Annotated in this window: 35 protein-coding genes and 1 other RNA gene (1 of these 36 running past the window's edge); 7 read left to right on the top strand and 29 right to left on the bottom strand. The window is 39.4% G+C overall.

Going from position 1 to position 57,671, the window contains the following annotated elements; genetic code table 11:
• The 12 genes from H4O18_RS11900 to H4O18_RS11955 form a co-directional block, all read right to left on the bottom strand.
• Positions 1-608, bottom strand: a 608-nt coding sequence (locus H4O18_RS11900; RefSeq protein ID WP_187584843.1) for a thrombospondin type 3 repeat-containing protein, incomplete at its 3' end; no start/stop codon positions are given.
• Between the two features lie 495 nt (positions 609-1,103).
• Positions 1,104-2,198 carry a hypothetical protein gene (locus H4O18_RS11905; RefSeq protein WP_187584845.1) on the bottom strand — a complete coding sequence of 365 codons (1,095 nt, stop codon included), beginning with the start codon at positions 2,196-2,198 and terminating at the stop codon, positions 1,104-1,106.
• A 427-nt stretch (positions 2,199-2,625) separates the two neighbouring features.
• Positions 2,626-3,573: a PorP/SprF family type IX secretion system membrane protein gene (locus H4O18_RS11910; protein ID WP_187584847.1), complete on the bottom strand. Its 948-nt coding sequence runs from the start codon at positions 3,571-3,573 to the stop codon at positions 2,626-2,628.
• Complete coding sequence (locus tag H4O18_RS22380) at positions 3,549-6,707, bottom strand: thrombospondin type 3 repeat-containing protein (RefSeq protein WP_187584849.1); 3,159 nt, start codon at positions 6,705-6,707, stop codon at positions 3,549-3,551. The genes H4O18_RS11910 and H4O18_RS22380 overlap by 25 nt, the downstream gene beginning before the upstream one ends.
• A 640-nt stretch (positions 6,708-7,347) precedes the next feature.
• Positions 7,348-15,963: a malectin domain-containing carbohydrate-binding protein gene (locus tag H4O18_RS11920; protein WP_246474228.1), complete on the bottom strand. Its 8,616-nt coding sequence runs from the start codon at positions 15,961-15,963 to the stop codon at positions 7,348-7,350.
• A 26-nt stretch (positions 15,964-15,989) separates the two neighbouring features.
• Positions 15,990-24,155, bottom strand: a complete 8,166-nt coding sequence (locus H4O18_RS11925; protein ID WP_187584851.1) for a PKD domain-containing protein — start codon at positions 24,153-24,155, stop codon at positions 15,990-15,992.
• 701 nt (positions 24,156-24,856) lie between these two features.
• Positions 24,857-25,396, bottom strand: coding sequence for a 1-acyl-sn-glycerol-3-phosphate acyltransferase (locus H4O18_RS11930; RefSeq protein ID WP_187584853.1), 540 nt, complete (start codon positions 25,394-25,396; stop codon positions 24,857-24,859).
• A 139-nt stretch (positions 25,397-25,535) separates the two neighbouring features.
• Entirely contained in the window at positions 25,536-26,663 is a 1,128-nt protein-coding gene (locus H4O18_RS11935; RefSeq protein WP_246474230.1) for an iron-containing alcohol dehydrogenase family protein, read from the bottom strand.
• A 4-nt stretch (positions 26,664-26,667) separates the two neighbouring features.
• Positions 26,668-27,369 (bottom strand): HAD family hydrolase, encoded by a 702-nt coding sequence (locus H4O18_RS11940; protein ID WP_187584855.1) that lies wholly within the window; start codon positions 27,367-27,369, stop codon positions 26,668-26,670.
• The gene (gene kdsB, locus H4O18_RS11945) at positions 27,360-28,088 is read right to left on the bottom strand and encodes a 3-deoxy-manno-octulosonate cytidylyltransferase (RefSeq protein WP_246474232.1); all 729 of its coding nucleotides are present in this window, start codon (positions 28,086-28,088) and stop codon (positions 27,360-27,362) included. The genes H4O18_RS11940 and kdsB overlap by 10 nt, the downstream gene beginning before the upstream one ends.
• 116 nt (positions 28,089-28,204) lie before the next feature.
• Positions 28,205-28,768, bottom strand: a complete 564-nt coding sequence (locus H4O18_RS11950) for a DUF4126 domain-containing protein (RefSeq protein WP_187584857.1) — start codon at positions 28,766-28,768, stop codon at positions 28,205-28,207.
• A 33-nt stretch (positions 28,769-28,801) separates the two neighbouring features.
• Positions 28,802-30,235, bottom strand: a complete 1,434-nt coding sequence (locus H4O18_RS11955) for an ATP-dependent DNA helicase (RefSeq protein WP_187584859.1) — start codon at positions 30,233-30,235, stop codon at positions 28,802-28,804.
• 101 nt (positions 30,236-30,336) lie between these two features.
• Here H4O18_RS11955 and H4O18_RS11960 point away from each other — a divergent pair, with 101 nt between their 5' ends.
• From H4O18_RS11960 to H4O18_RS11970, 3 genes are read left to right on the top strand one after another with little or no spacing between them, the layout of a single operon-like run.
• Entirely contained in the window at positions 30,337-30,987 is a 651-nt protein-coding gene (locus H4O18_RS11960; protein WP_187584861.1) for a hypothetical protein, read from the top strand.
• The gene (locus H4O18_RS11965; protein ID WP_187584863.1) at positions 30,965-31,801 is read left to right on the top strand and encodes a DUF3822 family protein; all 837 of its coding nucleotides are present in this window, start codon (positions 30,965-30,967) and stop codon (positions 31,799-31,801) included. The genes H4O18_RS11960 and H4O18_RS11965 overlap by 23 nt, the downstream gene beginning before the upstream one ends.
• A complete protein-coding gene (locus H4O18_RS11970; RefSeq protein WP_187584865.1) occupies positions 31,801-32,349 on the top strand; it encodes an RsmD family RNA methyltransferase in 549 nt (182 codons plus the stop codon). Before H4O18_RS11965 ends, H4O18_RS11970 begins: the two co-directional genes overlap by 1 nt.
• A gap of 286 nt (positions 32,350-32,635) precedes the next feature.
• Here H4O18_RS11970 and rnpB read toward each other — a convergent pair.
• Positions 32,636-32,952, bottom strand: an RNA gene (gene rnpB, locus H4O18_RS11975) — RNase P RNA component class A.
• A 133-nt stretch (positions 32,953-33,085) separates the two neighbouring features.
• Between rnpB and H4O18_RS11980 the strand changes: the two genes are divergently transcribed.
• Positions 33,086-34,924, top strand: a complete 1,839-nt coding sequence (locus tag H4O18_RS11980) for a DNA polymerase III subunit gamma/tau (RefSeq protein ID WP_187584867.1) — start codon at positions 33,086-33,088, stop codon at positions 34,922-34,924.
• Here H4O18_RS11980 and H4O18_RS11985 read toward each other — a convergent pair.
• From H4O18_RS11985 to H4O18_RS12015, 7 genes are all read right to left on the bottom strand, one after another.
• A complete protein-coding gene (locus H4O18_RS11985; RefSeq protein WP_187584869.1) occupies positions 34,921-35,274 on the bottom strand; it encodes a transmembrane 220 family protein in 354 nt (117 codons plus the stop codon). The two genes, H4O18_RS11980 and H4O18_RS11985, sit on opposite strands and share 4 nt — an antisense overlap.
• Before the next feature lies 1 nt (position 35,275).
• A complete protein-coding gene (locus H4O18_RS11990) occupies positions 35,276-36,652 on the bottom strand; it encodes an alkaline phosphatase family protein (protein ID WP_187584871.1) in 1,377 nt (458 codons plus the stop codon).
• A 3-nt stretch (positions 36,653-36,655) separates the two neighbouring features.
• A complete protein-coding gene (gene eboE, locus H4O18_RS11995) occupies positions 36,656-37,849 on the bottom strand; it encodes a metabolite traffic protein EboE (protein WP_187584873.1) in 1,194 nt (397 codons plus the stop codon).
• The gene (locus H4O18_RS12000; protein WP_187584875.1) at positions 37,843-39,024 is read right to left on the bottom strand and encodes a 3-dehydroquinate synthase; all 1,182 of its coding nucleotides are present in this window, start codon (positions 39,022-39,024) and stop codon (positions 37,843-37,845) included. The genes eboE and H4O18_RS12000 overlap by 7 nt, the downstream gene beginning before the upstream one ends.
• A gap of 11 nt (positions 39,025-39,035) precedes the next feature.
• Complete coding sequence (eboC, locus tag H4O18_RS12005) at positions 39,036-39,938, bottom strand: UbiA-like protein EboC (protein WP_187584877.1); 903 nt, start codon at positions 39,936-39,938, stop codon at positions 39,036-39,038.
• On the bottom strand, positions 39,938-40,846 hold the full coding sequence (locus H4O18_RS12010; protein ID WP_187584879.1) for a TatD family hydrolase: 909 nt from the start codon (positions 40,844-40,846) through the stop codon (positions 39,938-39,940). Before H4O18_RS12010 ends, eboC begins: the two co-directional genes overlap by 1 nt.
• A gap of 249 nt (positions 40,847-41,095) precedes the next feature.
• The gene (locus H4O18_RS12015) at positions 41,096-44,446 is read right to left on the bottom strand and encodes a ThuA domain-containing protein (RefSeq protein ID WP_187584881.1); all 3,351 of its coding nucleotides are present in this window, start codon (positions 44,444-44,446) and stop codon (positions 41,096-41,098) included.
• Between the two features lie 435 nt (positions 44,447-44,881).
• On the opposite strand from H4O18_RS12015, the gene H4O18_RS12020 reads away from it, so the two are divergent.
• Together H4O18_RS12020 and H4O18_RS12025 are read left to right on the top strand one after the other, a co-directional pair.
• Complete coding sequence (locus H4O18_RS12020; RefSeq protein WP_187584883.1) at positions 44,882-46,771, top strand: 3-keto-disaccharide hydrolase; 1,890 nt, start codon at positions 44,882-44,884, stop codon at positions 46,769-46,771.
• Between the two features lie 5 nt (positions 46,772-46,776).
• Positions 46,777-48,723, top strand: coding sequence for an auracyanin family protein (locus H4O18_RS12025; protein ID WP_222942403.1), 1,947 nt, complete (start codon positions 46,777-46,779; stop codon positions 48,721-48,723).
• An 84-nt stretch (positions 48,724-48,807) separates the two neighbouring features.
• Here the strand turns inward: H4O18_RS12025 and H4O18_RS12030 are convergent, their stop codons facing one another.
• Positions 48,808-49,665 carry an EboA domain-containing protein gene (locus H4O18_RS12030; RefSeq protein ID WP_187584885.1) on the bottom strand — a complete coding sequence of 286 codons (858 nt, stop codon included), beginning with the start codon at positions 49,663-49,665 and terminating at the stop codon, positions 48,808-48,810.
• 176 nt (positions 49,666-49,841) lie between these two features.
• Between H4O18_RS12030 and H4O18_RS12035 the strand changes: the two genes are divergently transcribed.
• Complete coding sequence (locus H4O18_RS12035) at positions 49,842-50,423, top strand: MiaE family protein (RefSeq protein WP_187584887.1); 582 nt, start codon at positions 49,842-49,844, stop codon at positions 50,421-50,423.
• Positions 50,424-50,464: 41 nt separating this feature from the next.
• Here the strand turns inward: H4O18_RS12035 and H4O18_RS12040 are convergent, their stop codons facing one another.
• The 8 genes from H4O18_RS12040 to pyrR form a co-directional block, all read right to left on the bottom strand.
• On the bottom strand, positions 50,465-51,352 hold the full coding sequence (locus H4O18_RS12040) for a Ppx/GppA phosphatase family protein (RefSeq protein WP_187584889.1): 888 nt from the start codon (positions 51,350-51,352) through the stop codon (positions 50,465-50,467).
• 12 nt (positions 51,353-51,364) lie between these two features.
• Entirely contained in the window at positions 51,365-53,443 is a 2,079-nt protein-coding gene (gene ppk1 / locus H4O18_RS12045; protein ID WP_187584891.1) for a polyphosphate kinase 1, read from the bottom strand.
• Positions 53,440-53,928 (bottom strand): SixA phosphatase family protein, encoded by a 489-nt coding sequence (locus H4O18_RS12050; protein ID WP_187584893.1) that lies wholly within the window; start codon positions 53,926-53,928, stop codon positions 53,440-53,442. Before H4O18_RS12050 ends, ppk1 begins: the two co-directional genes overlap by 4 nt.
• Positions 53,929-54,073: 145 nt before the next feature.
• The gene (gene pdxH / locus H4O18_RS12055; RefSeq protein WP_187584895.1) at positions 54,074-54,721 is read right to left on the bottom strand and encodes a pyridoxamine 5'-phosphate oxidase; all 648 of its coding nucleotides are present in this window, start codon (positions 54,719-54,721) and stop codon (positions 54,074-54,076) included.
• A 263-nt stretch (positions 54,722-54,984) separates the two neighbouring features.
• A complete protein-coding gene (locus tag H4O18_RS12060) occupies positions 54,985-55,890 on the bottom strand; it encodes a ribonuclease Z (protein ID WP_187584897.1) in 906 nt (301 codons plus the stop codon).
• Between the two features lie 155 nt (positions 55,891-56,045).
• A complete protein-coding gene (locus H4O18_RS12065; RefSeq protein WP_187584899.1) occupies positions 56,046-56,378 on the bottom strand; it encodes a ribonuclease Z in 333 nt (110 codons plus the stop codon).
• A 7-nt stretch (positions 56,379-56,385) separates the two neighbouring features.
• Complete coding sequence (locus H4O18_RS12070) at positions 56,386-57,312, bottom strand: aspartate carbamoyltransferase catalytic subunit (RefSeq protein ID WP_103440197.1); 927 nt, start codon at positions 57,310-57,312, stop codon at positions 56,386-56,388.
• 3 nt (positions 57,313-57,315) lie between these two features.
• Positions 57,316-57,671, bottom strand: partial view of a bifunctional pyr operon transcriptional regulator/uracil phosphoribosyltransferase PyrR gene (gene pyrR, locus H4O18_RS12075; protein ID WP_187584900.1) — the 3' portion only. The gene runs 184 nt beyond the window's last position; 356 of the gene's 540 nt are visible here — the last part of the coding sequence; the start codon falls outside the window, past its right edge; it ends in the stop codon at positions 57,316-57,318.

Below are 57,671 nucleotides of genomic sequence, written 5' to 3' on the forward strand. Positions count from 1 at the left end.
GTATCCATGTCCTCATCTGAATCCAAGGGGAAGGCATCCGATGTATCAGGGGTGCCGTCGTTATCATCATCGGTATCGGTGTTGTTGCCCACACCATCGCTGTCCGTATCCATGTCCTCATCTGAATCCAAGGGGAAGGCATCCGATGTATCAGGGGTGCCGTCGTTATCATCATCGGTATCGGTGTTGTTGCCCACACCATCGCTGTCCGTATCCATGTCCTCATCTGAATCCAAGGGGAAGGCATCCGATGTATCCGGGATGCCGTCGTTATCGTCATCGGTATCGGCGTTGTTGCCCACTCCATCGCTGTCCGTATCCATGTCCTCATTTGCATCCAAGGGGAAGGCATCCGATGTATCCGGGGTGCCGTCGTTATCGTCATCTTGATCCTGGTAGTTTGGCAGGCCATCATTATCACTATCTTGGTAACTTTGTGGGTCGGAACAAGTGTTGTTTGTTCTAGAAGTAAAACCTTTACGCGTTTTTTGCTTCTGAAACTGCTGGCATATTTCCTCTGCAGTCATTTCACTGCTATCTTGAGAATGAGCATTGGAAATAAAAAGTAAAAACAATAAGGCTATTAAATATTTTGATTTACATTTCATAGATTATCACAATGTTAAGAAAAGCCATTTTTATTTTTCTAAAGATTATAACTAAATGAAGCAGTTTCACAATAGCATTCCATTGTAAATCCACCAACCATCAAGATAGTTTAATCGATAAACAGCAAAATAAATTAGTCGTTTAAATAGGGAATAAGATTGACAGTCCGCTTGGTTTAAAAAAGGGTTATTTTTGAAAAAATTTTAACAAGAGCTAAAATATGGTAATTACGCTGTGATTTCTATCATAATTAGACTAAAGGACGATATCAGTGCTGAACTACTACCTAGAATTATGTTGTTTTAAATTTTATGTTAATACCTGAAAAAAATTGAAGAGGATGATGATGTACAAAATGTCTATCACACCATGCAGGAATAATAATTTCCTATAATACCATAAATAAAAAGAGGCCCGATCATGGGCCTCTTTTTATTTATATGTTTCAGTTCTTTCTGCTTTAATACAATTCCAACATTTGGAAATATACGTCTTTAGTGCAATTCTTCGTCCTCTTTTATTAGTAGGGATTTGTTCAAATTAAGAAAAACCGTGCTGTCATCTTCCGATGGGGATACCGAATCAACAAAATTGTTCTGTTGGTTTCCAGACTCTACAATTGGATTACCATACCACATCTTTCCATTGTTCACAAAAATATTATTCGTAATAGTAGTTTTGGAATCATGTTTAAAACCTCCACCAGTATTAAGAATGGTCCCAGTATTTCCCTGAAATAGGTTCCCGTCAAAAAGGGTATTATTAACCCCCAGCGTATCCTCGCCCCACGATGGAGTATCGCCAATCTTACTTGAAAATGTAAAAAGTAGGCGGCCTGTATTGTTTACAAAGGTAGAGTTTAAAACCTGGTAGCGGTTTACTCCTCTAAAACTGGCAATTTGACCATAATTCCTAATAAAGTTACATTTGTTAATTTTTACATAGCGCTCCGTTGAAAAGATTAAGTCCCGATTGTAACTAAATGTAGATTCCGTTACTGTAATTCTGTTGGTATAGTCACTTTCATTATCTGATGTAAAATTTGGAGTAGATCCCCAATAGCTCCTAAAAAGAGTAGCTGTATTGTTTTTGAAAATTGAATTGGAGATAGTAATGGTTGAATTGTCTCCTTTGGACCAAAACGCAGTTTGATTGGAAATCCCAGTAACCACTATTTCAGTAGCTATTACAGATGATCCGGAAACATCAAAAATAGTCCCGTTGTTGTAATTGTTGGCAGAATCAGTAAAGGTAATTCCAGAAATATCCAAGGTAAATCCAGATTCAATTACAAACATTCGGTATTCACCAGCACCGGAAATAGTAATATTATCCGCCCCGGACCCCCTAATAACCATATTACTAGTAACATTCGGCAAGTTTGAGGTAAGGCTAATGGTACCTTTTAACGCAGTATCAAAAATAATTTCATTGATTTTGGTATCGGCATTGGCGGTAATTATTGCACGGCGTAAAGTTCCTTCATTATTATCATCGGCAAGGGAAGATACTCTTATTTCCCCCTGTGCATAGGATACTGAAAAACAGATGACTGCAATGAGAAAATATATTATTTGAATTCTTTTCATTCTCGATGGAATTTATACTCTAGTTGCTGATTTATAAATCGTTTTTCCTTGTTATAAATAGACTTATACTTTGTTCATTCATAACGTATTGAGATCAAAATTAGTATTTCAACCATTGTAAAGTATTTATTATGACACCAAAGATGTGAAAGTGTTAAATTTTGTTGTGAACTAGACTATAAGTAAAGTCTTGACTATTTTGATTCTTGCCAAATCCATACCAAAAATAGGTTTTGGCCTATTAACTGATTAATAGTATTGGTCTATTCTGGAATATCATATTAGGAAATATTTTTATTAAGACCCTTCTAACGCATATACGGAAATGGAAAAAAAGAGGAATCCCGTTCATAAAAATTTTGAATTAAAAAATAGGGCTAATGCCTATGCAATAGCCCTATTTTTTTTTTAATCGCTCACAACTTCTTTAAAAAAGGAACCTCAACAAAAATTCGTTGGTGTTTTTGGCACTTGCCAGTTCACTTCGGGTACTTATCTCATAGGCATAGCCCAAAAGCAATCTTTTTTTGATGCTGAAATTCACCAGTCCGGCAAATGCCCCATCTGTCCTGTAACTGCCTCCTAATTCAAAAATGTTGTCAAAGGATAGCATAGCGTTGAAATCTACGGAAATTGGTGCACCGCTTACATAACGTCCCATGGCGGATGGCCTGAGCATTAGGTTGGTGATGGGATTCAACATTAGCTCATACCCCGCCGTGGCGTAGACATGTGGCTTGGCCAAAGCTGCCGTTGCCACTCCGTTGTCGTTATCTGCACGGTCCGTAGACAGGAGACGTGGAACCGCCAAAGAAGCATACCACTTACCGTTTTTCAACAAGGCCCCTACCCCAACATTGGGATTAAAGCGGGATATAGAGGAGATACTGGGGTCCGAATTTACGTTATAGGTCTCCAGGCCCGAGGTGTTAACGCTGTAGGTGTTACCACCTGCCTTTAATCCAAGGTATAGCTCCGTTCCTTGGGACAACTGTAGTCTATACGAAAAATCGATTCCCGTAAAGGTCTGACTCTCCACAAAGGTATTACTGTTGTAAATGGATATGCCGATCCCCAACTTTTTGCCCAAGGTGGTCCCGAAGGATACCGCCTCTGCACTGGGGGCATCCTGGATGCCAGTCCATTGTTGTCTGAAAGTAGCCGTGACCATTGTTTCCCCATCCACCCCAACATAGGCCGGGTTATAGCTATTCATATGGTACATATAATTGGTGACCACCCCTTCCTGTTGGGCAAACGAACTTCCGCCCACTATCAAAAGTGCGCCTAAAATAATCTTATTTAATATCTGCATTTTATTGATTTCTTTTTCTGTAAATAATAGTTTGGTTACCGTGAAGTGATATAAAGCCATCCGTCCTGGTCTACTTTTCCATCTCCCTCATAATCGATCTGAAAATAGTAGGATCCGGCATCAGGAAGTTTGGCTCCTAGGTCTTTGTAACGGCCGTCCCAAATATTCTGGTACTTACGTGCCGAGAAGACCTCTTTCCCCCAAGAGTTGAATACCCTTACCAAAGAATTGGGATAGTTCTCTATATTGGAAATCACCCAGGTATCATTGATCCCGTCTCCGTTGGGCGTAAAGGATTGTGAAATATTAAGTTCAACGGTATCACATACATTGCCAAGACTATCGTTGTCCCGGTCCTCCTGACCTGGGTTGTGCACAGCCGGGCAGTTGTCCAAAGAATCCTGAATACCATCACCGTCGGCATCCTTCTGGGAATCTGCACAGCCTATGGCATCCACACTTTCACCGGATGCAGTATTAGGACATTCGTCAAGCTCATCACTCACACCGTCGTTGTCAGTATCCTTTTGGGAAGTAGTACACCCATTTGCGTCCACTGCCTCATCCTCGGGCGAAGCTGGACATTGATCTTCTGCATCGTTCACTCCATCAAAATCACTGTCCTTTTGGGAGTCCGAACAACCATTGGCATCGACAGACTCTCCAGCGGGAGTAGCAGGACAATCATCCACCTCATTCTTGACTTCATCGCCATCTGCATCTTTTTGGGAAGCGGAACAGCCCATGCTATCCGCATTTTCACCTCCTGGGGTATTATCACAGATATCAATCGCATCTAAAACACCATCGTCATCCGAATCCTTTTGACTATCTGAACAACCATTGGCATCTACAGTTTCTCCACTCGGAGTATTGTAACAAGTATCAACATTGTCCATTATCCCGTCGTTATCACTATCTTTTTGACTATCTGAACATCCGTTGGCATCTACGGGTTCTCCCGTGGGTGTATTGCTACAATTATCGACATTATCCATAACACCATCGTTATCGGCATCCTTTTGACTATCCGAACATCCGTTGGCATCTGCTGTTTCTCCGCTTGGCGTATTGGCACAGGTATCGATCGCATCAGAAACACCATCGTTATCTGCATCCTTTTGTGAATCTGAACATCCGTTGGCGCCTACATTTTCTCCGCTTGCGGTATCGGCACAGGTATCCGTATCATCCATAACACCATCATTATCACTGTCCTTTTGACTATCCGAACAACCATTGTTATCTACAATTTCTCCTGTAGGCGTATTGGCACAGGTATCCGTATCATCCATAACACCATCGTTATCACTGTCCTTTTGACTATCCGAACAACCATTCGCATCTACAGATTCTCCTGAAGGGGTATCTGCACAAGTATCGGCATCATCCATAACACCATCGTCATCGCTGTCTTTTTGACTATCGGAACATCCGTTAGCACCTACTGTTTCCCCTGTTGGAGTATCAGCACAGATATCAATAGCATCTGAAACACCATCATTATCTGCATCTTTTTGACTGTCCGAACATCCGTTGGCATCTACTGTTTCTCCGTTTGGCGTGTTTGCACAGGTATCTACATCGTCCATGACACCGTCGTCATCGCTGTCCTTTTGGCTATCGGAACATCCATTTGAATCAGGTGTTTCCCCGGATGGTGTATCTGCACAGGTATCAACATCGTCCATGACACCATCGTCATCGCTGTCCTTTTGGCTATCAGAGCATCCATTTGAATCAGGTGTTTCCCCAGTCGGTGTATTCGCACAGATATCTACATCGTCCATGACACCATCGTCATCGCTGTCCTTTTGGCTATCAGAACATCCATTTGAATCAGGTGTTTCCCCAGTCGGTGTATTCGCACAGATATCTACATCGTCCATGACACCATCATTGTCACTATCCTTTTGACTATCCGAACATCCATTTGAATCAGGTGTTTCCCCGGATGGTGTATCAGCACAGGTATCAACATCGTCCATGACACCATCATTGTCACTATCCTTTTGACTATCCGAACATCCGTTGGCATCTACAGACTGCCCACTGGGAGTACTTGGACATAAATCAAGGGAATCATGTATACCGTCCTGATCCGTATCTAAAAAAGGCTTTTCAAATACTATATTTCCCAAAAAATCACTGGAAGAAGTAGATATAGTACTTATATTCCCTGAAATAAGATCAACATGTTTTAAAACATTGGAGGACACAACATACAAGAATGATCCCGTTGGATCAATTTCCATATGGCTTACAGAACCAGTATTGTAGGTATCTGAGGAAAGTGAATGAGCATTCGTACTAAGATTTCTTTCTATAACCTTTACTCCACCCCCTGTTCCTACATAAATTTTAGAACCATCATTATTTGAAACTACATCAACAGCACCACCTACATTAATATAATCGATTACTGAATTGGTATTTGTATCTATAATTGCTATATCTGATGAATGATTGGAGTTTTCTACCCCATATATATCTGTCATCAATGAAGGATCATTTGCACAACTACTATAACCCCAACTTGTATTACATACATAGACAAAATTATTATCGGAACTAATATTTAACCTTGTTGCTCCAGAAATACCCGAATGAATTTTAATTTCGCTTCCTGTTGAAGTATCATAAACGGACACTCCTTTTTTTCGAGGATCCAAATTTGCCACATATAGTTTCGTTCCAGAAGAATTAATTGCTAATCTAACGCTTTGATATGCTTCATTAGGATTTGCTGCATTACAAGTTCCCGTATTCCTACTCACAAAATTTGTACTCAATTGTGAATTAACATCATAAATGTTAACACTATATGCAGCTGCCGTATAAATCTTGCTTCCAGAGGGAGAGGATACAATTCCACTTTTACCAGAAAAATTGCTGATATTTCCTATTATAGAATTATCTGATAAATCTATAATTTTAGTACCACCGCCGCAATTATAACAATCTTGAAAAAGATATTTATTATCATTACTTACACCAATCGTTCTTTCGTTGTTACGCCAATTTGTATCCCCAGAAATTGGGCCTATAGTTCCGGACAAAGTATGGGTATCTGTATTGATGATTTGAATATTACCCCCTTTCAATGCAGAAACGTAGGCTTTGTTTTGTGAAAACAATGCTAAAGGAGTCAATAGTAAGAAAAATAGAATTTTAATAAAACTTTGGTTATTCATATTTGCGAGGGCTGGTTTTTATTTAAAATATGTAGTCTATTTCCTGAACTTTAACAATTCAATACTCATTGCACAGATAGACTACAATGGAGCCAAAAGTAGCAATACACCGCTATAATGGGTAGTTTATCCAGGCCAATGATGTATAAACATTAAATTATGTTGTGAAATATCCTATAACTGTAGTCACAATTGTATGTAGGAAAATTAATCGCTTACAATTACCTGCCATTCAGGCCATTTTAGTACTTAACTATTGCCTTGATCTGGGAATTACATTTAGAATTTAAGTAAAAATAGAATCTGTGAAGAAATTTGATATAATATTAGAGTAAGGTGAATGGCACAAAATTTCGGTAGTTTAAAAACTATTCTCTGGAATCTTGCCCTCCACTCCCATAAAGAATGCCTTATAAGTTATAAAATACAGTTCCTTATCGTCTGTAGGATATTGCGGTTTGGAAATTTTAATCTGCTTTTTTCCAAAGTCTTGCAATACAATAATGAAATAAATTTTATAAAAGTATTATTACCTGTAATCATCCCTGGAAAGACTAATAACTCGACTATTAACAAAAAAAATAGCACCGGATTTTGCCCGGTGCTATTACTGCTATTACATTGAATACTATATTATGTGTTACAATCCGCTAGGTACTTCACCCGCGACATTAAAATTAGTTACCAACAATGAGAAATCCTCCAATCCAACAGAACCATCTCCGTTGAAATCTGCCTTAGAATCATAGCCTGCGTTCCCTAAACTAAGATTGAAAGTAGTAACTAAAACAGAGAAATCCTCAAGTCCAACCGCATTGTCATTGTCGGCATCCCCTACCCTAAGTTCCCCCACACTCAGATTGTTGTCTCCAGCCTCTAAGGTAATGGTCGTCACTTTTTGCAAATGCATTCCAGATTTAACAGCTATTTCATAGGTTCCCTGGGGAATTCCTATCATTACTGCTTCGCCATTGGAAGTTCCAATAGGAGTAAATTCCAATAAAGGTGTAACAGCCCCAACTTCAAATATCCCTACCGATAAATCAATACTATAATCTGTGCGCCCCTGTAGGCTATAGGAAACGGTCAAATCCGATTCTGCTGCGGAAGGATCAAACTCCAATACTATAGTATTGGATGCAATGCTATTTATTCCATTGGCACCAGTAACTACAGCAACGAAATGATTTAGACCTCCATTTGGCGTTCCGGAAGCTCCCGATGTTTGTGTTAGGGTAACCGGAATATTGGCAACTCCCGATGCATTTAGCTGGGTTGTATACAACTCTTTGGCCATCGCCTCATTAGCCTCAAAAGGATCAATATCATAACCTATAGAAGGATTACCTGCATCAATGTATAATCGGCCATCTACACGCAATAAGCTAACCAAAGCATTTGGCTCACCCGTAATTTGGACAACTTGATTCGCCTCTGTTACCAGTCTCGAGGCTACTGACCCCGCTATTAAAATAGAAGGTGCCACCAAATTATTGCTTTCGCCATTTACAATTGCATCAGACCCACCGAGCGAGCCTTCATCATATAAACTTGTAGTATACACAACCCCACTGGCAAACTCAATGGTAATTGTAGCCCCAATCAGTTCAAATCCCGAAATGGAACCTGCATCACCGGAGGACAAATCACCCTTAATGGTTGTTGGATCCATATCCACTCCAAACACAAATGATTCGCCCGGATTGAAATCTGTAAAATTCAGCTCCAAAACATCATATCCCTCTGCGTTATTAACACCATTATGTGGCTGACCAAATACACTTACACAATCTTCGTTATCCGATCCACCATTTCCTGGTACAGTCAAGCCAACGGCAGTAGACGTGCTACCCGCATTACCCGCCGTTAAACACTTTGCAACACTATCACCTGCTGTTCCCACTGGATCAAAAACCACATCCATCATAAAGCCAGTTGCCGTATTGATGGTAACATTTACAATGTTATCGTCCCCTGTATTGTCAATAAAGAAAGAATTGTTTCCATAAGTTGATGCTTCTAAATCACTACCTGGTGTAACCTTTACAGTAGCTTCCGGATTACCAATAGGTAAGGCCGTAACATTCCAATTAAAACTAACCACCGTACTTGAAGGGGGGACACAAGCATCATTTACCGTTACGGTAACATTGTAAGGACTATTTTCTGAGGCTCCGGGTGCGCCACCAACATTCTGTGAAGATTGAGCTCCATTTAATAAGGTATTGTTTACACCTGTCCCTGTATTGTCTATATGGGTTAAAGCAATACGATCTATTTTATGGCCTTCTGAACGCTCGTTCATAGTAATTGCATATGTACCAGGGTTCGCGAAATAAGCGTATATAGGCCAAGCATTATTATCTATAGTACGCGCATACCACGAATTAGCAATCGTATTGGTATACACCTTGAAGAAACCATTGATTCCAGGGTTTTCATTTCCATGATCAGGCCTTCCTTGGGCATTTCCCTTAGGCCAATACAAGGTTTTCGTAGTACTTGCCGGATTGCTTAGTTCACTAAGGAATTGTTGGGTTCCGGTAAGATCTCCTCCCTGCACCGTAAAGAAATGAACATCAGGGGTGTTGTCTATTTTAAACCACGTATCATTTTTGTCCGTAGAAGTTGAACCTGTAATAGCCGATTTCACATGAAAGCGATATACTCCAGGTGTTGTAATTTCGACATTATAATTAACGCTTTGCCCGTTTAGGTTCGAAAAATGGTCTGTACTTGCCACCAAAAATGTTGTTCCTGAAGTGGTTTGAAGATTAAATCCACCGGCGGTATCTGTAAAATCGGTCTCAGCTTCCATAATAACTACTCCATTGTTCTCAATAAAAGCACCGGCTGTTCCACTTCCTGAACCTCCAAGAATAGTACCAGAAATTAGACCAGTAGTCGGGTCAATTGTAAGATTAGGTGGTAAATTGGTCGCTGAAAAATTTAAGGGTCCACAAGGATCAGTATTTTCATCATTTGCAACAATTTGAAGGTTTACGGAATCCCCGTCCACTGCGGTCTGTGCGCCAGGATTGGCAACCACGGGCGGCAAACCAGAGGTAGGATTACCTGTAACTGCAACTATTTCAATTGCTTTGAGGGCAGGATTCTCTACTCCGTGAATAAATTGGAGATCCAAAGTTCCATCTGTAACAGTTATCCTATGGGATACCATAAAAGCGCCCAAAGCTCCAGCTGTACTAAATGGATCGATATCATTGAATGTACTAGGGACGGATCCCTCAACAGAAACATCAAAAACCCTTTGTCCTGCCGCAGTTATTTGATTGTACAACTCAGCAAAATAAAGTCGCACTTCTACTTCCGTCCCAGAATCCACTGGAAACTGCCACAACATCTCCGGTGCTGCAATGGCGTCATATCTTTCTGTCTCAAAAATAATACTCGGTGTTCCTGAAGGAAGGGATGAATGGGTCATATTAATAGGTCCCGTATATGCGGAACCAGCAGATTTGTTGTATAGGCCACCAGGGGTAGTTGCAGCTGCTAAATATTGCGAGTTTCCAGCAACCCCAAAAGTACCTTGATCCACACTCCAGTCCGGATTGGGTGAGTCCGTTGCCGCAATCAATTCACCTCCTGCATTTATTCGGTATAAAACAGTCGATACCTCTTCGCCACTAGAAACTCCTATACTAGCAGAACCATTGCTCCCATATGCCACAACCAAAGAAGCAACTTCCCCAGTTTGGGAACCTGTATGTTCTATTTGAACTGTTTTGGTTGCACCTGCCTCAATTAAAAAGCTTGTTGGTCCAAGAATATTAAAATTGGACGCATTTGAACCCGTAAGTGCCAAGGATTTAACATATATCCCTTGATTTCCTCCTGAAATATTGACCAACAAATTCTCTACTCCCCCTTGTGGAACTGTTATGGTTGCAGGTACCGATAGTACACTTGCCACAACTGAAGTCCCTGTAGGGTTGTCCACACCATAAACCTCCATTTTGGTCTGGTTACCGCCTCCTTGGTTGGGAGACCCTGAAGTAATCCATATACCATCTCCAGATACAATACCCTGTGTACCGTGACGTGGATTGTTAAGACTGCTTAAAGATGTCCATGTATTGGTATTTACATCCAAGGCATCTGTATTGCCATAGGCCTGTCCATTTCCTTCCCCACCAATTACGAGCACTTTTCCATTAAAAGTGACTGTTCCAGAAGCAGCGCGCGGAGTAGGCAAATTACCGGATGTCGGTAGGGTTATCCATGTTTTACTAACAAAATCATATACATCCACCTCAGGGATGACGGGAGCGAAAGTTCCTCCATCACCACCTGTAAGCCTACCACCTACGACATATAATTTATTGCCAACAACGGTAGCGTGAAAATGATCTCGGGGCCGTGGCACATCTCCCAAGACTGTCCATTTGCCCGTAGCAGGGTCAAATTCGTCGAACCATGAGATATAACCGCCATTATGCCCAATGGTATTTCCTGCTATAACATAAAACTTATTATTGTACATCACCAATCCGGCAGAACCTCTTTTACGTGCACTAGGTATGGCGGGACCTTGAATCCAAGTATCGGAAACAGGATTGTACATATAAATATGATCGGCCGGGGCTTCAGTGGGGTATCCATTATCCTTAAAGGATCCAATAACCCAAATTAACCCTTCATAAGCAACAGCTTGGAAGTGATTAAATTCGAATGGGGCAGTTGAGGCCGCCTGGGACCATGTATTGGTATTGTAGTCATAAATTTCTACCTTTTTGGCATTTTCCCTACCACCGAACAAATAAAATTTATCTCCTGCTTGTACGAATGAGTTCTCGTGTCTAGGAGTATGTTCCGTTACATTGGTTATATTAGTCCAGTCTCCACTAACGGCACCTCCGGAGGTAATAATCTCAATACCTTTAATATTGGGGTTTTCAATTCCTTTGATAAAATCAATATCAAGGTTTCCATCATTTACCTCTACTACAAAACTCTCCACTCCTACAGTAGCAAACCCATATTTAGCTGTTTGATCCAAATTGTTCAGTACTATTTGGCCTTCAATGGCTACATCGAATACGCGTACACCCGGAGTGTTGGCTCCAGTCCATACCTCTGCAAATAGCAAATTTATGGTATAGGTCCCCTGCGCCAGTGGAATATCCCACTGCATATTTCCAGGTACGACCAATGTATTATATCTTTCTGTAGCGAAAATATTATTGGGATAGGACGTATTGTTGACAAAAGCGCCTGGAAGTGCTGCCCCATAAGTTTTATCCTCTGTTGAAGAATTTACATATGCGGAAGGTATTCCGTTTTGTGCAGTACCGTTGGCACCACTTGCTGCCTGATCCTCTCCCCAATTTATTGGAGACGCATCGCTGGAGGCAACAATGTTTCCCCCTGCGTTAATGCGGTACAACACATTGTTAGGCGCGTTGGGATCATTTACTGTCCAAGCAAAATTAACATTTGCCGGTGTGGATGATGGTTTACTGACGGTTACTGTCACATTGTACTGCCCGGCATCTTCTGCATAGGAAGAAATGGTTCCTAATATAGCTCCTTGGGTTGGTTCTATACTCAAGCCAGGAGGTAATCCAGTAACAGAAAATGTGAAATTCTCATTAGGATCACCACCACTTGCGGTAATGTTCAAGGTTGGTGTATCGCCCGGATTGTTTATTTGATTGGCAACAGGGTCAATAACGATCGGTGAATTTACAACACTTCCTGCACCAAGTATTTCAATGGCGTTTATCAAGGGGTTTTCAGTTTGATGTATAAATTCAATATTCAAAACGCCATCGCTAACAGTAACTTGATAACTTTCCATAGCACCTACCTTATTTCCATATTGTGCAGTTAGATCCTTATCGTTTATAACCAGTACATCTTCCATTTTAACATCGAACACACGCTGCCCCGGAGCTCCTGTACCATCGTACCCATTACCCATATATAGATTTACAGTAAAAGTGCCATTGCCAGTATTAAAAGTCCACTCCATTTCCGGCAGACCAGCTGGATCCCATCGCTCCTTCGCAAATAATTCCTGGGGTGCATAAGTTGGAACCGATGAATGCCTTCCAGCAATATTATGTGTAGAAATATTGCCAGTGTTAACATCAAAATTAGTTCCGCCAGTTGCTCCAACAACATCATTGCCCGCCCAATTGGGATTTGGGGCATCTATTGTCGTAACGGTAGCGCCACCAGCATTTACCCTGAATAACACTGCTGGCTGCTCTGTTACATTGACTGTAAACATTTGTTCTACAAACAACGAATTGGAATCCGTGGCCCTAATGGTAATATTTGAACTTGCCTCGGTATTGGGATAAGTCAAGGTCAGTATATTGGCAGAAATGCTAGCACCGATAGCCGGATTTGAATTGTTTTCTACAGTGTATGTTAAATTCCCTACCCCTTGGTCATCTCCAAAATAATCGTTAAGATCAATATTTTGATCTGGAGAACTAATCAATTTATCCAAATTGGCCAAAGGCTGGGATATAGTAGGTTGACTTCCTGTAACATTCAAATAATCCCATGTTCCTTCTACCTCTTCTCCGGCTGCATTGGAGGTTCCTATTAAACCTACCGCTAAAATGGTAGACGATTGTTGTATTGCTGTTTTTATTGTCCCAGATGCCGCAATAGTCCCTAAGGAAATTGGGGGATTACCATCAAGACTGTATAAAACTTCTACTGCCGCGGTAACCGCATTAATATTAAATGAAAAAACAACATCATTGGAAGGCCTATTTCCTGCTGCGATTGTAGCCGTTAGCGGTGTTTGGGGCACATCATTGATTTCCTGTAAGGCTACAACCCCGTTCTGGGTAAGGACAACCTTAATATAATTGCTTTGAGTTCCATCCCCTATAAATATTCCCAATTCACCTCCAGATGGAGCACTGGAACCATAAAGCTGGGTAGGATCGGAAAAATTAAATAATCGGCCAACAACGGTAAATGAGTTAACGGATTGATCTACGTTTACACCATATTGAAATCCTTTTTCCTGACTATTGTCTGTACCCAATGCCGTTCCCGAAGTCATCTGCATGGTCATTGCACCTGTTGCTCCTCCTAAAATATCATTGGGGTTTGGACCGGCACCAACTACATCCAACCAATTTAGCCAGTTAGGATTGGGGGCACCATTATTCATAAGACCTGTTAATCCAAGACCCAAATAACCACCTAGAACTAAATTATCGGATAATAATTCGTTCAGCACTGGTAAATCAAATCCATCAGAACCATTATCCAACGGGTTACCCAATTGAAATGGGTCATTGGCATCTATAATACCATCGTTATCATCGTCATTATCGTTCAAATCAGAAACCAAAACCCCACCTGCCACTTTATCAAAATCATTTGGCTGTGATCCCCCGTTACAATGGTCTATATTGTTCTGAACTTCATCTTGATTGGTGTAACCGTCTTGATCGGTATCTGCCAACCCATCATATAAGTCATCGGAGGGGTCTAAACACACAACCTCTGGTTGTGGCTCCAAAATTTTGATGGTACCATTAAATGTCGCCACCCATATGGTCCCAGGAAAAGGATCATTGTCCCCATTACATGTAATACCCAGGGCATTACCCCCAAGACCAGATGCAAAAGTATTGGTCAATTGATCCAAGCTACCATCGGGCTGTAATTGTACCCTTCTCAAAATACCGTTATTATGACCAGCGATCAAGTCGCCAACCATACTTTCCGAACCGGTAAATATTGTTGAGGTATATTCATCTATTCCATTAGTGTTATTGCCCCAGACAGTTACCAAAGCATCTTGTGGTCCATCTGGATTGTTGGTTGAAGGTCCTCTCCAATCACCTTGTGCTCCATCTGCAAGACTTACGGGAACAGGTGGCCAATCTACAGGTAACGCAATACTTGCATTATTAGTATAGCCAGCTCCTTTTAAACCCGTTGGGTCATAAATCAACGTTCTAAATACCGCTCCGTTGGTGTTGTTTACGGAGGGGTTAGTATAAAGTCCCGCTCCGGCCGGATTGGCCCTGATCGGTGCCGGGTGACCTCCATAAAAAGTCCCAAATGAATACCCTTGAATATTTGTGGTAACCAAGGACAAATGGTCATCGTTATCTACCTTTTCCCCTCCAATAGCCGTATTACTTCCAGGTTCACTGGAATTATAATCGTTGGTCACGTTAGCTGTTCCTTCGTTATTGGGAAAACCGCCCCATCCTCCATTGGCTCCATTATCGGTCACATACACCGCCCCAGAGGCCGTAAGCACTAAATCATATGCATTTCTATACCCCGGTGAAAATATTTGCACAGGTCCTCCAATTACAATTTTTGCCTGGTTCAATCCATCATTACCACCCCAGGGATCATTTACATCTATACCATCATAGCCCGGTGCATCCGGATCAATTATACCATTAACGTTGGCCCTGGTAGGATCGTCCAAAGTAGGAATGTCATATATATAATTTCTTCCATCGTTTTTAATGGGCAAACCTTCTATAAGGTTTAGGTTTATGGAAAGAACTGCAGCAGATAGAGCGTATTCGGTTGTCCAAGCAAAATTGTCAGATGGCGATCCAGCATTGGTATGGCCGCCCTGTGCTACTATTAGAAAATCCACACCATTTATAGTTGCAAATTCCAATCCATTGGTCGCATGGTTTTCCTCGGACCTGGGTAGGCCACGGACAATATCCACCACGGCCCATGAACTTCCTGTCCAAGTAAATCGTGTAATTACGCCCGAATTGGTGTCGAGATTTAAATCACCACTAGGACCTCCTACACGAGAATCACTGGAAGTAACATAAATTATAGGGTTTGAAGTCGTTCCTGCCACAGTAATACCTGTAGCCTCTCGGTTAGTTCCACTGTTTGCCGAACCGTCATCATTGTGATTTGGAATGTTCTTAACTCCCAACAGTTTTTCGGATGCCGTTACAACATAATCATTACTTCCATTCTTCTGCACCGTAAAAATATCAATAGTGCCATTTAAGTTAAGAACATACAATCTGCCATCAGGTCCATACATCAAGGAGGTACCTTGACTAACCCCACCATTCCCGTTGTAATTAAGGTTACTTTGACTAAAGGATTGTGCCTTTAAACCATTAGTACAGAGTAGTAACATCACAGTAAACATAATTATGGAGCTACTCCCATTTCCTCGAGAAATTGTATTTATACTTAATGGTCTGAAATACTTCATAATCTTTGGAATAATGGTTTGTTTAAAATTAAATTTTTCCATTTTCTAAATCTTTTTTTGGGACTGGGTTATCGTTTAATTGCCATTTGTTGTTGTAATTCCTTTCCTTCAGCATCTATAGTTCTTATGAAATAAGATCCTGTTGGGAGATCCTGAACTCCAAGGAGATAGGTCTCAACGTCCTCACTTGCATCCATCTTTAATGATTTTACCAACCTACCCGTTATATCATATACATAAATCTGGGTTAATGGTGTTGGCTCATCAAAGGAAACCGTAACACTTTCATTAGCCGGATTTGGAGAGATATTCATTGAGGTAACGGATGCTTTGGCAGTAGAAGCGGACTGTACTACATTAAAAACAATTGTCAATGATTGTCCCGCAACTCCTGTGCCCCCTGCCAAGGTATAAGGTGTTGCCTTAAGGGTATAAGTTCCGATCGGGAGAGATGTTGGTATATAATCACCGTTAAAGTCACCATAAAGCGCATATGGAGCACTTGTCTCTGTCCATGTTCTGGTCAGAGTACCTGACAATTCAAACTTCACACTTCCTACAATCCCAGGATCCGTATTAGCTCTTATGTTGACTCCTTCACCATCATTAACATTCATATTATTCTGAATATCAAATAGGTCAAATTGGTTTTCCGCATCTATCAAGGTAAAACTTACCACTTTGTCGATATCGGTAGGATCAACAGCAACAACCTGAATGCTTGTAGTTCCTATTCCATCATCATCATCGGTTACTGTAAGCGTTACTGTTTTAGTACCCCCAGAGCTATAGGTATGGGAAGGATTTTGGGAAGTTGAGGTAGTTCCGTCTCCAAAATTCCAAGAGTACCCAACTATGTTCCCATCACTATCCGTTGAACCTAAGCTTGAGAAATTAATTTTAAACGCAGTGTTGGCATCCGAGTTGCCTATTGCAACAGCTATTGGATTAACATTGCCCGGTGGTCCACTTACAACACTAAAATTAATTGTTTGGGTAGTTCCCACGGATGGTCTCGCCACTAAAGTGTAATTCCCTACCGGAAAGGGTTTGCCTTGAATATCCACACCTATATCCCCGAACAATGAGTAAGGTGCTGATGGTCCTTCGGACTTAGTCTGACTTATTGGTCCCGTAAGTGTAAAATAAACATTACCCGGATTTAGATTAGGGTTAAAGATGATACCCAAAGGAGTCTCTCCTATATCGGTTTTGGAAATCTGCAATCCATTGGTTAAAGCATATAATTGACTATCATTATTGGCATTCAATATAAATAGTGCCGCATTGCTGTTAGGTGCATTTACATTGACACTTACACTTGTTGTACCTATTGCTCCATCGTCATCCCTTACGGTAAGAGTACAAACAAAACTACCCTGGGTGGCATAGGTATGTGACGGGTTGATCTGGGTAGAGGTTGCTCCATCCCCAAAGTCCCATTCGTAGGAGTCTATATTACCATCGGCATCACTGGAACCAACACTTGAAAAATTTACCAATAAAGGTGCCGTTCCACTATTGGCCGTAGCCGTGACCACAGCAATTGGAGGTTGATTAATACTAGGATCAATTGCAGTTACATTAATACTTTTAGTACTAGTTGCGTTGTCATCATCCATCAATGTTAGGCTAACACTAAATATACCACCTGAGCCGTAAGTATGTGCTGGATTTTGCAGATTTGAGGTATTACCATCACCGAAATTCCATGAATACCCTGTTATAATTCCATCATTATCAGTAGATCCTGCGCTCGAGAAATTAATTTTAAACGGAACACTATTGTCTGGGTTACCTGCTAGAGCCACAACTGGAGGCACATTGGCCGGAGGACCACTTATAATCGAGAAATTAATGGTCTGACTTACTCCCGAAGTAGTAGAGGTTACCAAGGTATAATTCCCAATTGGGAAGGGCTTCCCCTGTATATCTACACCTATATCTCCGAATAAAGAATATGGAGCAGATGGCCCTTCAGATTTATTCTGATTTATGGGACCGGTCAACTTAAATGAGACGTTTCCAGGATTTAAAGCTGCGTTATAAATAATACCCAAAGGCGTATTGCCTATGGTAGTTTTATCTATCTGAAGTCCGTCAGTTAAAGCAAATAAGGTAATATCAGTATTCGCATCAACTACAATCACCGAGGCATTATTTATTGGACTACCTACTTTTATTGTTCGTGTAGCACTATTAGAACAACCATTACCATCTTGATACGTATACATTATAGTGTAAGTTCCACTTCCTATAGAAGGGTCAAAGGTATTACTGCTTACCCCTGTACCACTATATACACCTCCGGAAGGACTACCTCCAGTTAAAGCAAACTGGTTATCTGTTATAAGTACATCGGCAAAAGGCGCCAAGGTTACTACAGGAAGTGTTGGGCCATTTAATGTAATTGCCAAATTTTCGGAACAACCATTAGCATCGGTAACTGTAACATTATAAGTACCAGCTCCCAATCCACTAACTGTAGCAGTGTTCAAATTGGCATTATGGCTCCAATTATATGTAAGAGGCCCCACAAACCCAACGGTGTTGATGACTATAGAACCATCGTTGCTATTACAAGCGCTAGGGTTAGAAGAAGTACTCACGCTTGCGTCAAAATTACTACATAATGGATTCTGATTTGTGAATTGAAAGGTTATGGTCTTTGGAGAACCTTGATTTCCACTCAATCCTGAATTGGCATATGGAGTAGCCATAAGGGTATAATTTCCTATAGGAAACAACTCACCAATATAATCGCCTGTTGTTGCATTATCACCATACAATGTGAAGGGTGCAACACTTTCAGTTTGATTCCTACTCTTAGTGCCAGTGAGCAATAACTTTACGCTACCCACATCCGGGGTAGCATTGGCCCTGATGGCAAGGTTGGTGGTGACGTAAGTTCCAGCGTTGATCAATTTACCATTAGTCAATGGCATTATATCCTGATCTGTATCCGCATTTACAAGCGTAAATCCATTTACGGTAAGCGAAGCTGGGGCTGTAGTTTCTATGGTTACATTGAAACTACAGGTCTGATTGTTTCCTGCCGCATCAGTAACCTCAAAAATATTTAATGTTGTTCCCAGTGGAAAGTTGGAACCACTTGCAAGACCTTGAGTTTGCTGAATATTGGCATTAGGACAATTGTCACTAAAAAGCGGAGTCGTAAAATCCACGATGGCAGTTGAAACTCCTTCTGCAACCTGGATAACAATATCTTGCGGACAACTTATTGTTGGATTTTCAGAGTCTAGTACGGTAACCGTAAAACTACATGAAGATGTATTTCCTGATGCATCAGTAACGGTATAAACCTCTGTAGTTATACCGATAGGGAAAAACTCCCCACTTCCCAAACCTTGGGTTAGGTTGGTTATAGCCTCTGGAACATTGTCCGTTCCAACCGGTGCGGTATAATTTACCACCGCTCCGCATTGTCCGCTGTCATTGGACATACTAATGTCTCCCAAGCAAGTAATTTCCGGATCTTCGTTATCTTCTTGAACAGTAACAGTAACCGTCCAATTCTTTAAAGTTCCATTTTGAGCTGTAACCGTATAATTTACTGAGTTGGTAAAATCCAAAACTGTTCCCGAGGAAGGATTTATTGTGGCATCTGCCGAAATCCCAATACTAGGTGAAAGGCCAGTAACATCTGTTCCAGCAACAACGGTAACTCCTACTGTACCAGACGAAGCATCAATAATTTCCGGTCCAAACTGTCCTTCGACACTAAAAGACTCAATGTTTTTCTGGGTGGAAGCCGTAAAATCAACTGTAACTGATTGTATACAAGAACTTATATTGCCAGCATTATCAGTAGCTTTCCATTCTATCTGGGTAGTCCCTACGGGATAAGCATCGTCTATTTCCTGACCATCATTACGTGTACTCGTTAATGTAACATCCAATTGCGAACATGAATCGAAAACAGATGGGGGAATAATTGTGACAGCAATTGGATTACCATTGAAACTAGTCTCATTAATATTGGACGGACATTCAAAATTTGGCCCCACCTCATCATTTACAGTAATGGTCTGTATACATGAGTCCGAAACATTCCCCGATCCATCTTCCGCAGTCCAGGTCACTATGGTCTGTCCTAAAGCATAGGCCGAGTCCAAGGGAAGACCATCACTTCTGTTGGCCTCAAAAGTTATATTTCCATCAATATCCGTTGCAGATACTCCAGTAAGTGTCAACAACACACCGCAAATATCCGGATCCGTAGATGTCACAACATTATCTGGACATGTAATAACCGGTGCAGTGCTGTCAAAAACGGTGACCGTTTGGGTTACCTCCGTCGCAGGATTACCAGCCCCATCAGAAACATTATAGGTAATTAAATAATCTCCCAAAGCATCGGGATCAACAATGTCCCCACCAATTAAAATTTCATCGGTCAGATCACCATCGACATCGTCCAAGGCACTGGCCCCCAAATTAAAATAAGTTGAGCCTAATTCCACCAAAAGTGGATCAACATCCAGAAGTGTTATAACTGGTGGTATATTGTCCGGTAGGTTTACCAAAAAATTCACTACAGCCGTAGCCTCTGCATTTTCAAAAGCTGCATGAGTAGGATCTGCCACTACTAGAACAATGGTATTTGGTCCATCCACTATCCCATCTGCAGCTGTTAGGTCCCAGAATTCCTGTCCTATCTGTGAAGCTGTTGAAATTCGGGTAGCTGGATCAATATTATTGAGGTCTGGTGGATTAACAAATAAATGATAGTGCTCTGTAAGAGCATATAACACATCCGTTCCTGTCCATTCCAATCTTACATCGGTAGAATTCAATTCTGCAGCTTCTAAAGGAAGGTCTATAACCACACCGGGCCCAGAAACATTAACAGTTACGTTGGCAGTACCCACTTCTGAACCATTATCTGTCGCAGTTGCCGTCAAGGTTTGAACTCCTGGCGTAACAAATTGTCCGGTAATTGCCGAACCAATTCCGTCTAAAGGTGTTGTAGTAAATCTAGTGTCGTTAGAACTCCAATCGATAAAATTGGAAATGTCTCCATCCTCAATATCCAAAGCAGTTCCGGTAAGAGTAACATCCGTCCCCCGTATTACTGGATCTCCATTAGCCGGTGCAGTTATTGACACCACTGGCGGAGTGTTAATGGGTTCAGAAATTAAACAAATACTGAATCCTTTTACAGATGGATTTTGATTACCTTTTTTAAAGTCGATATTCATAATACCGTCCGTAACTTCAACGATAAAAGTTTCAACTTTTGCTATGTTGAACCCACCAGCGGCTAAATATGGTCTATAGTCATCCAACACCAGATCACCTTCTATTTCCACATCAAAAATCCTATTGTTATTGGGGTTGGCTTCTCCAGTCCAGTTTTCATTGAATAAAATATTTACTTCGTACGTACCGTTAGCTGGAAACTCCCAGTTCATTAAAACCCCGCCATCTATATGCCGCTCTGTTTGAAAAATAGCATCAGGATATCCAGTGTTATTTGACACCAAAGCTGCATTTGAGCCAAAGGTTTTATCTACAACACCCTTGTAATAAGGGGAAGGAGTTCCTGTACCAGCAGTTCCGCCGGCCCCAGCAACAGATTGATCTGCTTCAAAATCCCCCCCTGACAATCCTTGGATGGGACCTCCTGCATTTACCCTGAAAGCCACATTGCAGGCTGCAATGGCAGACTGTGTTATATCAAAATTTTTAAGGTTGACCCCGGCGTTAAAATCCAGACGGATTGTCTGTATACCCGGATTGCTAAATTCCACGGAGGTAGAAAAAGACGAATAAGTCTGCCAACCCGAGGTAGACGATACATTGACCGATCCAATGGCAGCAAACCCTCCTCCATCTTCTTCAGAAACTGTTATAACAGTAATTCCCCCGGGCTGCTTGGCTGCAAAAAACTCAATATCATAAACTCCGGGAGCGGGAACATCAATTAAATACTCTACAAAATCCCCCGCATCTATATACCCTATATTCTTAGCAGCATTGGCCTCAATAGCCACTGTAAACGGTGCAGCCGGAGAAGCTCCATACCAAGGTAAAGGGTTGCTAAAAGTTCTGGCAAAAATATCTGTTGGAATCGGTTGGGCAATATTAATATTAAAGCTCTGTTTTACAGCTGGATTAACACCATCATCGGCAGTGACTTCGGCCACATAGGAGCGACCGTCTCCTTGGCTAGTACTCCAATTAAGTACAAAACTACCACCTCCATTATCCGTAAACGTATAATCTGTTGCAGGTATCACTGTGGATGGCAATAAGGGACTATTGGTTCCTCCATTACTTTTGTCATAAATAACAATACTGGCATTGAACACATCTTTATCATCTGAAACAATTACATCAGCGGATGCTGTTGATCCCTCTGCCACTTCAATATCATTTATGGGGGCAATACTAGGAGGAAGATCAGTTCCAGAAGGATAAATTGTAATTGTAAACTCTGCGGTTACAGGATCACTGACCCCATCATCAATAATGGCATTGATTACATGATCACCAAGCTCGGCTACCAAAGGAGTTCCCTCCAATTGGTTTGTTGATGGATTATAGCTTAAGGAAGCCGGTAAGTTATTAAATACAATATTCAACTGATCGCTATCTACAATATTCAAGGTTTCTGCCACGGCAGCAAGTGCCTCAAATTGAAGATTGCCGATATTGGCTATTGGATGTACATTTGTGCCAGAAGTCGCCGTAACGCAAAGTCCGGATATTTTTCCATTATCGACCGACGCAGGTCCAACTTGCACATTAAGATTTCCGTCAACAACCTCTACAAAATAGGTTCTTACAATAGCTGTTTTGTTGGAAGAAATACCGTCTTTTATAGGATCTACCAAATCGTATTCATCCAAAATAACGTTCCCTTCCATAAGAACGTCAAAAACCCTACCACCTGCAGCAGGATGATAAACTTCGGCGAAATACAGATCTACTTTATAATAACCATTTGGAACAGGAATCTCATACATCAATGGAGGGTTGGCACTATCCTTACCCCCATAAATTTCCTTTTGAAAAAATAAAAGTTCATCAGCAGTGGATGTCCCACTAATTGCACCATTATAACCTAAATAAGCTTTACCACCAGTCCGTACAAAGGAAGTCCCAGTCGGTGGAGTGGTCGCGGGATCTCCAACGAAATTGCGACCAAAAGCAGTAAGTGCATCATTACCACTGGCTATACATAATTGGAAAGCATTTTCTATGAACGTAGCACTTATACTTGCAGTTGCCTGAACATCTGTGAACTCATATGAGGCTACGGGACCAACAGAGCTTCCATTTACTATAACATCTTCTATTTCAAACCCTTGGTCCGGGGTTATGGTAAAAATAATATTATCTCCTTGGTTAACTTGGGTAGTAGATGGGGATATAGTTCCATTTGCGCCAGGATTAGTAGTGATCGTATATGTGTTAACCACAACTTGGGAAACATTTACCGTACGTACTACTTCTGCTGCCGGATTCTCAGCTGCATCCATTACGTTATATGTAACAAAATAACTTCCCACTGTATTGGTATCCACCACATCTCCTCCTATAATTACATTTTCACTAATATCACCATCTGTTTCATCGTTGGCATTGACTCCTTGTTCGGAATAGACATCTCCTACCGATAAATTGATGACCTCATCTCCGATGAGGGTAATAACTGGAGGTATTATATCTGTTACTCCAACTATAATTGTGGATCCACTTGTCCCGGACAATATGTTTTGTCCCTCAAACGTAACTTTTGAAGGAAGTCCACTAAATTCTAAATCGGTAGAGCCTTCAGCGATTGCCGTAAATTGTATTTCCAGTAAATCGAAATCAGTATTCGGAAAGGCAAAAAATGTTCCTCCCACATAATCGATCACACCCAGAGCATTATCAAAACCAGGACCGATGATGGGTAGCGGTAAGGGATTTGGCTGAGGTAGGCTTACACTTGTCACCTCAATTATACTTGGATCAAAACTCATATGAATTTCAGCTCCATCCGCAGATTGATCTGTCTCAACCCTCACTGTAATTGTAAAAGTTTCATTAAGTGCAACGGTAGGTGATGATGGATCGGTCGTTATTTGCACCTGCCCCATAAGGGATGAGCTAAAACATAAAAGTATTAGCAGTATCACTATTACCCTACTTTCCAATTTAATGGACTGCGCTAATTGCATTGGTAATAAATATCCAATAGGTTTACGTAAAAATCTGTGCATAATGTGGAGTGTTAAAAATGAATGTGGAATGATTATTTAGTATTGTTTGGTAATTATGATCTTTTCGGATTAATGGTATGTATTCACCTGACCATAAACAGAAGTACTCAAAGAAATAATCCGTAAGACACCATGTTGAATAGTAACAGTGTAACAACGAATTAAGCCCAATGACAAATTTTTTCTTTAAGTAAAATTTATTCATAAAAATCCTGTTGGTCATGAGCATAACCAAGGAGAGCCATAGAGATCTGGGGTGCAAATCAAATATTTGTAAATATAAAAACGGGGGAGTTTTTTTATTTCGGTATAAAAATCACGCCTCACATCCGGTTAACATAGAATTGTTACTAGAACAAATTGGTAATCGCTGTGCAGCATTTTTTAACAATGGATAAATATTGATATAAAATGTTAAATTAACAGTAAAGAGTTTATTATTTCGACAAGTGGTATCATATTTCAGACAATCAACCATCTTTCAACACAATAATTTAAAAAATCAAAAAATAATAAATCAGGTTTTTAATAAAATAAATTTAGAAGAAATCTACATTTTAATTATTTTCAAGAGGTGAAATAATAATTAGCAATATTATTATTTATAACAAAAAAATATAACCTTCTAAGTTTCATATATTATTCTTACAAATAAAATTGAATAAACTTATAATCACTGATGTTTTCTACTAATATCACCATTAAAAACTATTCTCTGGAATCTTGCCCACTACTCCCTTAAAGAATGTCTTATAAGTTATAAAATCCTGTTCCTTATCGTCTGTAGGATATTGCGGTTTGGAAATTTTAATCTGCTTTTTTCCGAAGTCGAACGCCACCAAAACAATGGGAACTTTGGCCGCTTTGGCAATAAAATAAAAACCTGTTTTCCATACCGTAACTTTTTTTCTAGTGCCTTCCGGGGAAAGTGCCAATCTGAACTTTTTATTCTGCTCAAATACTTTGACCGTGGCACTAACAGTATCCATATTTCTACTTCTATCTATGGGGGCGCCACCCATCCATCGAAAATACCAGCCGAATGGTGGTTTAAAAAGTGCTTTCTTTCCAATAAAATGAATATCCTCATTCAATACCCGTCGAATCAGAAGTCCAAGAAAAAAATCGACCCAGCTGGTATGGGGCACCACAATAACAACGCATTTGTCCAATTGTGGAAATGAGCCGACTAGCTTCCATCCCAGAATCTTAAAATATATAAATTTTGCAATAGCATGCATAAACCATCAATTGTTTAAAATGTTAAGGTCACAGATAGTTTTAATTACAAGGAACCATTTTACCAATTGTTACCTAACCCCAAATAAAATCAAGTTCATAATTAGCAAAAAATAAACAGATTCAATTTGTTCAGAAATATTAGATTTTTTGATAAATAGACTTCAATTTCTCAGGGTTTATAATATTTCGCCATTCACTTCCCAACGCATTTTCCCATAGGGGTACAAGGCTTAAAGCTACATTGATCATAATATCAAAATCGTTATTGGTAAGTTCATTGCAGATGCCTTTTGGAAGTTGGATGTTGTGTTTTTCCTTCATTTCATTAAAAAGTTCAACCCCCTCTGGATAAAATTCTTCTAAATGCTGAAAAACCAAACAATTCCCAATACCATGTCTAACCCCTAATAAATAGGACAAGCCATAGCTCATGGCATGGGCAACCCCAACCTGTGAATATGCTATACTCATACCTCCATGCCAAGAAGCCATCATAAGTTTATCTCTGGCATCCTCTTCCGTCAAATCTCCCAAATATACTTCTTTGCACAATTCCAGTGACTTTTCCCCATAGCTTTGGCTAAAGGCATTTAAAAAAGTGCCATTGAGCGATTCTATGCAATGAATAAAACAATCCATACCCGTGTAAAACCATTGCTCCTTAGGAACCCCTTGTGTTAAATCGGGATCCATAAGGACTTGGTCAAAAGTGGTATAATCCGAGTTAATCCCAAGTTTTTTCTCGGGACCCAATAATACCGTGGTCCTGGAAACCTCTGCTCCCGTACCACTGATTGTTGGAATACCCACATGATAAATGGACGGTTTTTTCACCAAATCCCAACCTTGATACTCATATGCATTTCCCCTATTGGTCAACATGATTGCCACAGCTTTTGCCAGGTCCAATAAAGTACCACCACCAATACCTATAATTCCAGAAGGGAGTTCGGCAAAATCATTTTTGATTTTATTTACCAAGACGTCTACTTGGTCTGTCTTGGGCTCCTCATCCGCTGATATAAAAATTATCTGATCGTTAAATATCAAAGGTATTCTAGAAACTAGTTCCGAACCTTCAAAAACATCATCGACCAGAAAGATAAAAGGTGCCTCGGAATGAATCCTTTTAGGCATCAATATCTCTCCCAATTGTCCAAAACATCCTTGGCCAAAAATAACTCGGGGTACCATAGGAAAGTTCTTGTAATTCGTCATCAATCCGGGGTAGTTAATTGTAATATTATTATTACTCTTTACGTTCATAAACTTATTTTAGATACTCCAATATATCCGAGATAGTGTTCAATGTAAGATGATTATTATTGTGCTCCTCCAATTTTACTTCTTCATGTTGCCATGTGGTATGAAATGGAATATGAACCGCCTTTGCCCCAATATTCAAAATTGGCAATACATCCGATTTCAATGAATTTCCAATCATCAGGAACTCCTCTACGGGAATTTCCAAATGATTCAATAGATTCTTATAATTTTCTTCCTTTTTATCACTAAGAACTTCCACGTGATGAAAATATTTGGACAAACCTGACTTTTCCAATTTTCTTTCCTGATCCAATAAATCACCTTTGGTCAATACGATCAAGCGATATTTATCCTTCAATTTTTCCAGCACTTCCTCTACGCCATCCAATAACTCAACCGGGTGCAACAACATTTCCTTTCCAAGATTCAAAATATCCGTAATCCTTGCTTGAGAAATCCTATTATTGGACAAATCCAAGGCAGACTCTATCATGGATAACATAAATCCCTTTATTCCATAACCATATAATTCAAGGTTCTTGATCTCCGTTTTAAAAAGTTCCTGATCTATTTGGTTTTTAGTCTCATAGCTATCCAAAAGGCTGGCAAATTTTTCTTCAGCATTCCTAAAATACGTTTCATTTACCCAAAGGGTATCATCGGCATCAAAACCAACCACCTTTATATTCTTAAAATCTATTTCCATACCTTCTTAGCTTTTTCTAAATCTTCGGGCGTGTCAATTTCTATACCGCTTACGTTGGTTTCTACCATCTTGATTTTTTTTCCGTATTCCAGATATCGTATTGCTTCTATTTTTTCCGTCGCTTCCAATATAAGCATAGGCAATCTCTGGAAATCCATGAGGGCACTTTTTCTAAAGGCATAGATTCCTTTATGCTTAAAATAAGGAATATCCAATTCCCTTGACCTAGGGTATGGAATTGGGGCACGTGAAAAATAAAGGGCAAAATTCTGATTATCAACAATCACCTTTACCGTGTTGGGGTCATTAATCTCTACCCAATCGGAGATTCTCGTCATTAAAGAAGCTAAATCTATTTCTTTTTTAACATCATCTTTAAAAACTTCTATTACACCGGCAAGACTTTCCCTGTCCGTAAATGGTTCATCTCCCTGAACATTAACAATAATATCAACATCCATGGCCTCCACAGCTTCTGCTATACGATCACTTCCACATTCATGCTGCTTTATACTCATGATGGCTTTTCCACCTACCTTTTTAATAGTATCATATATAGTGGTACTATCCGTAACTACATACACTTCTTGAAACAAACCGGTATTTACAGCTGCTTCATATGTTCTTTGTATTACAGGTTTCCCCTGTAGGTCTTGCATAAGCTTACCAGGAAATCTTGAGGCCGCGTAACGAGCCGGTATCATTGCAATGATTTTCATATGTAGATATTTATTATTTTTTAATTGTTATATGTAATACGCATATCTTCATTGATTTTGTGACCAGTTTTGGGTCATGCTCATTTCACACGAAAATTATTTAAGATTAATTTGGATTATGTTTTAGGTCTAAGTTTTTTATATATCCTAAAAATGCCAATCAATATTATAAGCACCAAGAAGGCTGCCAGAATGGGTGCAAAAATTGATGCAGTAGCCACTACGGCGGCAGTTCCCGTCTCCACCAGACCAATTACCGGATTAGCCGTTCCGCCTGTAGTGGCAGTTGAGGCCAATCTACCAGTAGCAGAGGCTCCCTTTATGGCAGTTGCTGTACCACCGCCGGCGATTATTGCCAAGGTCCAAGTAATCAAGGGATCTAAATTGGATGCAGTTGAAACCATTACTGCTGTTCCTGCCAAAGCGGCCATTGGTATTGCAACACTATCCAATAGATTGTCCAACCAAGGGATAAAGTAAGCGAAAATTTCAACCATGGTTGCTACTCCTAGAACTATTAGAGCTGTAAAACTACCGATCCACTGCCAATTTTCATTCAGTTCCCACACATTAAAATAAGCGGCCAAACTTAAAAAAAACAATGGTAAAAAAATTCTAAACCCCACAGATGCAGCTAGCCCGACACCCAAAAATATGCTTAAAATGGTCTCAAAAGCCATATTCCTATATTATAATGCGAAATTAGACTATTCCTAATCAACAAAAAAATCGTTCTTAAAGCCTATAAGGTACAATTTGTGCTTTGCCCTGGTCACCGCAGTATACAACCAACGAAGATACTCCTTGTCTATTCCGTTCGGCAAATAAGGTTGTTCTACAAACACGGTATTCCATTGCCCCCCTTGCGACTTATGACAGGTGATGGCGTATGAGAATTTAACCTGAAGCGCATTGAAAAATTTATTGTTCTTTACCGCCAGAAATTTCTTGTATTTGGATTTCTCATCAGCATAGTCCCTCATAACTTCCTGATAAAGCCGGTTGCCATCCTCATAGGATAAAGATGGGGTCTCTGCCATTATGGTATCCAATAGGAGCACTGTTTCAAAAGGTTTTTGGTTGGGATAATCCACCATTTTAACCTTCACTTCCGCGAATTTAAAGCCGTACAATTCTTTTATTGAAAATATCTCCAATACTTCAATGATATCCCCATTGGCTATAAAACCTGCCTCAGAGGTAGGCTTCAACCAAAAATAGTTGTTCTTCACCACCATCATATAATCACCTACCGCCAGCTCATTTTCAAGGTATAGAATTCTATTTCTAATGTTCTCGTTATATAAATTGGCCCTCTTATTGGATCTGACTATAATGGCAGTTTCCTCCTTACCATTTTGTGAATAGGATTCGTCTATAGCCTCCTGTATATCATTCCCATCCACAAGGCGCACGATATCACTATATTGACTCACAATAAATTTAAAGTCATCGTAATATTCACCTTGAAGTTGCTCCCGTAAATTAGTGGCATTTATCAGGATCCCAGAATCCTCGGCCTGTCTAACAACCTCATCCAATTCCAATTTTATTACTTCCTTATTATAATTCAAGGACAATTGGTTTTCGTCCAAAGCAGGACTAATATTTAAATGTACAGGAGGAAGCTGGGCGGTATCACCAATTAGGATCAATTTACAATTGTGTCCTGAATAAACAAACATCAATAAATCATCCAAAAGAGACCCATTCTCAAACAACTTGGAATCTGCGGGAGTATCAGGAATCATTGAGGCCTCGTCCACAATAAAAATGGTATTTCTATGCTTGTTGGGCGACAATACGAACTGTACTCCGCCACCACTCTGTTTTTTTGGAAAATAAATTTTTCTGTGAATTGTAAATGCCTGCGTTCCGGAGTAATTGGACATTACCTTGGCTGCCCTGCCCGTGGGAGCCATTAAAACGGCCTTCATAGTAGTTTTCCAAAGATTGGTCACAATGGTGCCGACAATGGTTGTCTTTCCTGTACCAGCAAACCCTTTTAACATGAAAACACTATCCTTTTCCTTAGATAAAACAAAACTTGCAAGTTTCTCTAAAGCCACTGACTGCATGGCAGTTGGATCATGTGGAAATTTGTCTTTAAGCAGTTTAAAAAAAGTAGCGTCAGTTATAGAAGTCATAGGTCATCAAAGATAATCAGTATTTTTAAGGTCAAATACTTTTACCATTAAAAAAAAATTGTAGATTTGTGACAACCACTAAATAAAATAACACTTACAAGATGAAGACCATATTACAAATTTTCCTTTGGATAGTATCTATCGTGTTGGGATATATGATTTATAATTCTGTGAACGGCCCAATTGAATTTAAAAAAATTAAGCAAGAACGGTTTGCTAAAGTAATATCCAATTTAAAGGATATCAGGAATTCCCAAGAAGCCTATAAAACTGTAAATGGTAGATATGCAAAAGATTTTAACGCACTTATTAGTTTTGTAGATACTGGATATTACACCATTACTCAGCAGAGAGATTCCTCTTACTTGGAATACGACAAGAATTTTGGTATCGATATGTTGAAGGAGGTAAAAATAATTGATACCTTAGGAAGAGTTTCCGTTAAGGACTCCCTATTCAAAAAAGACGATCGTTTCAAAACAATGATGAATGTTCCTTACGCAGCCAATGGGGAAAAATTTGAAATGAAATCCAGTATACTTGAAAAAAGTGGATATAAAGCTCCGGTTTTCGAAGCTAAAGTTAGCAAGGATGTAGTTTTACATGACCAACCCAAAACTTTATTGGCCAGGGAAAATACCCAGATAAATGTTGATGAAGTAAATGGAAACGTTATTAAGGTTGGATCTTTGACCGAGGTAAGCACCAGTGGAAATTGGCCATCTATATATGACAAACGAAACGACCAATAGCATTTTAGAAAATTCTAAATCGGAATATCATAAATTGTCCATTCAAGTTAGCTTGAATGGACTTTCTTTTTGTGTCCTGGACACACTTTCCAACAAAATTCTTGCTTCTGAAAAGCTGGTGTTCGAAAATGAACTTACCCCATATGCCGTTCAAAAGGAAATAAAGCAACTTTTTGAAAAAAACAGAATAAAGGATGTAAAGTTTTCAGAGGTTGTTGTGATACATAGGAACAATCTTTTTAGTCTTGTTCCCCAATCCCTTTTCAATAAAGAAGAATTAGCCAATTATTTAAAATTCAATGCCAAAATCCTAGCCAACGACCATCTGGAATATGATGAAATTAAAAGTTTGGACATGGTAAACGTTTATGTTCCCTTTATGAATATAAACAATTACATCTATGATCTTTTTGGTGAATTTGAATTTTTGCACCATGGCACCATCTTGATTCAGACTTTGACCAACAGTCATGGCAACCTAAGTGAGCCCATTTGTTATATACACCTCATACAGGGACATATGGACATCACTGTGATTTCCAATAAAAAGTTGATCCTATACAACAACTTTAGTTTTAATACCAAAGAGGATTTTATTTACTATCTACTATTTACTTTGGAACAATTAAAATTGGATACGGAAACTACTAAACTTAAACTTTTCGGATCCATCGAGGAAGGTGATGAATTATATAACATGTGTCATCAATACGTAAGGGATATTTCTATTTTTATTCCCTCCAACACGACTTTTTATCATTTTGGGGGATCGGAAAAGGAAACTATAGACTTTACACTGCTAAATACCCTTTAATGCGTATAATATCTGGCAAAAACAAAGGCCAAAGGCTTACCGCCCCTAAAAAACTCCCAGTTCGTCCTACAACGGATATGGCAAAAGAAGCTTTGTTCAACATCCTTAACAATCAATACTACTTTAACGATGTAATGGTATTAGATCTTTTTGCCGGTACCGGAAACATCAGTTACGAATTTGCTTCCAGAGGTTCTGAAAATATAACTGCTATTGATGCAGACCTAGGTTGCATTAAGTATATTACCAAAACGTCCACAGACTTGGACTTTCCAATTACTGCCCTAAAGAAAGATGTTTTTCAATATTTGGAAACCAACCCTATAAAAGCTCATATCATCTTTGCCGATCCACCTTACGATCTATCTCCGGAAGAATTCTCGGCAATTCCCAAATTGGTTTTTGAAAAACAGCTATTATTGGAGAATGGTGTTTTGATTATAGAGCATTCCAAACATACCGATCTATCCCACTTGGAGCATTTCACCGATCAAAGAAGATATGGCGGCAGTATTTTTAGTTTTTTCGAATGGACAGAGGGTAATTGAAGACTTAGGGACAGAAATACCTTAAATTCCTTTAAGGAACTATTTAGTTTTACATATTAATATTGAAAAGGTATCTGCTGGACATCGGTAATAAATCCTATTATAAAAATACCCCAGTAGCGGCAAGAATTGAAATAATCTTCCCATGGCAGCATTCATTCAGAAGATACCGTCTGCGGTGGCATTAATTGAAAGGATCTCTCCTCTGCTAGTATTAATCAAAAGGATACCGCCTGCGTCGGCATTAATTCGACTAGGTATTTGCTATGCAAATACTGTCTCATTAAAAAAAAGCAGGTCATAAGCCGGATTCTGTTAGCCTTGAATTACTTCAGGGCCTCCTTATCATTTATCTAGGCCAAAAGTTGCCCTTTGGCTCCAACCGCCTACCCTTCAGCTCGAGCGTGCAGCCCTCAAACACTGATTTACATGACGTTGCACCGTATAGAGTTTACCTGGTTTCACTACAGCATAACCTGTACATACTTTCTGTTGCACTTGTCCTCATCTCACGACGGACGGGCGTTACCCGCTATACTGCACTATGGTGTCCGGACTTTCCTCCCCCCGCGGAACGCGGGGAGCGATAAGGCGACCTGCTGCAACAAAGGTAATTCAATTGTTGATAAATAAAATACTAAAGAAGGTTAAATAGGCGCTTTAATGCAATGCTATTTTTATATTTGTACTTCACCCTTCCGCGTAGTATTTTTGCGCTGAATTTAAGTCAATAGCCTTGGAACCTTTTATAGTATCCGCCCGAAAATACAGGCCCCAAACATTTAAAGATGTTGTTGGGCAACAGGCTATTACCAATACATTGACCAATGCCATAGACAACAATCATCTTGCACAGGCCCTATTGTTTACAGGTCCAAGAGGTGTTGGCAAAACCACTTGTGCCAGAATATTGGCCAAACAAATTAACCAAGATGGCAGGGCACATGAAGATGAGGACTTTGCTTTTAATATATTTGAGCTCGATGCTGCATCCAACAATTCCGTGGATGATATAAGGGAGCTGACCAGTCAAGTACGCATACCCCCCCAAGTAGGAAAATATAAGGTATACATTATTGATGAGGTACATATGCTATCCCAGGCTGCATTCAATGCATTCTTAAAGACCCTGGAGGAACCACCCGCACATGCCATATTTATATTGGCCACAACGGAAAAGCATAAGATTATCCCTACCATCCTGTCCCGTTGCCAAATATTCGATTTTAAACGCATTACGGTAAAGGATGCCGCAGAATACCTAAAATATATTGCGGAGAACCAAGAAATTGATGCCGAGGACGATGCACTCCATATTATAGCCCAAAAAGCTGATGGTGCCATGCGCGATGCGCTATCCATCTTTGATAGGGTCGTGAGTTTTTCCGGTAAAAAACTGACCAGAAAAGCCGTAACCGAAAATTTGAATGTTCTGGACTACGACACCTATTTTACTGCTACCGATCTTATTCTAAAGCATGATATTCCAGGCTTATTGATTCTTTTTAATGAAACCTTGGCCAGAGGGTTCGACGGACACCATTTTATAAGTGGTCTGGCTTCGCACTTTAGGGATTTAATGGTATGCCTTCACCCAAACACTATTGAACTCTTGGAAGTTGGTGAGGAGGCTAAAAAGCATTATAGTGAACAATCTAAAAAAACTTCCAGTTCCTTTTTACTTACCGCCATTGACCTGGCCAATGATTGCGACATAAAGTATAAGTCCAGTAAAAATCAGCGCCTTCTTGTTGAATTAACCTTAATGAAATTAGCCTCTATCGATTTTGATGGAGAAAAAAAAAAGTCTGAATCCTTAGGGAATGGTCGTAACAAACCAGATTTTATAATTCCAGCTTCATTTTACAAAGTCAACCGCCCAATTGTGGTGGAAAAGGAGTTAAAGGCCAAGAAAACTGAGGAAGCTATAATTAATACCACAGCCACTAGTACCGAAACCATTAAGGAAGAACAGGGTATTCAGCACCAAACTTCCACTCGCAATACTCAAGATCAAGCTCACCGTAAGGAAGAGGTAGGCAGTACGGATGTTGCCTTGGAAAAAGATCCAAATCCTACCCCAAAGGCCAAAATAAATCTTAAATCTACCGAAAGGAGGGTTTCAGGTCTTTCACTTTCCAGTTTAAAGGCAAAAAAAGAACATCAACTTAACAAAAAGGAAGATGTTATTGATGAAAGCAACCTGCCCAAAACAAAGTTTACGGAAGAGGAAATGCAAAAACATTGGGCAGATTTTGTTGATATCGTAGACAAAGATGGCCGAAAAATTTTAGCCTCCAACCTACATTCCGATGTTCCCAAACTAACTGAAAATTTTACCATTTGGATAGAATTACCAAATGGCACTATGAAGAAGGAAATTGAGCGTGATAAGTATGATTTAATGGAGTACTTAAAATTAAAACTCAACAATCACTTTATACAACTGAGAATAACAGTAAACGAAGCTACTGCCAAAAAATTTGCTTTTACCCCTGAAGAGAAGTATCTAAAATTACGGGAGAAAAATCCGGCCATCGACCTTCTGCGCAAGGAGTTCGATTTAGATATTTAAACCTTTCCTACCCTTCTTATCCTCCAAGCATAAAACAACATCACTAAGGCGTTTATTATAAGGCCTAAAGATTCCCGTGCATGTTCTATATTATTTATATTTCCCCCATCAATGGAAACCCCTTCAAAGTGCTCTGGCCAAAATATATAGGCACCTATGAAATAAGCAAAGGATAGTACTAGCGGCACTATCAATACCAATTTTTCCATTAAAAACAAAAACGAAGCTATCGCTGCCAATCCATAAATAAAATACCACAGCATGGCATCGGGATCGTTATACTGAACAAATGCGGCCCAAATAAACAGTATGGTAAATACGGCCGAAATAATCTTGGAAAAAAGTCGCATATTAAGAATTTATAAGATGGTTTTCTATAATGCCGCAAACTTCTGTGGCCAACAAAGTCTCTTTCAAATCAGCTCCACTTTTGTTGGTTATCAAAATTGGATGATCATTGGAATCTTCCGGCATTCTACCGTGTGAACCTTTCACCAAAGTAGCATCCAACGGAATAATGTCCATTACGGTTCTGAAACCTAATTTCTTCTTGAACAACTTCCAAATAACCTTTGGCATCAATAGTTTATCCTTAGGATCTGTTAGCATCTCTACGGGGTCGTACCCAGGCTTTTTGTGAATGTCTACCATTCTGGCATAATCAGGTGCCTTACTATCATCCAACCAGAAGTAGTAGGTAAACCAAGAATCCTTATCTGCCACCACCACTAGATCTCCACAACGTTCGTGATCTAATTGTAATTTTTGTATTTCACTACCAGAAAGCACTTGTTCTACCCCTTTAATATTCTTCAATATGGCCTTAACCTTAGCCACGTCCTCTTTATCCTTAACATAAACATGGGCCAACTGATGATCTGCAACGGCAAAGGCCTTGCTTGCACCAGCATCCAATAATTCCAATCCCCGTTCCACTCGAATATCAAGGTAACCCTCTTGCCTAAGCTTTCTATTTAAATGAATGGGGTTACTAACATTGGTTATCCCATATTCGGAAAGCAAAATAATATGGGCAGTCTTGCTTTCATAATGCTCAACCAACTGCTTAACTACATTATCTATCTCCCTTAAATCTTTTGATATTTTACTAAAATCCGTACCAAAACGTTGCATATTATAATCCAAATGTGGCAGATACACCAAGGTCAAGGTAGGATCATGTAATAAATCGGTTTTCAGGGCAGCCTCTGCTATCCACTGACTAGATTTAATGGAGGTTTTTGGACCCCAAAAATGAAAAAGAGGGAATGTACCCAATTCATTTTGCAATTGGTCCCGAAGTTCTGCTGGATAAGAATACACATCTGGGATTTTTCTACCATCGGCCAAATAATTTGGTCGTGGAGTAACACTATAATCTGCATTGGAATACATATTGTACCACCAAAACATATTGGCGCAAGTAAAATTTTTATCTTGCCTTTTGAGTTTGTCCCAAATTTTTTCCGATTGGATCAAACTATTGGATTGTCGCCAAAATTTAACTTCTTGTTCCTCCTTAAAATACCAACCGTTTCCCACTATGCCGTGTTCGGCAGGTGTTTTTCCCGTTAGGTAGGTAGCTTGTACACTACATGTTACTGCGGGCAATTGAGGGGTAACTGTTGCCGATGTACCTTTCTCCAAAAAAGACTTAATAAAGGGAGTGTGCTCCCCTATCAATCCCCTGGTTAATCCAACTATGTTAAGTACTACGGTTTTCTTCATGCTTTATATGTTGCTCTTCAACCATTCCAATTCACGTACAATGGAATTGGATAGTTCAGTTTTAAGATTTTTAGGCAATACATCCCAAGTATAGGTTTCAATTTCCAATTGATCCGAAAATTGATCTTTTTTAAGATATTCCAACACCTTGATTATTTGATCCTGGGTGGAAAATAAATTATCATACTTCTCCAAAAAGATGGGAACATGAAAGTGGGATCTTAACTCTGGCACCTTTGGGCGTTTCTCCAAAACCTCAGCTAAATCCTTATAAGTCACTACCTTGCCCCTAACCTTTTCAGTGACCTGATGTAAATAGGTAGGTTCATCGAACTGAGCCAAGGAACGCCATATTTCCTCATTTTCGCCTTCTTTAAAAAGTATTTTAAGGGCCGAGCTAACTTGTATTTTGCCAACCTTTATACCTGCCTTTCTAAATTTTCCCAGAGTATACTCAGGTTCCTCATAAGCCAATGAAAAATGGCAAACGTCGTAACAAACGGTAATATGTTTTAAAATTAACTCCTTGGCCTTTTCTTTATCACAGCCCAGGACATCCATCAATTTCCGAGTGGCTATAGGAATCAAATATGCTTCATAGAAATGAAGTACTTCATCGCTATTCTCCATCATACCATCCGGTTCAGGTTCAATGTCCAGATGAAGGCTTTTACCCGTAATCCTTTCAATATCCACCAATTGCAAAACAACCTTGGCCATACTTTCCGCACCTGTCGTAAATGCTTCGTGCAGTGCTTCCGATGAAGTATGCCAATGTCTGTAGCTGACCGGCGAAGTAGAAATACCCCCTGAAATACCTTCTGGGATCAAAAAAGCCAATTGATCAAAAAGACGCTTGGTATAGTCCAATCTCTCACTGGTGGTCCAATCCGGGGCATGCACCATATCCTTTACCCGTTCATTGTGAAAGTTTCCATACGGGAAACCGTTCATAGTAAAAACATAAAATTGATTTTGGTCCAGCCAATCCTTAAACTCTTGTAAATTACTACCTTCATTGAGCCCTAAACTTGCAATATTGGACAAACGCAATCCAATTCCAAAAGGGGATTCTGGTGAAACTTCCTTTTTAATTTTAGGCAGATAGGTTTTTAAGCTATTTAGGGTCTGCTCCCAATCTTCACCCGGATGTATATTGGAACAATAACTAACATGATACTTATTATCTACTAACATATGCTATTGGATACTTGAGGTTTGTACTTTTCTTTTAACCAAACTATTGCTTTTCCCATTGTAGCAATATCAATTTCATGCACATCGTGCTTTGCTCCTATTTCAGATATCAATGTAATGGTAAGTTCCCCTCCTAAATGCTCCCTAAATTCCTGAATACCATTTAGCAACTCATCCAGTTCATTATCTTTTTCAATAGGAATATATAAATTGAACCCAATTTGTTCCAAGACATTTAATATACGGTCCAGCGTATCTTTATTTATTAACCCAGTAAAATTGGCATATACCAAATCCAAAGCCATCCCAATGGCTACAGCCTCACCGTGTCTTAGCTGGTAATTGGTCATATATTCCAATTTATGAGCGGCCCAATGTCCAAAATCCAAAGGTCTGGACGAACCACTTTCAAAAGGATCTCCTCCTTGGGCAATATGCTCCATATGCATCTCGGCACAGCGATAAACCAGGTACTCCATAGACTCCATTTCGCGTGCCTGAAGTCTTGTACCATTTTCCTCTATAAACTCAAAGAAAGTCTTATCCTTGATCAAAGCCACTTTTACAGCTTCAGCTATTCCTGAAATCCAGTCGCGTTGATGTAGTGTGGTTAAAAAATTGTTGTCATTTATTATGGCATAGGCAGGAGCAAAAGTCCCAAGAAAATTCTTTTTACCTAAAATATTAAAACTGTTCTTAACGCCTACGGCAGAATCATTCTGTGACAGTACTGTGGTAGGTATCCTAATAAGTTTCACTCCCCTGTGGGCAATGGCGGCAGCATAACCTACCATATCTATTATAGCACCCCCTCCAATAGCAACTACAAAGGAATGTCTACAGATTCTATTGTCGTTAATGGCCTTCAATATGCGCTCCACATTTTGGTAGTCGTTCTTACATTGTTCCCCACCAGCAATTTCCATTTGTTCAGTAAGAGTTATCACGGAACTATTAGCTTTGCAATATGAGGATATTTGTGAGCTTAGATTAGGATGACATTGCTGAACACCACTATCTATAACAAAAAGTACCTTTACCTTTCCCTTCTTATTATAACCTTCAATGATATCTTTGAACAGAGGATTATTGGAGCTAAATACATGTTCGGTAAAATGCAACTTATACTCATAAGATACTTTGAAGGACTGCTCAATTGGCTTATAATGTGACATACTCTAAAAAGTTAGGTAACTGCAAACAGTTTGGATAAAAAAATTGATAGGGGCAATAGCAATAAGGTAATCAACCCTACCCACCAATAGGAAAATCCCACTGCCAAGGTAGCGTCCAAAACTATGATCGATATTACTCCGGCCATCACTGCTTTTTTTATGTTTTGTGGTGAATTTTCCTTGTAAGCCTTCAATAAAGGCCTAAATACCAAAAAAGCAAACAGCAATAAAAAAGGAATGGATTCCAACAGATTTAAGTTGGAAATGGAAAAAAGAACTATAATTCCTAAAATAACACTTGTATATAATCCTCCTGCAAAAAGAATATGGCTTTTATTGTTACCATGTACTTCCCCCCTGCTTATAAGTGTAATAGCCGCGATGTAAACCACAGGAAAAACAAAATATCCCCAATTGCTAATATCGCCCAAAATGGAAATACCTAGCAACAAATTCAATCCTCTACAAACACCCATATTTAGTGGACCAAGAAAGGAATGATGTTTCCCCAAGGCATCATACAAAAGAATAGCAAGCCCTAAGGCAAAAGCTATTATTCCACATACTGAGCTCACCAGAAATGCACTCAGCACACCCAAATTCATTAAAACACCTCCAAAGATAGCTGCAGATTTCACCGAAATTAATCCCGAAGGAATGGGTCTTTCCGGTCGCTCTATTTTATCCAACTTATGATCAAAGACATCATTGAGCACAACACCTGCCGCATATAGGAATACGGAAGAAAATATTAGCAATAGTAAATCTACAATCCTAATTGTATCCCAGACAACATTAAGGGAAGTGCCCATAAATAATCCCGAAATAGCCACCCCTGCGAAAATATCGGCAGCCGCAGTAGGTAAATTTGCCGGTCGGGCCAGTCTTAAATATCCTTTAAATACAGGATTCATTATACTATTTTATCGGCATCGACCTTAGGCTCCTGCCCTCGCAAAACACTATTGTCATTATATAATTTTGTCTGATTGATGCCTTGTGGCTTTAACCAATCGGATTCCTTCATTTTACCGTTCTTACCAAAAATATCCAATGCATTTTGGTAACAGGTTTTAACTACATCCGATTTTGCTATTCCCCTTTTCAACATAAGGGACGCCGTTTTTGGCACCGCAAGGGGATCACTTACACCCCAGTCGGCAGAACTATCCACAATGATTCTATCACTTCCAAAATTTCTAACTACTTCCACCATTCTTTCATTCCCCATTTTGGTTTTTGGATAAATTGTAAATGCTGCCCAAAATCCGCGATCCAATACATCCTTAACAGTTTCTTCGTTGTTGTGATCTATTACAACCATCCCTGGATCCAAACCATGTTCCAGACAAACCTCCATACTTTTTAGGGTTCCAGACTTTTTGTCCCTATGTGGGGTATGTATCTGTACAGGTATATTTAATTCTTTGGCCAACTCCAATTGCATTCTAAAATATTTGTCCTCGGCCGGAGTCTGATCGTCATAACCAATCTCACCTATGGCCACCACATTTTCCTTATGCACATATAGCGGCAATAACTCAATTACTTGTTCCGCCAATGCCTCATTATTGGCTTCCTTTGAGTTTAACCCTATAGTGCAATAATGATGTATACCAAACTGACTGGCCCTAAAAGGCTCCCAACCTACAAGGCTGCTGTAATAGTCTTGAAACGAACCTACTTGGGTACGTGGTTGCCCCAACCAAAAAGATGGCTCTATAATAGCCACTACACCTGCTGCTGCCATTGCCTCATAATCATCGGTGGTCCTGGATGTCATATGCACGTGCGGGTCTATAATCATCATTTTCTCTTCCATAATAATATTGTATACTTTAATTGATAATCGTGTCTTAAATTAAAATGTTTCACTACCCCAATCGGACTAAATCATAAAAAACTGAGAAATCCATATTTTTAATAGCAATTCCAACCGTTAAAGTTAATTAAATAATGGGGTTTAACGCTTATAACAACTCCATTTTAAAAGTGTTTTAACAGTAAATCAAATTGCAGTTCTGAAATTCCGACTGAAAAAATCACCCTAACTACAATTCCGATCCACGAATTAATATATCAACATCATGGAGCTAAAATTCCCTATAATTTGTTCCTTGTCCCCGGCTCCCTTAAACACCAGGTATATAGCATCAAAATCCGAAGAGGGCTTTACCGGAATATCATATTTCTTCTTGGCACCATGCTCCTTATTAAAATACTTCAAGGAACTTTTTCCAATAAGGTTACCGCTAGAACTATTTTCCCTTATTTCAACGGTTCCCTCGTATGGATAGTCTGCGCCGAAATACATGAATAGTTCTATATTTTTTAGACCCTCCAATCCTATGTCGTTAAATTTCAAATAAGAATTATTTTTTATGGATCCTATTACTTCTTCACCCTCCACTTCCCATTTACTTAATCCACCACTTTTCTCATCCGCATTAACTCCTTCAAATTTTGGAAATTTAAATATTATTTGATCCCTAGCCGACAAGGAGGATTCTGGCTGCGCTTTACTTCCTTTATCCGAATATGAAGCCATTAAAACGTACTTTCCTTGGCTCCTTTTTGCCTTATGGGCGTTAAAGGCAACTTCACCGGATAGGGGAAGCAAGTTTTCATTTTTGCCCATTTTTGGATCCAGTGAAAGAATGTAATCCACTATTTTATCTACCTCTGCTACCTTTAATTGAGGGTGGGCAGACATCATACTTTCTCCCCAAACCCCAGAGCCACCTTTGATAATTTTATCTATTAGATAATTTTTGTCCGCCGATGAATACCGAGCTGCAATTTCCTCATAAGTAGGTCCATTGACCTTTACGTTTACCGCATGGCATGCTTTACAGTCCGTATTGTCCATAATTAATTTACCTTCCGGTATGGTGTTCTGTTGATGACCTAAGGTAGCCATAACCATATCTTTACCTTCCGGAATATAATCGAAGGTAACTTTAACCTCCTTGGGATCAATGGTACCGTCCAAAGTACTGCCATCCTGCTTATCCGTCACAACAACCTTGTAGGCCACTTTTCGTCCATCCCAATAGGTCTTGTTCTTGGTGTCCAATTCAATTTTTAATTCGGGGATATCATTCCCAACCAATATTCTCTGGTTGGATATATCCGTATTTCCAGCTTCATCGGTAACCTTTAAACGGACCGTATAATTCCCAGGTTCATTGAATGTAAAACTGGGCTCCATTGAAGTATCTTGGACCTCATCCGAATTAAAGAACCATTCGTATTTTAATTGATCCTTATCAAAATCCTCAGAAGAACTTCCGGAGAAGCGTACAGTAAAGGGGTGGGCTCCTACCATTTTGTCCGATGTTATCCTAGACACAGGTTTGCGATTGCCACTTACATAACCTATTCTATTTAAACGGGCATCCATATTTTGTGAATTCCATTTTTGTCCATATTCAAGAACATAAAGATTGCCATCTGAAGCAAAAAGCATGTCCATTGGATGGGAAAACTCACTACTAGGCATAAATGGATCTGCCTTTACATAGCTGTGATTTTCATCCAGGGTCACTACATAGACCCAATCCCTCATCCATTCATACAAGAGAATCTTATTCTCAAAATATTCTGGAAAATTATTCGTGGCATTGGGATAATTGGAGGCATGATAAATAGGACCCGCCATAGGGTTAACTCCTCCAGAGCCCAACCAAGGAAATTCTTCAGAAGCAGCATAGGAAAACCATATCATTGATTCCTGCGCAGGTGGAAGCTCCCTTATACCTGTATTATTTGGTGAATCATTTATTAATTTGGCAGGGTTAAATTTTTTTCCAGAAGTTTCCGTAGCAAAATTATAATCATTGTACGGCTGATTGTTTCCTCGGGTATATGGCCATCCCCAATTCCCAGCTTTTCGGGCTTGGTCAAATTCGCCCATACCATGAGGTCCACGGTTGGGGTCGCCCTTACCCGCGTCCGGACCAACATCGCCCCAATAGAGATAGCCTGTTGAACTATCAATGGAAAATCTAAAGGGGTTTCGGCTACCCATTACGTATATTTCCGGCCTTGTATTTGGAGTGCCTACTGGAAAAAGGTTGCCCTCGGGTATAGAATAAGTGCCATCATCCTCTGGCCTAATCCTTAGTATTTTACCTCTTAGATCATTGGTATTAGCCGCTGATTTTTGAGCATCCCATAAGGCTCTACCCTCCCTTTCATCTATAGGCGCATACCCAGAAGACTCAAAAGGATTGGTATTGTCACCCAAACCGATATATAAGTTACCATCAGGACCAAATTCCAATGCACCTCCACTGTGGCAGCATTTACGTAATGTTGGAATGGTCAAAAGATTTTTTTCAGACGCTAAATCCAACGAATCTCCAACCAAAGTAAATCTTGAAATACGTTGTTCCGATATTTCACCAGGTGCGGAATAAAATAAATAGATCCAATTATTTTTCTGATAATTTGGGTCAACTGCAATACCCAATAATCCGTCTTCATTGCCATAGAACAAATTCAGTTGAGCTATTTGCTTTGTTTTTTCCTCCTTAAAATCGTAGAGTTTTAAAGCTCCCCTTCTTTCTACGAATAAAATTCCCCTACTAGGCAATTCTTCGAGTTCCATAGGCTCGTTCAGGTTAAAATCCAGCACCGTGCGCACATACCTGTTTTCCTCTGGAATCCTTTCTGTTTTCGCCTTACTATAGTCCAAATTATCTTTCCCGATTACATAGTGAAGTCCACCTAAAACATGATCTAGAAAATCAGGATTTTCAAAGGTAGCATCGGTATGCCCCATTTCTGTGTAAAATGACCTACCCCCATCAAAGTCATGATACCAAGATATAGGATGGTGCTCCCCATTTTCTCCTCCCTCATAACTGCTTTCGTCAATTTCAATTAAGACCTTAATATCTGGATTGATATCCCTGAAATTATACCATTCGTCTGTCTTCATCCATGTATCTGCCATAAATTTTGTTGCAGGGTGGCTTTTGTCCACAATATTCAACTTAGCTTCTTGAGTTTTCGGATGCCCTTTAAAATATGCTCCGACCAATTTATTGTACCATGGCCAACCGTATTCAGTATCCGTGGCGGCATGAATACCAAAAAATCCACCGCCCGCTTGAATATATCTCTCAAAATCGGCCTGCTGCACTTCATTTAAAACATCTCCCGTGGTATTTAAAAATACAACGGCCGAGTATTGCCGAAGTATTTCCTCAGTAAAATAAGTTGCATCTTCGGTAGCATCCACGGAAAAACCATTTTGCTCTCCCAACTTTTTCATAGCTACCACCCCTGCCTCGATGGAACCATGTCTAAATCCTTCCGTTTTACTAAACACCAATACTTTTTCTTCTTTGGACGTGCAAGAACCAAGAAAACCTACCAAGATCAGTATTAATAGTGATTTTGAAATGTTAGCCATGTTACCTATTTAATTTGATTAATGAATAATAGAACTCCAATCCTTGCTTTAGCATTGGTATTTTAACCTTAAAATCTATCCATCGCGGAACAATATATGCCTTTATTGATACTATTTTTGCCTTTTCCCCATTGTATCAATGAATAATGCAGCAATTTAAATCATTTAAAAATAATTTTACAAAATCCTAGCAAAAAATACGAACCTGCTCTCATATTTAACCTTTGCCAGCTCCTTTTTAATTTAAACTGTAAAAACTCAAAAACAAAAGCTTAAAATATTAATAAACCAACCGAAAGTCACCGAGCCGACCTATCTACTGGTCCATAAAAAAAACTTAAATATGCACTAAATGTTAAATTCCAGATGACCTTATTATTAAACTGTGAATAATGATACCTTTAGATCCTATTTTTAATAATCAAGTTTATCACAATGAAAATCAAACTAGCAATCCTATTACTTTTTTCTGGATTTAGCATGTTGTCCCAAGAACAATTATCGCTGGAAAACTTAAACGATTTTAGAGACCCGGGCAATAATTGGAAAATAGTGGGGGATGTAGTTGCCGACCGCAACATTACCGTTCACACGCATCAGGATCCGGAACCTATTAATTTATCCAAAAAGGAAAAACGAAGACAAAAAAAGTCAAAAGAAACAGTACATCCCATACACATTGAACCAGGAACGGGTGTTTTGTTCAACGATTATTCCTTTACGCAAAAAGACCATCTTTTGTCCCAGTGGGAACACGGCGATATAAAATTGGAAATGGAAATCCTAATACCCAATGGCTCAAATTCAGGAATATATTTACAAGGCCGTTATGAATTGCAAATAAAAGACAGCTGGGGTATTTTAAATCCTACATCCTATGATTTTGGGGGCATCCATAGAAATTGGGAAGAAGAGCCATCAAAGAAATTTCTAGGAATTACTCCGTTGAGCAATCCGGCAAAGGCACCGGGATTATGGCAAAAGATCAAAATCCACTTTGAGGCTCCAAAATTCAATGATTCCGGAGAAAAAATTGCAAATGCAAAATTTGTTTCCGTAACATTGAACGGTGTATTAATCCACAGCAATGTGGAAGTTCCATTGCCAACAGGCGGTCCTATTTCTACAGAAGAAACCGCAATGGGCCCACTAATGATTCAAGGAGACCATGGTCCTATGGCTTTTCGGAATATTAATTATCAGCTATTAAAAGAATCGCAAGTCACTTTATCGGATTTAAGTTACATCACCTATAAAGGCGATTTTAAGGGCTTGGAAGAATTGGAAGGTGCAGTGGCGTCGGAAAAACAATCAGGGGAATTAATAGATATTAATGTTGTACATGAAGAAGACCGGTATGGCATTACCTATACGGGTAAAATTAATATTCCGGAAGCCGATGACTACCTCTTTTCCATAGGATATACAGGAGGAATAGATTTTAGTCTGGACGGCAAAACCATTGCCACCAATAATTCCTCGGATGCCCAAGAAAATTTGGAGAAAACCGTTTCTTTAAATGCGGGAGAGCATGTATTTACATTGACCAACATAAAAAATGCAGGCTGGAGAGCACCTAGATTAGGCCTTTCAATTGCAACGGCTAGTACCAATCATAAAAAATTTCATGTTTACGATTCCTATCCACCCGATATAAGTTCCGTTTCCCCAATTTTGGTCAACGCCGAGGCAACTCCACGTATGTTAAGGGGCTTTGTAAGTTTTAAAGGCAATGAGGAGCGGCTTTCCCACACCATAGGCCTCGGGACCCCTGAGGGAATTAATTTTGTATATGATATGGGCGCCGAAAATCTTATTGGTATGTGGCGCGGTGCTTTTGTTGATGCTACCCCAATGTGGCACAGTCGAGGTAACGGATCTTTTAAACCTAATGGCGCCGTACAATGGACTTTTTTAAATCAACCTTTGGCCGAACTAGCGGACTTGCAAAGTCCGTTCCCTAAAACGGGAAGCGCTCCAGACTTTAAATCCAACGGGTATACTATGGACCCAGTCAACGGACTTCCTATCTTTAAATATACCTACAAAGGCGTTGAGGTAGAGAACAAAATCTATCCCAATGACAAAAATACCCATCTGATCAATGAAGTTAGTTTTTCCCAAACCGGAAAACCCAATTGGTATTATAAAATTGCTTCAGGAAAAGCCAAGAAATTAGCTGACGGGTCATTCGATGTTGATAATCATCAATTCTACGTAAAAGTACTTTCTGGACAAGAGCCTATTCTTAGAGAAGTAAATGATGAAGCGGAAATAATTATTCCCGTGGATGGCAGCACTATTAAATATGAAATAATTTGGTAAGAGATATGAGAACCATAACAAAAAAAACAAATACGATCATAAAGACATTTGGCTTCCTGGCGATGATGCTTACAGCAACAATTTTAGTCGCTCAAAATGCTTCCAGTGAAGACGATTACTATAGATTAACAACTGTACCAACACCAGAGGGAGTCCAAATGGAAGGCGGAGGTGTTTTATCCCTTCCCAATGGAAATCTTGCCGTGTGTACAAGACGTGGAGATGTTTGGATCATTGAAAATCCGTCCATGGCTAACGGGGTTTCGCCAACATTCAAAAAATTCGCTTCCGGTCTACATGAACCCTTGGGACTTGCCTACCATGACCAAGCTCTTTACACCGCACAAAGAGGCGAGCTAACCAAACTAATTGACACCAACGGGGATGATATTGCTGATGAATACAAGACCATTTATGCCTGGCCTGTTTCCACCCACTATCACGAATATTCCTTTGGCCCTGTACTGGCACCCGATAATACCTTTTTCGTTACCGCCAATGTTGCCTTTGGCGATGAAGAATGGTGGAGGGGCGAAAGCAGGGTACCATGGAGGGCCTGGACAATGAAAATCACCGAGGATGGCAAGATGGAACCTTGGGCCACTGGAATGCGGTCTCCTGCCGGCTATGGTTTGGTGAATGATGAATTATTTTATACTGAAAACCAGGGGGATTGGGTAGGCTCCGGGGCCATCTGGCATCTTACCAAAGGTACTTTTGCAGGACACCCTGCAGGACTAAGATGGACAGGTCACGAGGATTCACCAATTAAACTTACGGAGGAAGAATTTTACAGCAAGGTAGACAAAAGACAAGTCAAGGTAAATGGCAGGTATGTGAAACCGGAAAATATTAGGGATGAAGCAAATCCTGATTTTGCATATGAAATAAAGAAATCCTTCCCTGAATTGAAATTACCCGCTGTAATCTTACCACATGGCATTTTGGGAATATCAAATTCTGAAATTAAAGTGGACAAGACCCAGGGTAAATTTGGGCCATTTAATGGCCAATTACTTGTTGGGGACATGGGGCAAAGTAAAATTATGAGGGTAGTTCTCGAAAAAGTTAATGGGGAATATCAAGGAGTGGCATTCGACTTTAGGACAGGCTTTCAATCTGGAGTAATGCGGATGGATTTTGATAACGAAGGAAGACTTTTTGTTGGAGAAACCAATAGAGGTTGGGGATCTGCCGGCACCACCAATTCTGGTCTGGAATACCTGACATGGACAGGACGCACACCATTTGAAATGAAAACAGTAAGCGCAATGCCTGATGGTTTTGAAATTGAATTTACATTACCGGTAGACAAAGCTTCGGCCGAGGATCTGGATTCCTATTTTGGCAAGAGCTACATCTACAAATATCATGCGGCCTATGGAAGTCCGCAAACCAATATTGAGGAGATCAAAATCAAAGGGGTTAAAGTAAGCGATGACGGAATGAAAGTGCGTGTAGTTATAGACAATCTTCGTCAATACTATGTACATGAAATAATGTTACCAGGGCTAAAGGCCAAAGAAACGGGCAATACTATCTTACATCCTACCTTGTACTACACCTTGAACAATATACCAGAGGGTGCTACGGTTCCGGTTTCGGAACTGTCTACCAAACGCTCCAGTCTATTAAAAAAAGCGGTTAGTATCAAGAAAACGACACCTAAAAGGACAACAGTTAATAGTAAGATTTTGACGGACGCTGAAGTGCAGCCTCTATTAATGACCAATACTTGTGTGGCATGCCATCATAAGGACAAGAGGGTCATTGGCCCTTCCTTTACCGAAATTTCAAAACGTAATTACGACAATGAAAAAATTGTGGAATTAATTTACAATCCACAACCCAAAAATTGGCCGGAATACGCTACCCCAATGGCACCCATGCCACATGTGCCCGAGGACGAAGCTCTAAAAATTGCAGGGTGGATCAATTCATTAAAGAAGTAAATTCCAAGAAGGCTCAATAAAAAAGAGCGGTTAAAAAGTACTATAAAGTACTTTTTAACCGCTCTTTTTACTTATAGTACAGGATTATACTTTGATATTCTCCCAAGTAATACTTCCATTTTCAATACCCTTTAATAGGTCAGGGAATTCTACCAACAAAGCTTTTGCTTCTTTAAAATTGGAATTATGGCAGCATAGACTTGCGGCTTTTCTCTCGGCCAGATTATCACTGGAAAATAACCTTTTCATATCCTTTAGCAATTTTTCGTCCATGAAATTGCCCACTGGCCTCCAAAAGCAGGGATCTATTTCCCTTGATGCCGCCCATCGTTCGTGAGCATAGTCGGAAATAATTCTTGTAAGTTCCTTATTTGCCCTTTTATCTACCTGAACAATGTCATTAAGGTTTTGTTGCATAAATGCCGCCTTTAGATACATTTGGTTCCACTGCTGCTCATTAAAATAAAGTGCAGGATAAGGATTGTTCAATGCAATAGCATCAAAAACGGTTGCAATATTGGTCCGAAGTGCCTCCACGGCCTGATATTTATAATTTTCGGGATTCGGCAGCAACACCAGAAATTTCAAAAAGGTTTCCAATTCACTCTTGTCGGCCACTTCTATAATATTTGCCACCTTGGCTTTAAAAAATTCTTCCTTTGCCTCCAATACCTTGTAAAGCAGGAAAATTCTAGCAATCTGCTGAAGGTTCGCTTGTTGAATTTCCAGATATGCCTTTAATTTTTTGTCATCCAATAAAAGTGAAAAATCTTTCTCCGTTTTAATTTTGGTAGGAACCAGACTATAGGTCAAATACAGATCCTTAGTTGACTCCGTTTCCACAATGCTTTCTATTTTGGACAATAGCCATTGCTTATTTTCTTTATCCACATTATCCTCCAAAATTTTGAGGAGCTGTGAACCAATATTTTCAAATAACATATAATAAGATACTTTTTATTGTTAAACCAAATGTATTGATAAGACCATGCTTAGGTAATTTTGGCAATTCAAATTAATTTGCACTGCTTACCAAGAAGGCTTAAATATAAAACTATATCATCATAAATTACTGCGGTTTATGGTATTCTTTCTATTTTTGAAAAGAAATTTACACTATGCTAGGTTTAAAATTACCCACAGACCCCAGATGGGTCAATATTGTTGAAAAAAATATCGACGAAATATTGACAGATCATGCCTATTGCGAACAAAAGGCGGCTAGTACAGCTATTTCCTTAATTGTCAGCTTTCCTGAGTATACGGAACTTACCCAGGAAATGATAGCGCTATCCCGGGAAGAAATGGGACATTTTAAAATGGTACACGATCGTATTATAGCTCGGGGAAAAACTCTTGGAAGGGATAGAAAGGACGAGTATGTGGTGGCCCTATTAAAATTCTTTCCAAAAGGTGGTAGTAGAACAACCCAACTGGTCCATCGTTTATTATATGCCGCATTGATTGAAGCTCGCAGCTGTGAACGCTTCAGGTTACTTTCCGAGGAATTAAAGGATAAAGAGTTGGCAGATTTCTACCATAAACTAATGGTAAGTGAGGCCGGACATTATACCATGTTCCTAAATTTTGCCCGTAAGTATGGAGACCGTAAAGAAGTGGACAAGAAATGGGATGAGCTTCTATCTTATGAGGCTTCCATAATGAAGGATCTGGGTAAGAATGAATCGGTCCATGGCTAAAATTCATTGCAGCCACAAAGGAATATCTATACTATGAACACCTATTTTTTGGCGTAGTAAAGGGTTTTAATAATTCCATCGGACAACCCTATTTTGGGTACATGAATTTTTTTGGCCCCGATCCATTTGGCAGAAGAAACAAAAATCTCGGTAGCCGGAATTATTACGTCCGCCCTATCCGGATTTAATCCCAATTCCGAGACCCTTTCCTCAAATGTTAAACTGGACAAAAAATGATATTGTGCCCTAAGCCAAATATAGGAAAGCGACTCACCTTCCTTTCTACCCGACATTTTATGTAATTTATTAATGTTGCCCCCTGAACCAATGATCGATAAATTGGGCAGCCCTTTAACATGTTTCTTTAACCACAGTTCCAATTCATTCCACATTTCTTCATCCACCATACCATTTAGGAGCCTAACGGTTCCAATTTTGAAGGATTCGGAAATTTTTATTTTCCCTTCGGAAAAGACCGTAAATTCGGTGCTACCTCCCCCAACATCAATATAAAGATAAGTCTCATCTTTCCTTATCAAATTCTTAAGATCTGTAGATGCGATGATAGAAGCCTCTTTTTCCCCATCGATCAATTGAATTTTTACTCCCGAAGCCTCCAAAATATTATCAATAACCACCTGTCCATTATCCGCCTCCCTCATGGCCGAAGTGGCACATGCCATATATTTTTCCACCCCATGAACCTCCATTAAAAGTTGAAATGCCTTCATGGCACTTAACAAGCGCTCCTCATTACGCTTGGAAATGGTCCCATTTTTAAAGACATCTTCCCCCAATCTGATTGGCAATCGCACCAATGCACTTTTTCTAAAAAGGGTTTCTTTCCCCTCTTCTTCTATTACGTTATGTGTAAGCAAACGTATGGCATTGGAACCGATATCTATTGCGGCATATTTCCGTACTATCAATTGAGTTATTTTTTAAGAATTCAATTTATTGAGGTAGTAATCGTAGGTCGCGAATTGGGATCGCACTTTTGAGTTATTGTTCTTTCTATAGGCATTGTCATGCTTTTCAGAAAAGACCCTGGCCTTAACATTATCCCTCCAGGAGATATCAAAAGTATCCAAAAGCTCCTGCTTTACATCTGCATCGTAAATGGGCACTCCTACTTCTACCCTATAATCCAAATTTCTCGTCATCCAATCCGCCGAGGATATATACACTTTGGAATTGCCATCATTACCAAAAATAAAAACCCTTGGATGCTCCAAAAATTTATCCACAATACTAATGGCCTCTATATTTTCGCTCATCCCCTTAACCCCTGGAACCAAGCAACAGACACCTCTGATAATAAGTTGGATTTTTACGCCTGCCCTACTTGCCTCATAAAGTTTATCCACCATTTTATAGGAGGTAAAGCTGTTCATTTTAATTTTAATGTACGCTTCTTTGCCTGCCTTCGCATATTGAATTTCCTTATCTATCAATTTCTTGAAAACATTTTTGGTGTAATGCGGAGAAACTATGAGATGTTTGTATTTATTGATCTTATAGGTTGTCTCAAAGAAATCGAAAACCTTATTCAATTCCTTTAAAATTCCATCATGGGCGGTAAACAAGGTATAATCCGTATAGATACGGGCGGTTGATTCATTAAAGTTTCCGGTACTAACAAACCCATATCGTTTAGTATGTGAACCTTCTTCCCTTTCTACCAAACATATTTTGCTATGCACTTTTAGGCCACGAACACCAAAGATCAGTTTTACACCCTCTGCCTGTAACTGTTCCGCATATTCTATATTGGCCTGCTCATCAAATCTGGCCTGCAATTCTATCTGCACGGTTACGTGTTTTCCATTTTTTACGGCATTGATCAAAGAAGCAGCTACCTGCGAGTTATCTGCCAATCTATATACCGTAATCTTAATATTTCTAACCTTGGGATCCAAGGCAGCCTCCCTTAAAAATTTAATAATATAGGAAAAGGTCTGGTAGGGTGTGTACTGTAAGAAATCCTTTTCCGAAATCCTCTCAAAAAGACTGCCTTCCATGGAAATTCCTTTAACAGGCAAGGCAGTAATCTTATCATACATTAAATCATTTCGTCCCAAACTGGGAAAGCCCATATAGTCACGTCTGTTGTGGTACCTTCCTCCGGGAATTACACTATCCGTGTCCTCAATGTCCATTTTGTCTTTTAGAAATTCAAGTGTGTCCTTTCCTATACTTTTATCGTAAACAAAACGAACGGGATCACTTATTTTTCGATGTTCCACACTAGAGGATATTTTTTCAATAAAACTTTTACTTAAATCGTTATCCATATCCAACTCGGCATCACGTGTAATTTTAATCATGTGAGCCGATATGGATTCGTAATCGAACATATTAAAAATACTCCCAAGACAATATCGGATAAGGTCATCCAAAATCATGATATAATTTTTATCGCCCTCCTTCGGAAGCACCACAAAACGATCTATACCCTTGGGGATCTCAATAAGCGCATAACGCTTCTCTTTGGCGGTTGTTTTACTATCAGGGTGTTGCTTTAAAATCAATTTTACAGCCAGATAAGCCGCTGTATCCTTCAACATCGGAAAGCCTGCCAAATCGTTTAAAATTATTGTCATCAGGACAGGACTTACCTTTTCAATGAAATAATTCTTGATAAAAGAACATTGGGCCTCGGTTATCTTTTTTTCGTTGACCAAAAAAATATTTTGACCCTCCAATTCCTTTTCTATGTCACTAAGTATTTTTAAGCTTTTGGTTTGCTGTTTAATTACGACATCGGTAATTTCTTCCAATAAATCCTTTGCGGTTTCACCTCCCAAAACACTTTTTCCTGTTCTGCCTGCTTCCACAATTCTTTTCACGGTAGCATACCTAACCTTGAAAAACTCATCCAAATTATTGGAAAATATTCCTAAAAATCGAAGTCGCTCTATTAAAGGAACATTCTTATCAGCACTTTCTTGTAAAACCCTCTCATTAAAACTTAACCAACTAATTTCTCTGTTTATATATTGATTCTTACTCTTAATCATTCTTTTAATTGTTTTGGAAAAAGTGTCCGTACCGTAATCCCTTTTGTAACGGCACTCCAATCGTTAGTGTCAAATTTTAATTGTACCAGCCCACTTGTGGGAACATTGTCAATATACATGTTTCCTAAGGAATTGGCAATATGTGTAAAGGCTTCATTGTGTCCAAAAATAATAACTGTATTCTTATCATTGTTCAATCCCAATATGAACCGATGAACATCCTCACCGGAAAAATCATATAGTTCATTGGACAATTCAAAATTTGCAAATGGAAAGCTTAAGCTTCTGAGGAAAATCATAGCAGTATGCATGGCCCTATTGGCGGGACTTGAATAAGCAGCTTCGATAGGTGTCAATTCCGACTGAAATGCCTTTGCCACTTTGTTGACATCTTTGATGCCCCTTTCCATTAGTGGTCTATCCCTATCCGAAACATTATATTCCCAAGACGATTTTCCGTGTCTAACCAATATTACCGTTTTCATACGTTGAAGTCTTTTTAATTAAAAAATTGAAATCATAGGTAACCCCTTTGCTCTTACATTATAAACTTTTAATGTTTGTTTCATTAAATAATATATACTTGTTTATGCCTTCCCGCTGCTATCACAATCCAAGGACATGAAGTAATTAGGGCGCCAATCTTTCTATTTTCCAATCAAAATTATCCTGTAAACTATAACGTATTCTATCATGCAATCTATTGGGCCTTCCCTGCCAAAATTCCATGGAAATAGGCTTCACAATAAATCCACCCCAATACTTGGGACGTTCTATCTCCTTATTTTCATACTCCTTCTCCAAATCCTTTAATTTTTTCTCCAAAAACTCCCTACTTGGAATTACCTGGCTCTGATTGGATACTATGGCTCCCAGTTTACTGCCGTCCGGCCTGGATTCAAAATAGCCATCCGACAAATTTTCAGCTATTTTCTCGGCCTTTCCCTTTATAATAATCTGCCTTTCCATATTAGGCCAGAAAAATGAAATGCACATATTGGGATTATGTGCTATGGCCCTCCCCTTTTCACTTTCATAATTGGTATAAAAGATAAAGCCTTCAAAAGTGTACTTTTTTAGTAGGACAACCCTATTTTTGGGATAACCATCCAAACCAATGGTAGATACCGTCATGGCATTGGGTTCATCTACCCCCTCGGATGCCTCTACCTCATAAAACCATTTCTGAAATAACTCCATAGGGTTATCAGAAATTACCTCTTCGGTAAGCGCGCTTTTCTCATAGGATTTTCTGTAATTCCCTAGGTCTTTTTGCATGTGTCCTCTTGGATAATTATATCATGAAAGTTACTATACAAAATTGCATAAAACAAACTGAAACACGAAAACTAAGCCCAGTTTTTTTTGAGGTCTTTCACCCCAGGAATGACAAATAAAACACTGCATATTTAAAGGATTATAATAAGTGGCTCAAAAGAGTACAATAAGCAACAATAATAGCCGGACACCCTTCATCTATCTCTGAACGACTAATAATGATTTGAAACTATAGACCCCAATTAGAAAGTAGGTGATTGTAATTAAAGCTCAAACTCCTTGCCGTCATCTGCAAGTTCTACCATGGGGAATATGGTTTTGGCCTCTTCCCTAAAAAGCTCCAGTGAGGCATATCTGGTAGAAAAATGACCTAAAATCAACATCCCAACATTGGCGGCTTTTGCTATGGCGGCAGCCTCCTTGGCTGTGGCATGTTTTGTTTTCGGGGCCAATTTCCTTTCACTCTCCAAAAAGGTGGCTTCATGATACAACACATCCACATTAATGATCAAAGGAATAATCTTCTCCGAATAAGCAGTATCACTACAAAAGGCATAACTCTTGGGTGCCGGTGGATCAAATGTCAATAAGGCATTGCGAATTACCTGATTATTTTCCAAAACAATGTCCTTGCCGTTCTTTATATTTTGAAAATAACATTTATCAATTTTGTATTTGGCAACAGCCGCTATATTCAATTTTCGTTCCGCCAACTGCTCTTTAAACAAAAACCCATTGGTGTATATCCTATGATCCAACGGTATTGTTGTGATGGTAACTTTTTTATCCTCATAAATCTTTTCGGGCTCTGTTGATGATAACTCGTGAAAAATAAGTGGATAATTGGTCCATGAATCGCCCAATTTCAAAAATAAGGTAATAGCCTCCTTTATTCCTTGGGGACCATAAATGTGCAACTCATTGGTTCTGCCCAATAATCTAAATGTAGAAATTAACCCTGGTAAACCAAAGAAATGATCTCCATGTAAATGGGATATTAGAATATGATTGATTCTTGAAAATTTAATCTTACTTTTTCGCAATTGAACCTGTGTTCCCTCACCACAATCTATCAAAAACAAATGATTTTTAATCTCCAGAACTTGGGATGTGGGATTGTTCAATGATCTTGGTGTTGCAGCATAACAACCCAATATGGTTAGTTTCATAAAAATGAAATATTGAAAATGGAAATAGGAAAATTGAAAATTAAACCCTAGTTATTTATTTGGGCGTACATTAAAATTGACGCCAACAATCTTTTATATTGGGTTATTTCCTCAACTATATTCCTTCTTCCGTTTTCCTTTTAAATTTTAATTTCCTAAAAGTCCAAATCCCTTTCAATCTCCTCCATTTCTATAATATCTTTCGCCTCTTGAATGGTTGGCACAACACAGATGCTATCCGGAACTTCATCGTAGGATACCTTTTCGGTAACCAAAACGAAGGATTTTTTGCTTTTTCGATGCGCATCCGAAAGCTCCAAAAATTCTAAAACATCATTGGAAGTAAGTTTTGCAAAGGAAAAGAGATTAATAATAATATGATCGTTCTTTATTTTAGGATAAATATCCCTAAAATTGGAAATAAACTTATTTAATGAAATATTCTCTTGGAGAACAGTGGTCACATTTCCTTCTTTATCCAATATCATAAGTCAATTATTTAATTTTTGACGCTAACAAATAAATCACTGCCATACGTATGGCTACCCCATTTTCCACCTGATTCAATATAATGGATTGCTTTGAATCAGCTACATCACTGGTAATCTCCACACCTCGGTTAATGGGCCCAGGATGCATAATTACTATTTCTTTGTCCAAACTATCCAATAAGGCCTTGTTAACCCCAAACTGCTGTGTATATTCCCTAGTCGTCGGAAAATAACTTATATCCAAGCGCTCATTCTGTATACGGAGCATATTGGCTACATCGCACCAATTTAAAGCCTTGCGCAAATTGGTCTCCACCGTAACACCCAAGGATTCTACATGTTTTGGCAATAAGGTTTTAGGTCCACAAACTTTTACATTAGCCCCCTGTAATTGTAAGGCAAAAATATTGGAAAGTGCTACCCTTGAATGAAGGATATCACCCACGATAACAACATTTTTCCCAGCTACATCACCTAACTTCTCCCGAATGGAATACGAATCCAACAAAGCTTGTGTAGGATGCTCGTGAGCACCATCCCCTGCATTTACTATAGAAGCCTTAACATTTTTGGACAGGAATATACCAGCTCCCGGATTTGGATGGCGCATTACCACCATATCCACCTTCATGGATAGAATATTATTCACCGTATCGATCAAGGTTTCCCCTTTCTTCACGGATGACTGTGCCGCAGAAAAATTTATAACGTCCGCGGACAACCTCTTTTCCGCCAGTTCAAAGGAAAGCCTAGTACGGGTGCTGTTTTCAAAAAATACATTTGCTATGGTAATATCGCGAAGTGAGGGCACTTTTTTGATAGAACGGTTGATTACCTCTTTAAAATGATCTGCAGTTTCAAAAATGAGCTGAATATCCGATTCTTTCAGATACTTTATTCCCAACAAGTGTTTTACACTTAATTCGCCCATGCGCTATGTCTTTACTAAATATATTACATCCTCCCCGTCATTTTCCTCCCACATTACCTTAACCTTTTCTCCATTAATGGCATCCACTTGCCTTCCCCTATAATTGGGCTGTATGGGCAAATGTCGGCTAAATCGGCGGTCGATCAGGGTTAATAACTCAATTTCCAACGGTCTTCCAAAAGATTGTATAGCCGTTAATGCCGCCCTGATACTTCTTCCAGTATATAGTACATCATCTACAAAAACTACTTTCCGATCTTCCACAAGAAAGTCGATTTTAGTCTTGTTGGCCTCCAAGGTCTTCTCCCCTCTTCTAAAATCATCACGATAAAATGTAATGTCCAGAAAACCTAAATCGA

The sequence above is a fragment of the Arenibacter arenosicollis genome (genome assembly GCF_014397245.1).
Classification (GTDB): Bacteria; Bacteroidota; Bacteroidia; order Flavobacteriales; family Flavobacteriaceae; genus Arenibacter; species Arenibacter arenosicollis.

Excerpts from the sequence above, each read along its gene's own strand:
- H4O18_RS11990 (WP_187584871.1), bottom strand. The coding sequence starts at position 36,652 with ATGAAGAAAACCGTAGTACTTAACATAGTTGGATTAACCAGGGGATTG.
- H4O18_RS12015 (WP_187584881.1), bottom strand. The coding sequence starts at position 44,446 with ATGGCTAACATTTCAAAATCACTATTAATACTGATCTTGGTAGGTTTT.
- H4O18_RS12035 (WP_187584887.1), top strand. The coding sequence starts at position 49,842 with ATGCTAGGTTTAAAATTACCCACAGACCCCAGATGGGTCAATATTGTT.
- eboE (WP_187584873.1), bottom strand. The coding sequence starts at position 37,849 with ATGTTAGTAGATAATAAGTATCATGTTAGTTATTGTTCCAATATACAT.
- H4O18_RS11970 (WP_187584865.1), top strand. The coding sequence starts at position 31,801 with ATGCGTATAATATCTGGCAAAAACAAAGGCCAAAGGCTTACCGCCCCT.
- H4O18_RS11910 (WP_187584847.1), bottom strand. The coding sequence starts at position 3,573 with ATGGCTTTATATCACTTCACGGTAACCAAACTATTATTTACAGAAAAA.
- H4O18_RS11965 (WP_187584863.1), top strand. The coding sequence starts at position 30,965 with ATGACAAACGAAACGACCAATAGCATTTTAGAAAATTCTAAATCGGAA.
- H4O18_RS12025 (WP_222942403.1), top strand. The coding sequence starts at position 46,777 with ATGAGAACCATAACAAAAAAAACAAATACGATCATAAAGACATTTGGC.
- kdsB (WP_246474232.1), bottom strand. The coding sequence starts at position 28,088 with ATGAAAATCATTGCAATGATACCGGCTCGTTACGCGGCCTCAAGATTT.
- eboC (WP_187584877.1), bottom strand. The coding sequence starts at position 39,938 with ATGAATCCTGTATTTAAAGGATATTTAAGACTGGCCCGACCGGCAAAT.
- H4O18_RS22380 (WP_187584849.1), bottom strand. The coding sequence starts at position 6,707 with ATGAATAACCAAAGTTTTATTAAAATTCTATTTTTCTTACTATTGACT.
- H4O18_RS12010 (WP_187584879.1), bottom strand. The coding sequence starts at position 40,846 with ATGGAAGAGAAAATGATGATTATAGACCCGCACGTGCATATGACATCC.
- H4O18_RS11925 (WP_187584851.1), bottom strand. The coding sequence starts at position 24,155 with ATGCACAGATTTTTACGTAAACCTATTGGATATTTATTACCAATGCAA.
- H4O18_RS11950 (WP_187584857.1), bottom strand. The coding sequence starts at position 28,768 with ATGGCTTTTGAGACCATTTTAAGCATATTTTTGGGTGTCGGGCTAGCT.
- H4O18_RS11985 (WP_187584869.1), bottom strand. The coding sequence starts at position 35,274 with ATGCGACTTTTTTCCAAGATTATTTCGGCCGTATTTACCATACTGTTT.
- H4O18_RS11955 (WP_187584859.1), bottom strand. The coding sequence starts at position 30,235 with ATGACTTCTATAACTGACGCTACTTTTTTTAAACTGCTTAAAGACAAA.
- H4O18_RS11905 (WP_187584845.1), bottom strand. The coding sequence starts at position 2,198 with ATGAAAAGAATTCAAATAATATATTTTCTCATTGCAGTCATCTGTTTT.
- pdxH (WP_187584895.1), bottom strand. The coding sequence starts at position 54,721 with ATGCAAAAAGACCTAGGGAATTACAGAAAATCCTATGAGAAAAGCGCG.
- ppk1 (WP_187584891.1), bottom strand. The coding sequence starts at position 53,443 with ATGATTAAGAGTAAGAATCAATATATAAACAGAGAAATTAGTTGGTTA.
- H4O18_RS12065 (WP_187584899.1), bottom strand. The coding sequence starts at position 56,378 with ATGATATTGGATAAAGAAGGAAATGTGACCACTGTTCTCCAAGAGAAT.
- H4O18_RS11935 (WP_246474230.1), bottom strand. The coding sequence starts at position 26,663 with ATGAACGTAAAGAGTAATAATAATATTACAATTAACTACCCCGGATTG.
- H4O18_RS12070 (WP_103440197.1), bottom strand. The coding sequence starts at position 57,312 with ATGGGCGAATTAAGTGTAAAACACTTGTTGGGAATAAAGTATCTGAAA.
- H4O18_RS12030 (WP_187584885.1), bottom strand. The coding sequence starts at position 49,665 with ATGTTATTTGAAAATATTGGTTCACAGCTCCTCAAAATTTTGGAGGAT.
- H4O18_RS11940 (WP_187584855.1), bottom strand. The coding sequence starts at position 27,369 with ATGGAAATAGATTTTAAGAATATAAAGGTGGTTGGTTTTGATGCCGAT.
- H4O18_RS11920 (WP_246474228.1), bottom strand. The coding sequence starts at position 15,963 with ATGGAAAAATTTAATTTTAAACAAACCATTATTCCAAAGATTATGAAG.
- H4O18_RS11930 (WP_187584853.1), bottom strand. The coding sequence starts at position 25,396 with ATGCATGCTATTGCAAAATTTATATATTTTAAGATTCTGGGATGGAAG.
- H4O18_RS12060 (WP_187584897.1), bottom strand. The coding sequence starts at position 55,890 with ATGAAACTAACCATATTGGGTTGTTATGCTGCAACACCAAGATCATTG.
- H4O18_RS12000 (WP_187584875.1), bottom strand. The coding sequence starts at position 39,024 with ATGTCACATTATAAGCCAATTGAGCAGTCCTTCAAAGTATCTTATGAG.
- H4O18_RS11960 (WP_187584861.1), top strand. The coding sequence starts at position 30,337 with ATGAAGACCATATTACAAATTTTCCTTTGGATAGTATCTATCGTGTTG.
- H4O18_RS12050 (WP_187584893.1), bottom strand. The coding sequence starts at position 53,928 with ATGAAAACGGTAATATTGGTTAGACACGGAAAATCGTCTTGGGAATAT.
- H4O18_RS12020 (WP_187584883.1), top strand. The coding sequence starts at position 44,882 with ATGAAAATCAAACTAGCAATCCTATTACTTTTTTCTGGATTTAGCATG.